The following is a 56,984-nucleotide window of genomic DNA, read 5'->3' on the forward strand; positions in this document are numbered from 1 at the left end:
GTCACTGTTCATCGTCTATCGCCGATGAACGATGACCGAATCCCTGCCTGAACCGGACCGCGCGACGAGCGCGCCAACCTCTTGCACCACCGACAGCCACTCCATCGCGGCCCGCTTCGCCGCGCTCTCGCACCCTGCGCGCATCGAGATCCTGAAACGCCTGTCCGCCAGCGGTTTCTGCTGCTGTCGGGACGTTGTCGACCATCTCGATCTCGCCCAGTCGACCGTCTCGCAGCATCTGAAGATCCTGGTCGAGGCGGGGCTGGTGCGCTTCGCGCCTGACCGCCAGCGCTCGCGCTACGAGGTGGACCAAGCCGCGCTTGCCGGCGTGTCGGCTTCGCTGAGCGCGCTCGTCGTTTCCTGCTCGACCAGCCGCTGACCCTCTCACCCAAAAGGCAAGAAAAGTGGCCGAAAAAACCGTCTCCGCCGATTCCCCGACCTTCAAGACGCTGCTTAACCTCTGGCCCTATATGTGGCCGGCGGATCGTGCCGATCTGCGGGCGCGCGTCACCTGGGCGACAATTCTGCTGGTGGTTGCCAAGCTGACATTGGTCGCGGGACCCTATTTCTTCAAATGGGCGACCGACGCCTTGGCCGGTGACGGCAGATCGACGCCGCCGCTACCCGCCTTCCTGCTCGCCCCAGTCATGTTGGTTGTCGCCTACAATGTGGTGCGGCTCGTGCAACTCGGCTTCAACCAGTTGCGCGACGCGCTGTTTGCCCGCGTCGGACAGTACGCGGTGCGCCAGCTTGCCTTCCGCACCTTCGTCCACATGCACCAGTTGTCCCTGCGCTTCCATCTCGAACGGCGCACCGGCGGCTTGTCGCGCATTATCGAGCGCGGCACCAAGGGCATCGAGACGATCGTGCGCTTCATCATGCTCAACACGGCGCCGACCATCCTCGAATTCGCGCTGACCACGGGCATCTTCGCCTACACCTATGGCTGGAAATACGTAGCCGTGGTGGCGGTCACCGTCTGGCTCTATGTCTGGTTCACGGTCCGCGCCAGCGACTGGCGCATTTCGATCCGCCGCGACATGAACGACAGCGACACCGACGCCAACACCAAGGCGATCGACTCTCTGCTCAATTTCGAGACGGTCAAATATTTCAACAACGAGGCCATGGAGGCCGAGCGCTTCGACCGCTCCATGGCGCGCTACGAGATGTCGGCGACGAGAATCTGGACGTCGCTCGGCTGGCTGAATTTCGGCCAGGGCGTCATCTATGGGCTGGGCACGGTCATCGTGATGTGCATGTCCGCGCTCGAAGTGCAACGTGGCACGCAGACCGTCGGTGATTTCGTCTTCATCAACGCCATGCTGATGCAGCTCTCGGTGCCGCTCAATTTCATCGGCTTCATCTACCGCGAGATTCGCCAGGGCCTCACCGATATCGAGCAGATGTTCGACCTGCTCGACGTGCCGCAGGAGATCGTCGACAAATCTGATGCCAGGCCGCTCGCGATCGAGGCCGGCAAGGTCGAATTCCGTGACGTGCATTTCTCCTACGACCCGAACCGCAAGATCCTGAAAGGCATCAGCTTCGAGGTGCCGGCCGGCAAGACCGTCGCCATCGTCGGTCCTTCGGGCGCGGGCAAGTCGACCATCTCGCGGCTGCTGTTCCGCTTCTACGACATCCAGTCGGGCCAGGTGCTGATCGACGGCCAGGATGTCAGGGAGGTGACGCAGGAGAGCCTGCGCGCGGCGATCGGCATGGTGCCTCAGGACACCGTGCTGTTCAACGACACCATCGCCTACAACATCCGCTACGGCCGCATCGGCGCCAGCGAGGAGGAGGTGCGCAAGGCGGCCGAACTCGCCCAGATCGGCCCCTTCATCGAGCGGCTGCCCGAGGGTTACCGCTCGATGGTCGGCGAGCGCGGGCTGAAGCTTTCCGGCGGCGAGAAGCAGCGCGTGGCGATTGCCCGCACCATCCTCAAGGCGCCGCCGATCCTGATGCTCGACGAGGCGACCTCGGCGCTGGACAGCCATACCGAACAGGAGATCCAGGCCGCGCTTGACCTGGTCAGCCGGGGCCGCACCACCATCGTCATCGCCCACCGGCTGTCCACGGTGATCACGGCCGACGAAATCATCGTGCTCAAGGACGGCCAGATCGCCGAACGCGGCACACATGCCGATCTGATGCGCAAGCACGGGCTTTATGCCTCGATGTGGGACCGCCAGCGCGAGGCGACCGAAGCCGAGGAGCGTCTGCGCATCGCCCGCGAAAGCGACGAACTGGGTGTGGTGGTGCGCAGGCGCACGTCGGAGCTGTCGTAGCGGCGTTGGCTATCTCCGTCGCTTTCGCCAATCAGCGTGTGACCGAAATGTAAGACGGCCATCCCGCGCCAGGCGAGGAAACAGCGACGCCCAGCACCTGACCAGTGCGGGCGTCGCTCGACATGTGGTCGAAGCCGCGCCACTCGGCTGCGGTGATGAACAGCGTCCTGCCGTCGACACCGCCCAGCATGCAGGCGAAGCAGCCGCGATCGGCGGTCACGGTCTGCAGCAGCTCACCGCCTTCGCGTACCTGCGCACAGCGCTTGTTGGGAACATCCGCGTACCAGACCGTCCCTTCGGCATCTAGGCAGATGCCATCGGGATAGCCGTCGAGATCGGCCCACACCCGCCGATTAGCCAGAGTGCCGTCGGCGGCTATGTCGAAGGCGGTCAGCCGGTTGGAGTGGGATTCGGCAATGATCAGCGTCCTGTTGTCCGGGGTCACAGCCATGCCATTGGCAAACGCGATATTCTCAGCCACTTGCCTGGCCGTCCCGTCCGGCGTGATCAGCACGATCGTGCCCGGGCCGAAATGCTGGCCGGGTGCCGGCGCCGGGCCGCCGCCATTGACATAGATATTGCCGCGCCCATCGACGACGATCTCGTTCCAGGGGCTTTTCGAGAGGTCGCGCAGATCGGCATGGGTGACGAGCCTGCCATCCACCTCCTGCCTTAGCAGCAGGCCTTCGCGGCCTGAAATCACGAGCAACCTGCCATCCGGCAGCCAGTCGATGGAGTAGGGCAGGACCGCTGGCACGGTGAGCATCACCCTGCTCTTGCCGTCTTCGCTCACGGCGACGATCTCTCCGGTACCCCAGTTGCAGAGCCACAGGCGTCCCTCATGCCAACGCGGCGATTCCCCGAAAGCGAGGCCCATGGTGATAATCTTGGCGTTCTCGGCAACGGATGACATTGGCTGGCTCCTTGGCTGCGTGACCCACGTCACCCTTCCGAAGGCGTCGCGAGGCACTGTCCTGCCAAGGACGGGCGAGCGTATGGCTTGCCGACATTGCGGCCGACAATTCTGAAAGGCTAATACGCGATGGTGATCCCGCCAAATCTGCACATACCTGGGTCTCTTTCAAATCTAAAAGCAGGTGATATTGTCACCTCGGGAACAACCAGCCGCGGTTGCTTTGCGGTCTATGAAAGCATTTTCGATGTTCGGATTTTTCTTTCGCAAGTCTAAAAAAACGTCTGAAAAACTCGCGCCGAATGCTGCCAGGTGGCCACAGGTCAGGCTGCCGCTGCCGGTTTTTGTGCGCCGTTCAACAGTAGAAAAGGCAATCGATAGCCCCTCGGAACTCGTCTTCGCCGTTGAGATTTTCATCCATACCATGACTTATGAAGGGCTCTACCGATATCCGGAGATCAGCCCGAGGGCGATGCAGGTTTCCCACGCAAACTCGTACTCGGCTGAGGTGAAGAATGGCGGGCACAGTCAATTCATCTACAATGGCGCAGAGGAAACCAACGCCATGATCACGAACGCCCGAGTTGGACTCGCTGCTAGCGGTGCGAGCGGCCAATTGGCGACTTTGGAAAAGATGTCCTCCTGGATTGCCGAGCATCCCGATGAGGCGGCCGAACAAACGGGCTTCGAGGGTGGTTGCGACGATTTTCTGGATGCGCTTGACGGTGAGTTCTACCACGCAGATGAGGCTGCACCGATGCAGGGTTTCTTGGCGCGCTGGATCGTCTCGTGGCCTGATCTACAGATTGTCGAAGATGACGACTACAGCGATGTTATACACGGTCTGGTGATGGCCAACCCGCAACGCGAAGCCAGGCTTCTTCATCGTTCGATTAGCAAGCTGGTGCGCCAGATGATCGGCTGGCGCGACGTTGGGGCCGGTCTCGCCTGCGCCAAGGTGTCTCCGCCTGAGGTCAGATTGGGCTTTGGCATGGCAAGAATGCTGGATGTCGGGGGTGAGATGCAGATGGTTTTCCAACTGCGTACCAGTGCGAAGGAGCCTCGGCTATGCGTTGCAACTGAGACGCACGCCGATATCTACGAATACATCGCGGCGGAAGACCCACCGGTCATACGCCCGGGTGAGAATTCTTTGGGAGCCATCGCTCCGCGAGTAGGCAACCGACTTGGCCACGCTGAAGGCTCGGAAATCAAAATGGTTGTCGAATTGGCTGAGCAGTATCATGCCCCGGCTGCTGTCGACCTTCTACTGCGCAAAGCCGGATTCGACCCGACGGACGCCATCGTTTCAGCGAACTCAATCGTGCAAACGGCGGAAGGCGTGGTCGTGAACTGGGTGGTGTTGGCGTCTGACCGGGCCTTCCTCTTGCTGTCTTCGTGGAATGGTAGTGTGCTCTTGCGTGGCAAAGATAACGAAAAGCTTGCCGACGCTACAATCCCGGAACTCGCCGAGCACTTTGATCGTTCCGCTGCTGCGGGCTAGCTCGTCCACCCTCCTTCCCCATTGTCGCGTTGCGGGCAGAGGGTGTTTCGGTTATTGAGGCCGAACCTGAAACAGGGACTGCCCCATCCCATGAGCCTTGTCGATACGGTCAAGAACGCGTTCGTACCGATCCATCGCGAGGGCTATCCGTTCATCGCCGCCTTCGGCGCGGGCACGCTTTTCCTCGGCTATTTCTCCTCGATCCTGTTTTGGATCGGGCTCATCCTCACCGCCTGGTGCGCCTATTTCTTCCGCGATCCCGAGCGGGTGACGCCGGTCGATGACAGTCTGGTGGTGAGCCCCGCCGATGGCGTCATCTCGGCGGTCGGCCCGGCCGTGCCGCCGCGCGAGCTTGGCCTCGGCAATGCCGAAATGACCCGCATATCGGTGTTCATGAACGTCTTTTCCTGCCACGTGAACCGCGCCCCGGTGCGCGGCAAGATTTCCCGTATCGAGCATCGGCCGGGGAAATTCCTCAATGCCGAACTCGACAAGGCAAGCACCGAGAACGAGCGCAACGGGCTGGTCATCGACAGCCCCAACGGCACCGTCGCGGCAGTGCAGATCGCTGGCCTCGTGGCGCGGCGCATCGTCTGCTGGGCCGAGACCGGCGGCTCGATCGCCATCGGCGAGCGTTTCGGCCTGATCCGCTTCGGCTCGCGCGTCGACGTCTTCCTGCCGGAGGCGGCGACACCACGCGTGGCCGTCGGCCAGACGGCGGTCGCCGGCGAAACGGTGCTGGCGGAATTCGGCGGTATCGCCGCCACGCCTCTCGTGCGGATCTCCTGACCGGTGGGCGCGCCGTTCAAGAAATTCGAGGCGCATGCCAGCGGCGGCCCGCGCATCCGCGAAATCCCGATGCGCATGGTGCTGCCCAATCTGGTTACGGTGCTCGCCATCTGTGCCGGCTTGTCCGGCATCCGCTTCGCTTTCGAGAACCGCTTCGAGCCCGCGGTGGTCATGGTGCTGCTCGCCGCGTTCCTCGACGGCATAGACGGCCGGTTGGCGCGAATGCTGAAGGCGACGTCGAAATTCGGCGCGCAGATGGATTCGCTGGCCGACATCGTCAATTTCGGCGTCGCGCCCGCGCTGGTGCTTTACGCTTTCCTGCTCGACCGCGCGGGATCGCCGGGCTGGATTGCCGCCCTTTTGTTCACCATCGCCTGCGGCATGCGGCTCGCCCGCTTCAATGTTCTTGACGAGGAAAAGGCCGAGCGGCCGGCATGGCAGACCGAATATTTCGTTGGGGTACCGGCGCCGGCGGGCGCCGTGCTGGTGATGCTGCCGCTTTATCTGTATTTCCTGCGGCTTGGGCTGGAGCCCGGCCGCCCGGCCGCCTTCATCGCCACCGGCTTCACCGTACTGGTCGCCTTCCTGCTGGTCAGCCGTTTGCCGGTCTATTCGGGTAAGAGCATCAAGGTGCCGGGTGACAAGGTATTGCCCGTCATCCTGGGGGTCGTGCTCTATATCCTGCTCTTGATGACCTATCCCTGGTACACGCTGACGGCCTCCGTCGCCGGTTATCTCCTCTTCCTGCCGTTCAGCGTGCGTGCCTATTCGAAGCGCGCCAGGCTGGAAGGCGAGCAGGTGCCGCCTTCGGATATAGGATAACGCTGTTATCCCTCTTTGAAGGCGACAGAGGGTGCATTGAAGGCCAGCGCTTTGCGCCCGGGCCCTGCGATTTAGGCGAGACGACCCTTCAGGCCGTTCGCCTACGCCGCCGCACTCAGCCCCAGACGATCGATGGCCAGTCTGCGGGCCGACACGTAGTCGGTCTTGCCCGAGCCCAGCGCCGGGATCTCTTCCACCTTGACGATGTCGTTGGGCACCATCAGTTCGGCCGCCCCGGCCTTCTTGCCGAATTGGCGCAGTTCCTCGGCACTCGCATCGTCGGCGGTGGTCACCAGCACGATGCGCTCGCCGCGCCGTTTGTCGGGCACCGCCACGGCGGCATGGCGCTCTTCCGGCCACAGCGACTGCACCAGCATCTCGACCGCACCCAGCGACACCATCTCGCCGGCGATCTTGGCGAAACGCTTGGCCCGGCCGCGAATGGTGATGAAGCCCTCGCGGTCGACCGAGACGATGTCGCCGGTGTCGTGCCAGCCCTCGAGCCGCTGCAATTCGCCCGGTCGGTCGGCGGTCATGTAGCCCATCATCATATTCGGGCCGTCGAGCCACAGACGGCCGGCGCCATCGATGCCGTCGACGGGTTCGAGCTTCATGCGGATGGCCGGCAGCAGCCGCCCGACGGTGCCGTCGCGGCTATGGATGGCGGTGTTGACGGCAACCACGGGCGCGGCCTCGGTCAGCCCAAAGCCTTCGATGATCTCGGCCTGGAAACGCTCGCGATAGGTGCGGCGGGTTTCCGGCTTCACCGCTTCGGCGCCGGCGACGACGAAGCGCAGGCTGGAAAAATCGCCGTCCTTGGCGGTGCGCGCGTAATTGGCGAGGAAAGTGTCGGTGCCGAACATGACCGTCGGCTTCACCTTACGGGCGATCTCGGGGATGATCTTGTAATGGAGAGGCGAAGGGTAAAGGAACAGCTTTACGCCTGTAACCAGCGGCAGGATGGTGCCGCCCGTCAGCCCGAAGGAGTGGAACACAGGCAATACGTTGAGCAGGATATCGGCCGGCGAGATGGTGATACGGGCTTCCGCCTGCATGGCGTTGGCGTAAAGGTTCTTGTGCGACAGCACCACCGCCTTCGGCGTGCCTTCCGAACCGGAGGTGAACAGGATGACCGCGGGTTTGGCTGCGTCCTGGCGCTGCAGCGGCCAGCGCCACAGCAAGGCGGCGGTAAGCTTTTCCAGCGCCGTCACGCTTGCGCGTGTATCCTCCAGCCAGAGAAATTTCGCGCCGCCCTTTTCGACCGCCGTCACGATATCGCCGAGGTCGGCCTTCTCGATGAAGGCGCGGGAGGAGACGACCGTGCGGATCACCGCCGTGCGGATGGCGGCGGTGACGCTGGCCGGACCCGCGGTGTAGTTGATCATCGCGGCCACCCGCCCGGCCGAGAGCAGCCCGACCAGGGACAGCACCACGCCATTGGCGTTGGGCAGGAGCAGGCCGACCGCTTCGCCGGGCGCCGTCACCGTCTCGAAACGCCTGCCCAGCACGCGCGCGCCGATAAACAGTTTTCGATAGCTGAGCGCGCCCGAGACGACGTCCTCGATGATCGGATGCGATGCGCCGACCCTGGTTGCGGCGTCACGCATGGCCAGGAACAGGCCGCGATCGAGATCGGCGGCTGCGAAGCGCGCCTCGGCGAAGCGGTCGAACAGCGCGTTGGTGTTCGAGGCCTGCTCGGGAATGCGCGCCACCAGCTCGGCAATGGTCATTGGTTCCAATGCGCTGATCGACAGGCGCGGGAACCAGCGCCGGGGCACGATGCTGGCCGGCGTCAACGAGACCGGAAGGTCGCGGGCGCCGCCGACGAAGATCGGCACGATGCGGGCATCGGCCTGCATGGCGATGCGCGTGACAGCGCGAAACAGCCGGAACGACTTGACGTCGGGCTCGACCGCGTCCGGCAGGTAGACGGCAAGCCGGCCCTTGCCCTTCAGCACGCGCACCAGCCTGCGGCTGACGAAGACGTGTTCGGCGTTGAAGGCGATGGTGCGGCCAAGCTCGCGCCACGGCTCTAGCCATGGTGCCCTGGCCGAGGCTCCGTCGAGGATGTGCAGCGTGTCGTCAGGCAGCAGCGACAGCATCAGCGCCGGTTCGAAGTGCGACTGATGTGAGATGACATAGATGACTGGCGCCGCCGCATCGCGCGCGATTGCCATGCGGCTGTCGCTGATCCGGTACGCGAGCTTGAACGGCACGTAGAGCAGCGCCTGGGCAAAGCGCAGGCCGAGGCGGAACTTTTCCACTACCCCGATCAGCAGCCAGGCCACGACCAGACCCGCAAGCAGCGCCAGTGTCAGGATCATGCCGCGTCTCTCCCAACGTTCCTTGCACCTCGGCTCTGCGGCCGCTTCGGCAAGAACCTAGACGATGTGCGGGCAAGGTCAATGCGCAAGGGCCTCTTGCCGCCTCTCACGAAGGGAGGGGCAAAGCGACATCCTTTACGCCGTCTTCAGTCTCCCGCTGATGAAGCGGAATTCCTGCGTTTTGCCGCCATAACCGTAGGCCGCGGCCGGCACTTCGTGGACGAAGGCGTAGCTTTCTTCGTGCACGGACCCGAGCAGGCGCCCGAAGGCGGCGAAGATCGCCTTGAGATAGGCTTCCAGCTCGAGCTTGGTGTTGGTGCCGTCGACCACCTTGATGTCGAGCCAGAACGTATTGGTCCCATGCTCGGCCAGCGATGTGCCGCCGGCGAACCAGTGCTGCGGATCGAGATAGGAGACGGCAACCGCCGTTATGGTCGGATCCTTGCGAAGGTGCGTGGCGGTGAGTTCGGTCGCCTCCTCGGCGATCCTGGCGGACAGCGTGGCGTCGGGCTTCCCGGTGACGCTGACGTTGATGATGGGCATTGTCCTTCTCCTTGGTTCTGGCGGCCTCTGTCAGCCGATGACGCAACCCTGTCACCAACCAGGAAACATGAAAATCGAATTGTTTTCAGAGAATACTTCGATAATATCGAATCATGAAAACGCTCGATCCCGACCTCTTGAGGACATTCCTCGCCTTCGCCGACGGCGGCTCGCTGGCGCAGGCGGCCTCTATCGTCGGCCGTTCACCGTCGGCTGTGACGGCGCAGATGCAGCGGCTGGAAGAGGCTGTCGGCGAACCGCTGCTGGCACCGCAGGGCAGGGGCCGCAGCCTGACGCCGACCGGTGAGGAGCTTGTCGGCCATGCCCGGCGTATCCTTGCAGCGCATCGTGAAGCCTGGCTCGGCCTGAAGGGCGCAAAGGCCGATGGACGCATCGCGATCGGCACGACACAGGATTTCGCCGACAGCGGCTTGCCCGATCTGCTGCGTGCCTTCGCTGAAAGCCATCCGCGCGTCAGGATCGAGCTGCGCGTCGGCCGCTCCGCCGAGCTGGCGCAAGCCCTTCAGGGCGGTAGCCTGGATCTGGCGATCGTTATGCGGCAAGCTGCGACGCCGGACGAAATCGGCCTGCTGCGCGAGCCGATGATGTGGCTGTGTTCGCAAAAAGGGCTGGCTGCGCGACAGGACGAATTGCCGCTTGCGCTGCTCGATCCGCATTGCGGCTTCCGCGAAGCGGCGATCTCGGCGCTCGATTCGGCCGGCCGGCGCTATCGCGTTGCGGCCGGCAGCGCGAGCCTGGCCGGCCTGCGCACGGCGGTCAAGGCCGGCATTGCGCTGACGCTGCGCACCGCGCGCTTTGCCCATTCCGGCATCGTCGAAGCACCGCGCACGTTCGACCTGCCGCCCGTGCCCGTTGCCGAATTCGCCATCCGGCTGCGCGCCGATGCCGAGAACCCGGCGCGGGATCTGGCCGCACTGCTCGGCACCGGCCTGGCTGTGCCAGGACTTTTTTGGCTGACAGCCGCCTGTCGTCCCGCGCGGGCCAAAGAAAAAGCCGACCTTGCGGTCGGCTTGGAGTAGGACGGACCGAGGGGTTTGGGGGGACTCGGGGGGTGGTCCGTCGGCTCAACAATGCCCGAACGGGATGATGGTTCCGTGACTGCGCAAATTTTTTTGGGCTCGGCTTTCACAACGGCCCTGGCGCTTGTTGCTGCTTTGCGGACAGCCAGTCGCGGCCGGCATGGGCAAAGACCGCGCAAAGCACGATCGCGCCGCCGATCATGCTGGCCATGGGCGGTATCTCGGCCAGGAAAAGGAACGCAAACAGGATCGCGAACGGCACTTCGGCAGAGCCGAGCAGGCCGGATTCAGCCGCCGGGATGAGCCGCGCGCCTTCCGTCCACAGGATCGAGGAGAGTGCGAAGCTCGAGCCGAAGGCGACGAGCAGCACGGCATCCCTTGCCGAGACGGCAAGCGGGTCGGTGACGAACCAGCCGAGTATGAACAACAGCAGGGCCGAGACCGCGCCTGCCCAGACCGCCGGCGTGTCGCGGAAGGCGCGCACCATGATCATGTAGAGCGCGCTGCCGATCGTCATCAGCAGCGCCAGCCCGTCTCCGAACAGATTGCCTGTGCCGAAGCTCGACCAGACCATGACCGCAACGCCGCAAAGCGAGACGGCGGCGGCTAACATCGTCTGAAGGGCGGAAGGGCTCGCGCACCAGCAGGAAGGCGAGCAGCGCGGCAATGAAAGGCGACGTCGCGTAGATGACCGTGACATTGGCGACGAAGGTGAATTTGAAGGCGCAGATGAAGGCGATGCTGGCCAGCGCGCCTTCCACCGCCAGCAGCCAGCCGCGCCAGCCGAGCCGCAGCGTTTCGCGGTTGCCGGAGCGGTGGCGGCGCCACCGCACATAGAGGCTGATCAGGATCGAGCCGACGAAACCGCGCCAGCAGGTGATGGTCAGCGGATCGGCATGGATCGATTTGGTCAGCACGCCGGTCAATCCGAACACCGCCGCCGACGACGACACCAGGATGATGCCAAGTGTCCGTTCTGCGGTGTCGGTGGCGGCTGCTACATCGGTCATGAAAGCCAATTTACGTGGTTCTGTCCTGACATCGTAGTGTCAGCAGTCTGGCCCGTCACAGCCGTTTGCGGAAATGCTCGCCGCCGACGATCAGGAGCCCTGCGGTGATGATGAGAGCAGCGCCGAAAAACACTTCGCGACGCGGCACGTCGCCCCAGATGGCGAAGCCGAGCGCGAAGGCCCACAACAGCGAAGTGTATTCCAGCGGCGCGATGATCGAGGCCGGCGTCCGTTTCATGCCTTCGAAGAGAAGATACTGCGCCAAGCCGCCGAGCGCGCCGACGCTGGCAAGCAGAAGCAGTTCGCTCCAGCCGGGCATCTTCCACCAGAGCAGCGCGGGCACCGCCGAGAATATCAGGAAATAGAAATTGTTGAGCATGAGCTGGATCATCGAGCGCTCGGCAAGTGCTGTCTTGCGCAACAGCACGATGGCGATGCCCCACAGGAAAGCGGCGGCCAGCACCAGCAGCACCGGCACGGACAGCCCGAGATGGGCAGGGTCACAGGCGACAAAGACGCCGGCGAAGCCGATTGCCACCGCCAGCCAGCGCAGCATTGGCACTTTTTCGCCAAGCATCACCACCGAAAGCACGGTGACGATGATCGGGGCCGCGTAATAGACGGTGGTCAGTTCGGCGAGCTGCAGGCTGCGCGCGGCATTGTAATAACAAAGCCACGCCGCCAGGGTGAAGACGCTGCGCAACAGCATCGGCCACACGATCGGCGACCGCGCCGTCTCCGCATAGAGATGCCGTCCGCCGATCGCCGCGCAGGCGGTCAGTATGGTGATGCTGCGGAAGAACAGGATCTGCCAGACGCTCATGCCGGCTACCAGCAGCTTGATCGAAGCGTCCTGCGTCGAAAAAAGCAAATAGGCGGCGCCGGTCAGGAGGATACCGGCGAGAACCCTTTCGCGTGTTTCGAGAATGGCGACATCGGCCATGCGACAAGCGGCCTTGTGTGAAAACGGCTCCGGCCCCTGTCGGCTCCGCTCCCGCCAGCTATAGGGGCGAAACCTTGCATGGCGCTGCTCCAGCGCCGTGCTTGCGTTGGGGCAGGGCCGATCCCGGATGCGGCTTCTGGCGCGGCGCGACTGATTGGTTTAGCATCGTCTCACAAAGCCGGCGCGTAAGGTTCGGCGAGCCAAGGGAACGGCGCGGATCAGGAAGCCAGCGCTCGCATAAGAGACGCCATTCGCATCATGGCGGCGGGCTGACAGCCGGCACTTACGGATATCGAAACGCCGACATCAGGGGGAGAACGCAATGCAGAAACTGCAATCGCAAGGCGTCCATCACATCACGCTGGTCGGCGCCGGTCGCCAGACGTCGATCGATTTCTGGGAAGGCGTGCTGGGCATGCCATTCATTTTCGAGCAACCCAACCTCGACAAGGCAGCCGAAAGCCATCTCTATTTCGATCCGGGCGACGGGCGGCTGATCACCATCTTTACCGACGAGACCCGCACGCCGGCAAAGCGCCGCACGCCGACCGACACGGGCTGCGTCCACCACATCGCCTTTGCCGTGTCGCGCGTGACCTTCCTGCAGGCGGTCGCCCGGCTTGACGAGCGCGCCATCAAGCACAGTGGCGTCAAGGACCGCGGTTTCATGGATTCGATCTATTTCGAGGATCCGCTTGGCCTGCTGATCGAACTTGCTTCCTACCGTTTCGAGCCGCCGGCCGGCTTTAGCCATGCCGACGTGCTGATGGAAGCGCACAAGCTCCGCGTCGCGCGTGGCGACTACAACATCGCCGAGGCGCATCTGGCCGACGCCATCCAGGCGCTGGTCGAGCGCTCGCGCGCGACATTGTCGGCCGACAGGGCGCCGCGCAATCCGTATTGATTTTTGAATAAGCAAAGGGAGGAACACATGGCAAAGACAGCGACGAAGGGTGCGAGGAAGCCGGCAGCTAAGGGCACACCAAAGGCTATGGCAAAACCAGCAGCAAAAGCTTCAACCAAGCCGGCGCCAAAAATATCGGCAAAGCCTTCGGCCAAGGCGACGTCAAAAGCAGCAACTGCCGGCAAAGCCGCGTCCAGGACCAAGGGGAAGTCGGCGAAGAAACCCGCCCTGATGATCAGCATGCTGAAGCCGAGCGTCAACAACATGACGGTTCGGGTGTTTGCCCGCGCCGCCGGGCTGGACCATGCCGAGGCCGACGCCTGGGGCAGCACGCGTTCGCCCGAATTCATGGCGCGCAACCCGGCCCATCTGACTCCGATGATCGAGGACAAGGGCCTGCCGCGAGGGGTGCTTTGGGAAAGCTGCGCCATCATGCAGTATCTCGCCAACAAGCACGGGCTGGAGAAATTCTACCCCAAGGCGCCTGCCAAGCGGGCGATGATCGACAGCGCCATGTTCTACCTGATCGGCACGCTCTATCCCTATGTGGCGCGCGCCACCTATCCGGCGCTCGGTTTCCCGCAATATGCCGGAGAGGTCGGCCACAGCGACGCTCATCCCGACAGGAAGGCCGAGGCCCAGAAGGCGGCGATCGCCGCCATCTCCGAACCGCTGGAGGTGTTCCACTCCTTCTTCAGGGACGGCAAGCCCTTCATTGGAGGCAAGAACCCGTCTATCGCCGATATCCGCCTGGCGGCGACACTCGAATTTCTCGCCGTCATCGACTATGCCCTGCCCGAATGGGCCAGCGACTACATGGCCGCGATGGAGAAGAAGCTCGGCAAGGCCTATGCAGACCCGGCTAGCGACGTGCGCGGCTACATTGCCCATGTGAAGTCACAGCCACGGGTGTGAGATCGCTTCGGCGCCGCAGGCCGGTTGAAGGCAGCCGGCGGCCAAGATGAACTGCGATGTCCTTCGCGGCTCCTTTGCCTGGAGGACAGAGGAGCGAACTGTCCCGCCAGCGTATCGCGGACTGCCCGTCACTCCGGTGTTTCCAAGCGACGCTTACTGCGTCGCTTGGTAAAGCTCCGCCGCCGCTGCCTTGAGCGCCCGCCTTCCGTCCGGCCTGAAATACATCATGTGTCCTCCGTCCAGCACATCGACGCGGATGGGCTTTGCACCGGCGAGCGTCGGTACCTGGTTCACCAGATAGCGAGATGCCAGATAGGGCGTGACGAGGTCGGTGTAGCCGTTGACGATGACGACGCCGAGCGCGGGATTGAGCGAGCGCGCCCGCTGCAGATCGTTCATCACGCCGGCATAGCCCTGCCGCGATGTGCCGTATTCCCAATTGCGGCTGATCTCGCCATTGAGCAGCCGGTAGCTGACATCGGTGTGGTAGTTCAATTCGTCGCGGGCATAGCCGACAAAAGCCGAGGTCAATGCTGGAACGCTGCGGTCGAGCACAGGATCGGGTCCGGCGGTGCGAGCGCTTTCAGGAGCGATGTCGGCCGTGCCGATCATGGCGTCATAGGGGCTGAGCACCTTGCTTTTCGAGCGGGCAAACTCCCTCGCGAAAAGGCTGGTCGGTATACGCGCGAAATTCCGCTGCACGAGGTCGAGGGGCAGGCCGGTGATCTCGGCCACCCGCTGGCTCGCCAGCCGCCCGCCTTGCTCCAGCCCGCTGGCCAGCGCCGTGAGGTAGTCGCCAAGCGCATAGCGCTCGACCGCGGCCAACTGCGCCCGCAGCGCCTCGCCGGTAACGCCGTCGGCACTGAGCCGCACCGACGCCAGCGAGGGGAGTTCGAGAGCCCAGTGCAGCGGCTCGAATTCGTCGGGTTGCACCAGCATGAATTCCAGCGCCGGCGAGATCAGCACGATGCCGCTCGGGCTAAGGCCGACATCTTCCTGCAAAGTCCTGGCGAGCAGCGCCGCGCGAAACCCGCCATAGCTTTCTCCGGCCAGGAAAAGCGGCGAGCTGCTGCGGCCGTTCTGGGCCAGATAGAGCCGGATGAAGGCGCCGATTGAGCTGGCGTCCTGGTTGACGCCCCAGAAGTCGTGGGTGTTCTGCCCGGGAGCCTCGCGGCTGTAGCCGGTGCCGACCGGATCGACAAAGACGAGGTCGGTCATGTCGAGCCAGCTGTCCGGATTGTCGATGATCTTTTGCGGCGGCGGCAGGAATTCGCCATCGGCTCCGGTCGTGATGATGCGCGGACCGAGCGCACCGAGATGCAGATAGGCGGAAGCCGCCCCGGGGCCGCCATTGAAGACGAAGGTAATGGGGCGTGGTGCCGTTTTTGCCGCGTCGGCCGGTGGCCGCAGCGTATAGGCGACATAAAAAATCTCCGCCGTGACGTCGGCCTTGCCTGAAAGCAGCGACAGCGTGCCGGTCTTGGCCTGATAGTCCAGCTTGCGTCCGGCAACCGTGATCGAATGGCTGGTGACCTGCGGCGGCGGCAGCAGCGACAGCACACCGCCGGTCGGCGCCGGCCTCTCCGGCGTTTCAGCCAGGACAGGCTGTGCGAAGGCAGCAAGCATCAGCAGGATGAGAGAGATCAGTTTCAACTTGAACGGCATGACGCCTCCGCGAGAACGCTTGTCGCATAGCTATAGCCGATGCGATCGAAGTCAAAGGAAAGGCTTGTCCGGCTGAAGACGGATCGCCCGCCATCAAGCAACGAATCCGGGTCAGCGGGTTCCGTGCAAGCCTTCTCGACGCGCTATTGAGAGAGCATTGAATGAAAAAAACCGCCTGTACGGCGGGTCCGTGGCGCAACTCAGCACCATAACCAGAAATGTACCATAGCTGCCTTCACCCTGGCAAGAAAAAATTCCTATCAGGAGAAACCGTTGGCACACCCGACTGCCCATCGCCAGCCCTTGTTGACCCGAGTCGGTCACCAAAAAATGGGACGACGGCACTCGCACGGCTCAGACGGTCTTTGAGACCTCGTCCGTCAATGTCCATTTGGGATAGTGATTGCGCGCCTGTGTCCCAACGCGATGATTATGTTTGCTTTCCGGTGTGATCGGGTCAAATCTCGGTGGGTTGACGCATGCCAGCGCCAGAAACGATCGTCGAAAGGGGCAGCGAAATGAACGCCACCGCACTGAAGGCCATGCAGGCGCCGCTGAAAGAGACCTATCGCGATGATGCTTCGCGCGCGCTCATCACGCTCAGGGCCAGAGGCAGTCTCGATGACCAGTCGATCGCCTGCAAGGTCGAGACGGGCAGGGCTCTCGCGATTGCCGGTCTGCATCCCGCAACCGGCGGCTCGGGGCTCGAGCTTTGCTCGGGCGACATGCTGCTGGAGGCACTTGTGGCCTGCGCCGGCGTGACGCTCAAGGCGGTGGCGACGGCGCTCGAATTCAAGCTCGGCGCCGCCACGGTCGAGGCCGAAGGCGACCTTGATTTTCGCGGCACGCTTGGCGTTGCCAAGGATGCGCCGGTCGGTTTTCGCGCCATCAGACTGAATTTCAGTCTCGACACCGATGAGCCGCAGGAGCGCATCGATTCCTTGCTGAAGCTGACCGAACGCTACTGCGTGGTGTTCCAGACCATCAACCAGAAGCCGGAGCTGACGGTCAGCGCACGGCGCTGACGCCGCATCGCGCCTTACTGCGCTGCCGGTTCCTCCGCGTCGCCCTCATCGGTGAAGGGTGACGCGCTCGGCACGCATTGCAGCGACCAGCCGGTCGGGGTCGGCTGCTTCTGGTATTCGGTGATGGCGGCGGTGCATTGTTCGCGCTTGTCGAACGTGCTGGGCAACACGACCATGCCGCCTTGCGGGCCGGCGATTACCAGGTACCAGACCAACGCTACGCTCGAAGCCATGGGAATTTCCTTGCTCTGCCCAGCCGGGCTTGTTGTGGGAATCTATGCGATCCTATCAACTCTGCGGAAATGACGAAAGCATGACCGCGACTCAGCTTTCCGCCGCCACATCACAGCCGCGTGATGTGGCGGGGCGGGCGAGGTCTGGTCAATTCGTTGCGAAACAATAGAACAGGCCGTCGCCGCCGGTGCCTTTCAGCGCCTCTTGGCCGCAGCCGCCGCGCGAAGCATGCGAAGAGTTCCAGGATTTGGCGGCAGCTGAATCGTCGAGCCCGGTGCGGTCGTGATGGCCCATCATGGCTGCCCCTTCCGTGCCGCTCATCGTCCAGTCACCGCAGGTCTGGTCGGCGATCCTGGTGCCGTCGGGTTTCGAGCCGGTCAGCATATCGTGGCGGTTCGGCGTGTCGCCGCGGCCGTTCACCATCTCGCCTTTCTCGGTGAGCGCCGTCTGCTTGGTGATGCCGTTGGCATCGCCGTGCAGCGAGGCGACGTCGTCGGCTATCTTGACGCCCTTGGCATTCACCCACGGTCCCTTGCCGATGCGGTCGCGCGCATCCTCGGTGCTGGTCGACAGATATGCGGCCCAGGTCTTGCCGGTGACGCCGGCTGCTTCCGCCAGCGAGGCGCAATGCGCGTCGGCGCCCTTCAGGCCGCCGAGGTCTGCCCCTTTGCCCGAGCCGACGCTGGTGACGAAGAAGCTCATCTTGGCATCTTGTGACAAGGCTGTGCCGGCGGCCAAGGCTGAGGCAATGGCGGTGGCGGCGATGAGAATAAGTCTGCGCATGTCGGTCCTCCGGGTTTGAGCTTCGAATGTACATTCGAGGAACGCCGCCCGGAGCCGAATTCTTCCGATAAAAAAGATGCGGCTATTCCGGCTGTCGGTAGGCGACGAAACGGTTGTGCTTGGCCTGGAAGATCAATCCTGTCTCTTTCAGATCGGGGCTTGCCAGCGGCACGATGCGTTTGGCGATCTCGGAGGGATGCGGCAGCGTTTCCGGGTCCTCGCCGGGCACGGCCTGCGCGCGCATCGCGGTGCGGGTGGCCCCCGGATCGGCGGCATTGACGCGCAAGGGCAGGCTCTGCGTCTCATGTGCCCAGGAGCGCATCATCGTCTCGACCGCCGCCTTGGAAGCCGCGTAGGGCGCCCAGAAGGCGCGCGCCGAGTGAGCAGCGTTGGACGACAGGATGATGGCCCGGCCGGCGTCGGAGAGCCGCAGCAGTGGGTCGACCGAGCGGATCAGCCGCCAGGTCGAGGTGACGTTGATGGTCATCACCTTCTCGAAGGTTTTCGCCTCGACATGGCCGATCGGCGAGATCACGCCGAGCACGCCCGCATTGGCGACGAGAATGTCGAGCTTGCCCCACCGCTCATGGATGGCGCCGCCCAGGCGGTCGATGCCGGCCATGTCGGCAAGGTCGAGCGGCACCAGCGTCGCTTCGCCCTTGCCGGTTTTGTCGCGCTCGGCCTTGATCTGGTCGTCGAGTTCTTCCAGCCCGCCCACGGTGCGCGCCACGGCAATGACGTGGGCGCCGGCGGCAGCCAGTTCCCTGGCGATGAAGTAACCGATGCCGCGCGAGGCGCCGGTGACGACCGCAACGCGGCCGGAAAGGTCGAAGGTCATGCGATAGATTCCGGAAATATGGCTATGGCAACTGGCAGTGCGGCAATCCTATGCGCCGCTCGTCGCCAGCAGCGACAGCGTGCGCACATTGTCGTGGCCTTCGAAGTCGAGCAGGCGGGTCGGATACTGGCCGGTGAAGCAGGCGTCGCAGAATTGCGGCTGCTCGTTGTCGCGGTTGGCCTCGCCGACGGCGCGATAGAGTCCGTCGATCGACAGGAAGCCGAGCGAATCGACGCGGATGAATTCGGCCATCTCCTCGATCGACATACGTGATGCCAAAAGCTTCGATTTTTCCGGCGTATCGACGCCGTAGAAGCAGGAGGCGCTGGTCGGCGGCGAGGCGATGCGCATATGCACTTCCTTGGCGCCGGCGTCTCGCACCATCTGCACGATCTTCTGGCTGGTGGTGCCGCGCACGATGGAATCGTCGACCAGCACGACGCGCTTGCCCTCGATCATGCGGCGGTTGGCGTTGTGCTTCAGCTTGACGCCCATGTGGCGGATCGAATCGCCGGGCTGGATGAAGGTGCGGCCGACATAGTGGTTGCGGATGATGCCGAGCTCGAAGGGGATGCCCGCGGCTTGCGAAAAGCCGATTGCCGCCGGCGTGCCGGAATCCGGCACCGGCACGACGATGTCGGCCTCGACGGGATTTTCCTGCGCGAGTTCCGCGCCGATGCGCTTGCGCACCTCGTAGACGTTGCGGCCTTCGACCGAAGAGTCCGGGCGTGCGAAATAGACATATTCGAAAATGCAGAAGCGGGTCTTCTGCGGCTCGAACGGGAACAGGCTCTCGATGCCCTTGGAGGTAACGACGACCATCTCGCCGGGCTTCAAATCGCGCACGAAACGCGCGCCGATGATGTCCAGCGCGCAGGTTTCGGAGGCCAGGATCCAGGCACCGTCGAGGTCACCCAGTACCAGCGGGCGGATGCCGAGCGGGTCACGGCAACCGATCATCTTCTTGGCCGTCATCGCCACCAGCGAAAAGGCGCCCTCGACCTGGCGCACCGCATCGATGAAGCGCGAGTTGAGATCGCGCTCCTTGCTGGTGGCGACGAGGTGCAGAAGCGTCTCGGTGTCGGAGGTCGAGGAGAAGATCGCGCCTTGCTTCTGCAGCGCGCGCTGCACGGTCATGGCGTTGGTCAGATTGCCGTTATGGGCCACGGCAAAACCGCCATCGGCCAGTTCGGCGAAGAAGGGCTGGATGTTGCGCATGCCGGCGCCGCCGGTCGTGGCGTAGCGCGTGTGGCCGATGGCGCGATTGCCTTGCAGGCTGTCGATGACGCGTTGCTTGGTGAAGGTGTCGCCGATCAGGCCGACATGGCGTTCGACATGAAACTGGGTGCCGTCGTAGGAGACGATGCCGGCCGCTTCCTGGCCGCGATGCTGCAGCGCGTGCAGGCCGAGCGTGACGATGGCCGCCGCGTCCTGCCGGCCGAAAATGCCGAACACGCCGCATTCGTCGTGGAAGTGATCGTCAGCTTCCGCGGAAAGCACGTGGTCTGCGTCTGCCATGGGGCTCAAGCTCCGCTAAAATCGCCATATAAGGCGACAGCGTCGTAAAAGCAACGCGCCCGGCGATGGTTCACGATCACCGCCAGTCTCGGGCGCCTGTTCTGCGGCGCCCGATCACTCATCAATTCGCCGGCGCCGCCGGGGCCGGATTGGCCGGTGCGTTGTCCGCGGGAGGCGTTCCGGCATCGCTGTCGTCAGGAGCCGGCGCATTGGCATCGTCCCCTCCCGCCGGGGCATCCGTGGCCGGTGCGTCCGGTGCGGCGGGCGTTTCGGCGGCCGGCTGATTCGGATTGAGCTTCTTGAGGATGGCGTTTTCCGGATCCTCGGGCAGCAGGCTTTCAAGCTTGGCGCCGATCTGTTCCAGCAGCGGCCGCGACTTGGCCTCCGTGACCCAGGCCGGTGCCTTGGCGCCGGCCAGCCAATTGAAGAACAGCAGGGCCACGGCAACCACCAGAATGCCGCGGGCGGCGCCATAGAGGAAGCCGAGCGTGCGGTCGAGCGCGCCGATGCGGGAATCGATGATCCAGTCGGCGAGCTTCATGGTGATGACGCTGACGACGATCAAAGCGATGATGAAGACGACGCCGGCGGAGGCCGCCATGGCGATCTTTTCATTGTCGATGTAGGGTTTCAGGTAGGGCAGCACGGGCTTGTAGAAAAAGAACGCCGCCGCGGCTGCCGCCGCCCAGGACACGATGGACAGGACCTCGCGTGAAAAGCCGCGAACCATGGCGAGCATCGCCGAGACCAGGGTGAAGCCGACGAGAATTCCGTCAAGCAGCGTTATCGGCATCTTTGTCGCCCCACTCCCTGTCGCTCACCACCAGGTGAGCCCGTCATTCTTCGTCGTTGGCGCGGCTGCGCCGTGAGCCGGCTATGCGCGCCACGAGGTCGGCGAGCTCGGTGGGCTGGAAAGCGCCGGCCCCGATTCCTCCGGCAAGTTCCTCGCTGCCCAAGGGCAGAACCGCGCTTGCGAAACCCAGCTTTTCGGCCTCCTTGAGACGCTGCTGCGCATGCGCAACCGGCCTCACGGCGCCAGAAAGGCTGATTTCGCCGAAATAGACGCAATCGGCGGGAAGGGCAAGACCGGTGAGCGAGGAAACCAGTGCGGCCGCCACCGCCACGTCGGCCGCGGGCTCGGAAATGCGGTAGCCGCCGGCTACGTTCAGATAGACGTCCTGTTGGCCGAAGCGCACGCCGCAATGCGCCTCGAGCACCGCCAGGATCATCGACAGCCGGGCGCCGTCCCAGCCAACGACGGCGCGGCGCGGCGTGCCGAGCGAGGAGGGCGCGACCAGCGCCTGGATTTCGACCAGCACCGGCCTTGTGCCTTCCATGCCGGCGAAAACCGCCGCTCCCGGCGATTTCGCATGGCGCTCGCCGAGGAACAGCTCGGAAGGATTGGCAACCTCGCGCAGGCCCTTGTCCGACATTTCGAAGACGCCGATCTCGTCGGTCGGGCCGAAACGGTTCTTGACGGTGCGCAGGATACGGTAGTGATGGCCGCCTTCGCCCTCGAAATAGAGCACGGCGTCGACCATGTGCTCGACGACGCGCGGGCCGGCGATCTGGCCTTCCTTGGTGACATGGCCGACGAGCACGATCGCAGCACCCGTGGATTTCGCATAGCGGATCATCGCCTGGGCGGCCGCACGCACCTGGGTGACGGTGCCGGGCGCCGAATCGGCGAGGTCGGTCCACAGCGTCTGGATCGAATCGAGGATCACCAGGTCCGGCCGCTTGCCGTCGGCGATCGTGGCAAGGATATCCTCGACATTGGTCTCGGCCGCAAGCTCGACCGGTGTGGAAGCGACGCCGAGGCGCTGCGCGCGCAGCCTGATCTGGGCGACCGCCTCCTCACCGGAGACATAGACGATGCGGTGGCCCCTCGAGGCAAGGGCAGCAGCAGCCTGGGTGAGCAGCGTCGACTTGCCGATACCGGGATCGCCGCCGACCAGCAGCGCCGAGCCGCGCACGAAGCCGCCGCCCGTGGCGCGGTCGAGCTCACCGATGCCCGACACGATGCGCGGCGCGTCCTCGATATCGCCGGAAAGCGTGGTCAGCACCACCGCGCGGCCCTTGCGTGCGTTGCGCGTATTGGCCGGCCCGGAACCGATGCCGCCGGACGTACCTTCCTCGACCAGCGTGTTCCATTCGCCGCAGGCGTCGCATTTTCCGGCCCAGCGCTGATGCACCGATCCGCAGTTCTGGCAGATGAACTGGACGCGGGATTTAGCCATTAGCGAGGCCTGCTTCGGGATCGCCGATGCTGGATAGGTGGGCGGGACAGAGGGGGTTTGACGGAGCGTGACGGTGAGTCAAAAAAGCTACTCAAACCTTTCCGCGATATGATGTTCCTCCGCCAGATCCGAGAAGCGGGTAAATTCGCCGTGGAAGGCTAGCGTGACCGTGCCCGTCGGTCCGTGACGCTGCTTGGCCACGATCACCTCGGCCTTGCCGCGCATCTCGTTCATCTCGTTTTCCCACTTGATGTACTCGTCGGTGCCGAGCTTCGGCTCGCGGTTCTTGAGGTAGTATTCCTCGCGGTAGACGAAGATCACGACGTCGGCGTCCTGCTCGATCGAGCCGGATTCGCGCAAGTCCGAGAGCTGCGGGCGCTTGTCGTCGCGGCTTTCAACCTGTCGCGAGAGCTGCGACAGCGCGATGATCGGCACCGCGAGCTCCTTGGCCAGTGCCTTGAGGCCGGTGGTGATCTCGGTGATTTCCTGCACGCGGTTCTGCGAGGCCCTGGCGCTGGAGCCCTGCATCAGCTGGATATAGTCGATGACGATGAGGTCGAGGCCGCGCTGGCGCTTCAGGCGCCGGGCGCGGGCCGAGAGCTGGGCGATCGAGATGCCGCCGGTCTGGTCGATGAACAGCGGAATCTTCTGCATGGTCTGCGAACAGGCGACCAGCTTTTCGAAGTCCATTTCGGTAATCTCGCCGCGGCGGATCTTCGAGGAGGAGATTTCCGTCTGTTCGGAGATGATACGGGTCGCGAGCTGTTCCGACGACATTTCGAGCGAGAAGAAGCCGACGACACCGCCATTCGCCGCCTTGAACGACCCGTCGGCCTGCTGCGCCGGCACATAGGCCTCGGCGACGTTGAAAGCGATGTTGGTGGCGAGCGACGTCTTGCCCATGCCCGGACGGCCGGCAAGGACGATCAGATCGGACGATTGCAGGCCGCCCATGCGGCGGTCGAGGTCGCGCATGCCGGTGGCCAGCCCCGACAGGTGGCCGTCGCGCATGTAGGCGGCGTTGGCCATGTCGACCGCGGTCTTGACCGCGTCGGTGAAGCTCTCGAAGCCGCCGTCATAGCGTCCGGTTTCGGCCAGCTCGAACAGGCGCCGTTCGGCATCCTCGATCTGCTCGGACGGCGACATGTCGACCGGCGCGTCATAGGCGATGTTGACCATGTCCTCGCCGACGGTGATCAGGGCGCGACGCGTCGCAAGGTCATAGATGGCGCGACCGTAATCTGCGGCGTTGACGACCGTGACGGCTTCGACCGCCAGGCGCACGACATATTGTGCTACCGTCATGTCGCCGACCTTCTCGTCGGCCGGCAGGAAGGTCTTCAGCGTGATCGGCGTTGCCACCTTGCCCATGCGAATGAGCTCTGCCGCGATCTCGAAGATCTTGCGATGCAGGGGTTCGTAAAAGTGGCTGGCCTTCAGGAAGTCGGAGACGCGATAGAAGGCATCGTTGTTGACCAGGATCGCGCCGAGCAGCGCCTGTTCCGCCTCGATGTTGTTCGGCGCCTCGCGATAGAGCGGTTGCTCCGCCACGCCGAATTTCCGCGCTGCCTCTGCCATGATGTCCCCGATTTCGATCCCGGTCTCTCGATATCAGAATCGGAAAATTGAGTGCTGACTTATCTGCAACAGTTATCACCCAAGCAGATTTGATGCCCACTGTTCACAGAAACAAAAAACCGTCCACAGGACAGTATTCCCGTGCCCTGATTCCGATTGACTCGACAAGGTGCTGATTCTACGCGACGGTTTGGAACAAAGCAAGAACAATCGTCACCCGAATCCCTACGCTGTATCGAGCACATCGCCCCAGTCCGACCGCCGTGCCGCCTTGAACAGTTCACCGTCACGCTTGCTGAAAAGCGTCTCTCCGGCACTGCCGTCCGGCCGGCAAAGCTTGAGCGCCGCCTTGCCCGAGCCGGTTTTCGGTGGCGCGATCACCCGCGCCGCGCGGACTGGCGCCGGCTGCCTCGAAGCCGCGACATAGATGAACTTCTCGTCCTCCCATGGCACTTCGGCGTCCTTGGCCAGCCGGTGCAGGCGCGAGCGGGCGACGCGCCGCGAAAAGTGGCACCAGTCGGGCGCGATGAGCGGGCAGGGGGCTTCGTGCGGGCAAGGTGCCAGCACATGCGCGCCCGCTTCTATCAGTTGCCGGCGAACCGCGAGAACACGCTGCCAGCCCGCCGGCGTGCCCGGCTCCACGATCAGCAGCGTGTCTGTCGTGAGCTGCCACAGCCGATCGACCATTTTGGGCAGGGATGCCGGTGCGATCTCGTCCAGCACATAGGCGCAGGTGACCAGGTCCGCCGGCTGCAAACCGTCAAGGTCGATGGTCACGTCGCCGGCCTGCCAGGCGATCCGGGCAGCGATTGCATCGGCGGCAAGCGCCTCGCCGACCTTGCGCACCGCAGCACTGGCCTCCAGCAAAACGGCATGCTGAAGATCGGGCCACAGGTCCGCCGTGGCCCAAAGCACGGTGCCCGGGCCGGCGCCGACATCGAGCAGGGTTTTCGGCGCGAATTCCGGCTGGGCTTCGTTCACCGCGTCAAGGCTGGCGCGGACGGCGGCATAGGTCGCCGGCAGCCGCGTCGCCAGATAAGCCTTGACCGCCATATCCTGCGCCATATGCAGGCGGCCGTCGCGCATCTCGGCGCGGTAACGGTCCGATAGGGTTTTCGCCGCCTGCCTGAGCACCGGCAGCGGCACGTTTTCGAGGGCACGGTCGACGGCCTGTCGAAGCGGGGCGGGCAGTTCCACGGCTCATGCCCCTCGTGGTGCGAGCAGGATGACAGAGGCGCCCACTATGCAGAGCGCCGCCCCCGCAAGGTCCCACCGGTCGGGACGCACGCTTTCCACCAGCCAAAGCCAGGCCAGTGACGCCGCGATGTAGATGCCGCCATAGGCGGCATAGGCGCGGCCGGCCGCGCCGGTGTCCACCAGGGCCAGAAGCCAGGCGAACACAAGCAACGAAACGAACCCTGGTAGCAGCCACAGCGGCGATTTCTCCAGCCGCCACCACGCCCACACCGAAAAACAGCCAGCGATCTCGGCGAGCGCCGCGGCTGCATAGAGGAGGTAGGTCATGAAAAAGGCCTCGCGACGATCACGAGGCCTTTTTCAGGGCACGAGCCGGGAATGGCAAGCGCCAATGCGGCAAAGCGGTCTGTTCCTACTCCGCTACCTTGCGGCGCCGGGCGGGCTTGGCGGGCTCTTCGACCAGAGCCGCTTCGCGATGGCCCATGTCGCGCATTTCGAGCGCCTTTTCACATTTGACCATATAGTCGCGCGCCATCGGCAGGGTGTCGTTCTTCCTGGCAAGCTGGATCTGGAAGATGACCAGATCCTGCCAGCGGAAGGCGGCTTCCGAGGCTGCCAGATAGAATTCCCACATGCGGCAGAAGCGTTCGTCATAGATCGCCTTGGCCTTGTCGCGGTTGACGGCGAAGCGCTGGCCCCAATGCTTCAACGTGTCGGCATAATGGAGCCGCAGGATTTCGATGTCCGTGACGACGAGGCCTGACTTCTCGATCGCCGGCATGACTTCGGAAAGCGCGGGAATGTAGCCGCCCGGGAAAATGTACTTGCGGATGAAGGCGCTGGTCGCCCACGGCACGCCGGAGCGGCCGATCGTGTGCAGGAGCATGACGCCATCAGGCTTCAGCAACGTCGCGCTCTTGTCGAAGAAGGTGCGGTAATGGTTGACCCCGACATGTTCGAACATGCCGACCGAAACGATGCGGTCGAAGCGTTCGTTGAGTTCGCGGTAATCCTTCAGCTCGAAATGAACGTGGTTTTCCAGGCCCTGGGCATGCGCCCGGTCGGTGGCGACACCGTGCTGCTCGGTCGACAGTGTCACGCCCTGTACGTCGACGTCGAAGGCCTTGGCGAGGTAGAGGCCTAGCCCGCCCCAGCCGGAGCCGATGTCGAGCACCGTCTGCCCGGCCTTCAGCCTGAGCTTGGCGGCAATGTGGCGCTTCTTGGCTGCCTGCGCCTCGTCCAGCGTCATGTCGGGCTGCTCGAAATAGGCGCAGGAATACTGCATGTCCTCATCGAGGAAGAGCCGGTAAAGGTCGCCCGACAGATCATAGTGGCGCTGCACGTTGCGGCGCGAACGCGACGCGGTGTTGATCTGCTGCAGGCGGCGGAAAGCGTGGCGCAGGCCTTCGATGGCTTTCGACCACGTCGCGTCGATGCCGCCGCTGCCCATGTTCTGGAAAGCGATGCGCATCAGGCCAAGAACGCCGCCCTCGAGGATGTCGAGTTCGCCATCCATGTAGGCTTCCGGCACGGCCAGCATCGGATCGAAGGTAATGGCGCGCTCGGCGTGCCTGGTCTTGATGTGCAGGTGCACCGGCTCGCCGCTGCCGTCACCGAACACGAATGTCGTGCCCTGTGGGCCGGTCACCTTGAGATTGCCTGTGCGCACCAGGCGGTCGAGAACGCGTTTCAACAGAATATTCATGACCCAAATGTCCCCTCTCGGTCAGACAGGCTGTCCTACTCTGCATCAATATATAGGGTTTCGAAAAGTTCCTTTTGGCACAAAAATGCCCAGGTGGTGAACCCGGGCATTGGTCCAGTCTGGCTTGAACTGCCAGTCTGATCGGAGCTGCCAGTCTGATCGGAGCTGATTGGCCGAAGCCGAATGCGGCGCGCCGGCAGGCGCGCCGCGCCGATGTCAGGCGTTCTCTTCGCCGCCCTCGAACTCGGCGTTCGGGTCGAAGAAGTTCTCCGGCCGGGCATTGTCGTTGATGTCCTCGCCATAGATGGCCTCGGCGGTGGTCAGCGTCTCGCCCTTGGCCTGCCGCTCGGCTTCGTCGGCCGTGCGGGCGATGTTGAGCGTGATCGTGACCTCGACTTCCGGATGCAGCGCGATCGCCACATTGGTCACGCCGATGGTCTTGATCGGCTGGTTGAGCTGGATCTGGTTGCGGTTGACCGAAAAGCCCTCTGCCGTCAGCAGGTCGGCGATATCGCGCGTCGACACCGAGCCGTAGAGCTGGCCGGTCTCGCCGGCCGAGCGAACGGCGATGAAGCTCTTGCCGTCGAGCTGTTCGGCGACCTGCGAGGCTTCGGACTTCCGCTCGAGGTTGCGGGCTTCGAGCTGCGCGCGCTGGCCTTCGAACTTCTTCTTGTTGGCTTCGTTGGCGCGCAGCGCCTTGCCCTGCGGCAACAGGAAATTGCGGGCAAAGCCGTCCTTGACCTTGACGGTGTCGCCCATTTGGCCGAGGCGGGAAACGCGTTCGAGAAGAATGACTTCCATGGTTTTGTTCCTTTTGGTTAGGGCGCCAATCACGGGATCGGTGCGAAATTCTTTGGAACAGGTCAGGAAGCAAAAGGGCGTTGCCGCCGGTGTCGCTGTCCTGCCTGTCGCGGCAGTTAGAGGCTTTTGGCCTCAACTCGGGATTTGATGCGCAACCCAGCGGCGCCCGTCGCCGTGGAAGAGAAGCGGGCGGCGGAGCCGCCCGCGTCAAGGATTAGCGAACCACGTAGGGCAGCAGGCCGAGGAAGCGGGCGCGCTTGATCGCCTTGGCGAGCTCGCGCTGCTTCTTCTGGCTGACGGCGGTGATGCGCGACGGCACGATCTTGCCGCGCTCGGAAATGTAGCGCTGCAGGAGGCGCACGTCCTTGTAATCGATCTTGGGCGCGTTGGCGCCCGAGAACGGGCAGGTCTTGCGGCGGCGATGGAACGGGCGCCGGGTCGGGATCTGGTTGATGTCGACCATTATTCTGCACCCCCTTCAAAGCCTTCGCGCGGACGGCGCGGACCACGATCGCCACCGGCGTCGCCGCCGAAGCTGCGTGGCGGACGATCGCCGCGATCACGGTCGCCGAACGAGCGCGGACCGCGGTCGCCGCGGTCACGGTCGCCGAAGCCGCCGCGTTCCGAGCGCTCTTCGCGCTTCTGCATCATGGCGGAAGGACCTTCCTCGTGCGCATCGACCTTGATGGTCAGGAAACGCAGCACGTCCTCGGACAGGCCCATCTGGCGCTCCATTTCGTTGAGCGCTGCCGGCGGGCAGTCAAGATCCATCAGCGTGTAGTATGCCTTCCGGTTCTTGTTGACCCGGTAGGTGAGGGACTTCAGTCCCCAGTTCTCGACCCGGCCGACGGACCCGCCATTGGCGGAGATGACGCCCTTGTACTGTTCGACAAGCGCATCGACCTGCTGCTGCGAGAGGTCCTGCCGGGCAAGAAACACATGTTCGTAAAGAGCCATTATGTCTTTTCGCCTTTCTTCGTTTCTCTCCCGGTTCCCGGCGGCAAAAGCCTCTGCAACTTCTCTGACCCGCCAGGAGCGGGGAAGAAAGGAGCATGACGAGACGGTCGAGAGCGGAGACACGGGAGGCGGAAGCGCTTCTGGCTTCACGCGAAGGTTTTCGAAAACCTCCGGCCCTCCGTTCAGCCCCCAGCTGGGACCGGCAGATTGGCGGCGTCTATATAGCAATCCACGTGGAAGGCAAGAGCAGGCGGCAATCCCGGATGTCGCAGGGCCGGAAAACCGGCATGTGCGGCGATAGGACTCCGTGGTTCCCGGAAACCAGGCCTTAACCACCATGACAGGTTGTATGGGGTTGCGGCCCCGGCATCAACCGCCGATTCATCATGTCTGGCGCAAAAAGCGGCATCCCGCTGTCAGCAACGGGCTAGGCATTTCCGGGGGTAAGGATGCTTCTCAAGAAATTCTGGCGCTCGAAAAGCGGCAACTTCGCGCTTTTGCTCGGGATCGGCTTGCCGGCCATCCTGTCGGCGGTGGCCTTCGCAGCCGATGTCTCCACCATCATGCGGGCCAAGAGCAACCTGCAGAATGCGCTCGACGCGGCAAATCTCGCCTCCTCGCATCTCGGCGATCTGGACATCACCCGCACCGACGCCTTCAACCGCTATTTCCAGGCCAACGTAGCCGGACATGGCGAACTCACAAATGCGCGGGCCACGTTGACGGTCGACAGGGGCGTCAACTTCGTCAAGACGAAGGCCGTCGCCTCGGCTGACGTCGATTTGAACTTCGCCTTCCTGCTCGGTGAGAGCAGGCACATCGTGGTCGATGCCTCGGCGGTCGAATCGAACAACCAGCTCGAAGTCGTGCTGGTTCTGGACAACACCGGCTCGATGGCCGGCGCCAAAATTGCTGCCCTCAAGACAGCGACGGACAATCTGCTCAAATATCTGGAAGCGGCGCAATCACCGACGCGCAAGGTCCGCGTGGCGCTGGTACCCTTCGTCACGGCTGTCAATGTCAACGGCGACGGGTTCGACCCGTCCTGGATCGACATGGACGGCAAGTCATCCACCAATGGAATCAATTTCCCCGTCATCAACGACAAGCGTCCCAATCATATGGCGCTGTTCAGGCAGTTGATGAAAGATCCGGCCTCTGCCGCCAAATTGACGGGGTGGAAGGACGGCAAGGGGGAGGATACGGGTTGGAAAGGCTGCGTCGAGGCGCGGCCTGGTGTCCTTAATATCGCCGATACGCCGCCTGATCCACGTTACCCTGACACTCTGTTCGTGCCTTATTTCGCGCCGGACAGTCCGGGAAAGGGGACGAGACCTTCCAGCGGCTATTCAAACGATGCCTATCACTACAACAATTCCTTTATCGACGACGCCCCTGATGAGGCCAAACTTGCTCGGAATGGCGGACTGAATATTCTCGGAATAGACCTGAGCGGCTTGCTTGGAAGTGCTGCCGGGCTTTTGCGGGGTGATCTTGAAACAGTCGCCAAATATGTGGCGCCGCAGAACACCGCCATTGCCACCGCGGTCACAAACGATCCAAACGCCTTGCAATTGACGGTGGGGCCAAACCGGTCCTGTCCCTCGCCAATCGTCCCCTTGACCGAAGACTTTACAAAACTTCGCAACGAGGCCGCCAAGATGCTTGCATGGGCGGGGTCCGGCACCAATGTTTCCGAGGGCCTGGCCTGGGGCCAGCGGGTGTTGTCGCCGGGTGCGCCATACGCCGAGGGTACGCCTTGGAAGACGCCTGGGGTGAGCAAGATCGTCATGTTGCTCACCGACGGCGAGAATGTCGTCTACGGCGCCAGCAACGAGACGACCAAGTCAGACTATACGTCCTATGGTTTTCTCGCGGGCTCAACCTATGGCGCTGCCGGTCGGCTTGGATCGGACAATCAGACCACCGCCGCGCGCAATGTCGACGGATGGACCAAAAGCGTCTGCACGCAGCTGAAGAAGCAGGGCGCCGAAATCTACACGATGGTGCTGCAATCCGACACCGCCGCCAACCGCACGCTCTACAGCGCGTGCGCCTCGGATCCCAGCGACTACTATGCCGTCAACGATCCAAACAAATTGCCGAACGTGTTCCAGCAGATCGCCAACAAATTCTCGAAATTGCAACTGACGAATTGAACGCTCGACCCCGCTGGGCGGCATCCTGGAAGGATGCCGCGAATTTCAGCTCATATGGGCGACGACCTTGTCCACCGTTTCGGGGAAGAAGTCGGGCGCCGCGTGGCGTTTGCCGAACATCATGTCGTATTGCAGCAGCCGGAAGTCGCGGATCGCCGGGTCGATCTGCTTTTGCCGCGCCCAATCGGGCGTGGCTTCTCCCGCCGGCGTCAGCAGCAGATTGCGGTCGACCACGCGGTAGCGTTCGCGCATCTCGCCCAGGAAGCCGGTATAGTAGGGGTGGGTGATGCCGGCCGTTTTCAGGATGTGATAGGGCAGGAAGGCGGGACTGACGGCGCCCATGTCCTTGGCAGGGCCTGTGCGGTTCGACCAGATGACCAGTGGCGTCTGATGATGCTCCAGCGCCGCCTCGGCGGAAGCCTCCTTGCGCGGCGCGACATTGTCCTTCATGAACCCGGTCTCTACATAGACCGGCCCAAGCGGCGGCAGATGGTCGCCGAAGAAGGCGATGACGGTGGGGCGAGAGCGTTTCTTTGCCCATTCGACCAGGCGTTCGAGACCGCGGTCCGCGTCGGCCGAGCCCTCGGTGTAACTCAGCAGCGATTCACGCGCCCATTGGCTGATCGGGGCCTGCACGGTGTGGGTCGGATTATAGTAGCGGTTCGGCTCGTAAGGGCCGTGGTTCTGCAGGCTGACGGCAAAGAAGAACACCGGGGCATCGCTGGCATCGGCCTCGCTGATGATCTCGTCCGTCATCGCCGCGTCGGATGCCAGCGGCCCGCGCTTTTGCATCGGCGGCAGCGTCTCTTCCGATCTGAAGTCGTCGAAGCCGAAATCGGCATAGACCGCGCCGCGGTTCCAGAACCAGTTGGTGCCCGGATGGATGGCGCGCGCCCTGTAGCCCTCCCTCTTCAGGAAGGTCGCCAGCGACGGCGTCGGCGTGCGCACATATTGCTGGTAGGGGATGCTGCCGGCCGGCAGGAAGGCGTTGGAGAAGCCGGTCAGTGCCTCGAACTCGATATTGGCGGTCATGCCGCCGAATTCGGGTGAGAACATGGAGCCCGAACGCAGCGCCCGCACGTTGGGGATCGGATCGGGCGTGATGGTGACCCCGGGCAGCTTGGTCGGATCCCAGAAGGATTCGCTCATGACGACGATGATGTCGGGCTTTTCCTGGGGCACCGAGGCGGTCACCTGCGGCCTGTCGATGGCCGCGATCGCCTTTTCCGAATAGCCTGGCGGCGCCGAGACATGCGCCATCGGCACGTTCAGCGCGAAGGCGAGCGCAAAGCCGTTGGAGGCGTAATTTTCCTTCTGGTCCCACATGATCGGGATGATCTGCAGCCGGTCCCGGGTCCAGGAGAAGGTGGCATAGTCCATGATCGAGACGAAGAAGGCGAGCAGCGGCACGGCCAGCGTCAGCCGGGCGAGACGGCCCTTGCGGCTGAGTATGGGCACTTTTCGACGCCAGACCCGCCAGCCATAGATGAGCAGCGACAGGCCGGCGACGATGCCGACAATCATGGCAAGGGCAGTCATCGGACGGTCACGCACCAGAAGCGGCAGCAGCGCCACGATCTGGCGGGAGTAGAGGAAATCGGTCGGGTAGAGGGGATCGCCGAGATAATGCGATTTCTGGTGACCGATGAAAGCCAGCGAGAGCGTCAGCGGCGCGACGATCATCAGGCTTTGATAGCTGCGGCCGAAAACGGCATCGAGGCCGACCAGAACCAGTGCGAACACCACGATCGTGGTCCAGCCCGGCTTGAGCGGCTGCAGGAAGAAGGAAACCGTGCCGGCGAAGTCGCCGCGCACGATCAATTCGATGGCGAACACCAGGACGGCCGCGATCAGCAGGCTGGTCAGCCCATAGCGTATGGTCGGCCACTTCCGTCCCGGCAGGTAGCCGGTGGAAGGATCGTCTTCCAGAAACTGTGGCGCGGCTTTGCCTGCGCCTTTCGAAATCCTAGCCACTTTAACTTCCCCACCCAGCGACAGACCCGTCACTCGATTGTCATGGAATTGTCACGCAAAGCTAGCGCCTGTGGCGGAAATAAGAAGAGCCAGCAAACGATTCGTGAGCGGTTTTCATCAGGAGTGATCGCCAAAAAGCCTTTTGGAACAGGCACTCGGCCGGCAAAGCTGCCAAGGGGCCGGGTCGAACCGGGCTTGACTTGGCAGGCCGCGTTGCGTCACAGGCAGGAAAATTCGTGTATCAGGCAAGCAGAACCGAGCTTTGGGAGCCCACACATGGCCGTTGCATTCACCTTTCCGGGACAAGGCAGCCAGGCTGTCGGCATGGGCAAGGACCTCGCCGATGCCTTCCCCGAGGCGCGTAGGGTTTTTAGCGAAGTCGACGACGCGCTCGGCGAAAACCTGTCGAAGCTGATCTGGGAAGGGCCGGAAGAGACGCTGACGCTCACCGCCAACGCGCAGCCGGCGCTGATGGCCGTATCGCTGGCCGCGATCAGGGCCTTGGAAGCGGGCGGCTTCTCGCTGAAGGACAAGATTACCTACGTCGCTGGCCATTCGCTGGGCGAATATTCGGCGCTTGCCGCCGCCGGCTTCGTCTCGGTTGCCGATGCCGCCAGGCTGCTGCGCATCCGCGGCAATGCCATGCAAGCGGCGGTGCCCGCCGGCGAAGGCGCCATGGCGGCGATCATCGGACTGGAGCAGGCCGATGTCGAAGCCGCCTGCGCCGAGGCTGCCAAAGGATCGGTCTGCCAGATCGCCAACGACAATGGCGGTGGCCAGCTGGTGATTTCCGGCGCCAGGGCAGCGGTCGAACTGGCTGCCAAACTGTGCACGGAAAAAGGCGCCAAGCGAGCGCTGATGCTGCAGGTCTCCGCGCCCTTCCATTCGGCGCTGATGGCGCCCGCCGCCGAGATCATGCGCGAGGCGCTGGCCGGGGTAACCAAGAACGCGCCTGTCGTGCCGCTCGTCTCCAATGTCACGGTCACTCCGACCAGCGATCCCGAAATCATTGCGCGCCGTCTGTTCGAACAGGTGATCGGCCGCGTGCGCTGGCGCGAGACAGTGGAGTGGTTCGGCGCGAACGGCGTCACCACGCTCTATGAAGTCGGCGCGGGAAAAGTGCTTTCAGGGCTGGCCCGGCGCATCAACCGCGAAATCGCCACGGCATCGGTCGGTTCCGCGGCCGAGGTCGAAACCGCACTGGCGGCGCTCGGGTGAGGCGCCGCGACTGAATTTGACGAACTCACGAGGTTTGGCATGCCTGTCTCAATCCGTCTTTCTGCCGAAATCGAACAGCGCCTGGACTCCTTTGTCGCTAGGACAGGCCGCAGCAAAGTTGATTGTTTGTGCGAACTCATCCAGCGCGGCCTGGACGATGTGGAAGATTATGACTTGGCGGCCGAAGCTGCAGGACGCATTGGGCGAGGGGAAGAGGATATTATGAAAGCTGATGATTTCTGGCGCGGCTTGTATCGCTGAAGATATTCCGTTGGTGATGGCAATCGGATACCCGCGAGACGTATACAGATAAGGTTGCTCGCTGAGCTTCCGAAACCAAAGAGGAAAACACATGTTCGAACTGACCGGCCGCAAGGCACTTGTCACCGGCGCGTCAGGAGGCATCGGCGAGGCGATCGCCAGGGTGCTGCATGCGCAAGGCGCCATCGTCGGCCTGCACGGCACGCGCGTCGAGAAACTGGAGGCGTTGGCCGCCGAACTCGGCGACCGGGTGAAGCTGTTTCCGGCCGACCTATCGAACCGCGACGAGGTCAAGGCGCTCGGCCAGAAAGCGGAGGCCGATCTCGAGGGCGTCGACATCCTGGTCAACAATGCCGGCATCACCAAGGATGGGCTGTTCGTGCGGATGTCGGACGCCGACTGGGACAGCGTGCTCGAAGTCAATCTGACGGCCGTGTTCAGGCTGACGCGTGAGCTGACCCATCCGATGATGCGCCGTCGCCACGGCCGCATCATCAACATTACCTCGGTGGTCGGCGTCACCGGCAATCCCGGCCAGACCAACTACTGCGCCTCCAAGGCCGGCATGATCGGCTTTTCCAAATCGCTGGCGCAGGAGATCGCCACCCGCAGCATAACCGTCAACTGTGTCGCCCCGGGCTTCATCGAATCGGCGATGACCGACAAGCTCAACGACAAGCAGAAGGAGGCGATCATGGCCGCTATCCCGACGCGCCGCATGGGCACCAGCGCCGAAGTGGCGTCCGCCGTCGCTTATCTTGCCTCCAACGAGGCCGGCTACGTCACCGGCCAAACCATCCATGTGAACGGCGGCATGGCGATGATCTGATCGGGTCGGCCAAAGCATGCATTTCGGGCCGGGCCCGGGCATTCGCGGTGGCTTTGAGACGGCGACAGGCAACGCCTGGGCGGGCTGTGAAAAGCGACCATTTCGGCTTGGACGCCCACGATTTTTCGTGTAATGCGGCCCGCAACCCGGCGGTTCGGGCAAAAACCGGTCTGCGGCCATTGCGTTTCCGGCGGGACCATCTTTCAGCTTGATTAGCGGCATTCCGCCCGCTAACGAAGACAGACAACCAAAAGACGAGGATGCCCCAAATGAGTGACACCGCAGAGCGCGTCAAGAAGATTGTCATCGAGCACCTGGGCGTCGATGCCGACAAGGTGACGGAGCAGGCGAGCTTCATCGACGATCTGGGCGCCGACAGTCTCGACACGGTCGAACTCGTCATGGCGTTCGAAGAAGAATTCGGCGTCGAGATCCCCGATGACGCGGCTGAAACCATCCTGACGGTGGGCGATGCCGTGAAGTACATCGACAAGGCTTCGGCCTGACGCTTTCCGCAGTCATCACCGGGGAGGACCTGCGATGAGGCGTGTCGTCGTCACGGGCCTTGGGTTGCTGTCGCCGTTCGGCATGGGCTTCGAGCACAGCTGGAAGGAACTTCTGACCGGCCGCAGCGCCGCCAAGCGCATCACCGAGTTCGAGGTGGAGGATCTTGCCTGCAAGATCGCCCATGTCGTTCCGCGTGGTGACGGCAGCAACGCCACCTTCAATCCCGAGGCGGTGCTCGAGCCGAAGGAACTGCGCAAGATCGGCGACTTCATCCTGTACGGGATCGCAGCCGCCGACGAGGCGCTGAAGGATTCCGGCTGGCAGCCGAAGACCCATGCCGAGCAGTGCGCCACCGGCGTTCTGATCGGTTCGGGCATTGGCGGCATCGAAGGCATCGCCGAGAACGCGATGATCCTGAAGGAGCGCGGCCCGCGCCGCATCAGCCCCTTCTTCATCCCCGGCCAGATCATCAATCTCGTCTCCGGCCAGGTTTCGATCCGGCATGGGCTGAAAGGCCCCAACCATGCCGTCGTCACCGCTTGCTCGACCGGCGCGCATGCGATCGGCGACGCAGCCCGGCTGATCATCTGGGGCGATGCCGACGTCATGGTCGCCGGCGGCGCCGAAGCGCCGGTGACGCGACTGTCGATCGCTGGCTTCGCTGCCTGCCGTGCGCTCTCGACCGAGCGCAACGACGCGCCGCAAACGGCTTCGCGGCCCTATGACCGCGATCGCGACGGCTTCGTCATGGGCGAGGGCGCCGGCGTCGTCGTGCTTGAGGAACTCGAGCATGCCAAGGCGCGCGGCGCGAAGATCTATGCGGAAGTGACCGGCTACGGCCTGACCGGCGACGCCTATCACATCACCGCACCGGCTGAAGATGGCGACGGCGCATTCCGTTGCATGACGGCGGCGTTGAACCGGGCAAAGCTGACGCCCGCCGATGTCGATTACATCAACGCGCACGGCACTTCGACCATGGCCGACACGATCGAGCTCGGCGCTGTCGAGCGGCTGGTCGGCAATGCCGCATCGAAGATTTCGATGTCGTCGACCAAGTCGTCGATCGGCCATCTCCTCGGCGCGGCAGGGGCTGCCGAAGCGATCTTTTCGATCCTCGCCATCCGCGACAACATCGCGCCGGCGACCATCAACCTTGACAATCCGGAGCGTGAGACCGCGATCGACCTGGTGCCGAACAAGCCGCGTGCCCGCCAGATCGACGTGGCGTTGTCCAATTCCTTCGGCTTCGGCGGCACCAACGCTTCACTGGTCTTCCAGCGCTACAATGGCTGACCGTCCGCCTGCCGGACGGCGCTTCGGCGTGTCGTCAATTTTGCCATATTCGCCCCTACTCTGCCGCAGGGGATTCGTTGAGAGATCAAACGGTAGGGCGAAATGAACACAAATCCGGCCGGCAACGGAGAGTTCGGGCAAGGGCAGGCGACATCGGGGCCGATCGTACCGAAGACAGCCGCCGAAGCCTTGCGGCCGGAGGCCGGCACGCCGCCGCCGAAGCGCTCGCGTGCTTCGCGCAGTCAGGTCGTCGTGTTCATGAACTTCGTCATCTCCTTGGTGATGCTGATGGTTCTGGCGGCGGGTATCGCGCTTTACTTCGGCAAGCAGGAATTCACCGAGCCCGGCCCATCGGCCAATGGCGACACCTTCCTGGTCAAGCCGAACACCGGCGTCCAGGATATCGCCGACCAGCTCGAGCGGCGCGGCCTGATCAGCGACGCCCGCATATTCCGTCTTGGCGTTAGGGCCTTCGGCAATGATTCGGCGCTGAAGGCCGGCGAATACGAGATCAAGCCCCGGGCGTCCATGCGCGACATCATGGAATTGCTGAAGAGCGGCAAGTCGGTCATGTACTCGCTGACCATTCCCGAAGGGCTGACAGTCGAGCAGGCGCTGGCGCGCATCGCAGGCGAGCCCGCCTTGAGCGGCGACATGCCGGCCACCGTGCCTCCAGAGGGCAGTCTCGCCACCGATACGCTGCGCTTCACGCGCGGCGCCACGCGCCAGCAGATGATCGACAAGCTGCTGGCCGACCAGAAGAAGCTGGTCGAGGAGGTCTGGCAGCGGCGCGCCGCCGACCTGCCGCTCGCCAGCATTGACGAGTTCGTCACGCTGGCCTCGATAGTCGAGAAGGAAACAGGCAAGGGCGATGAGCGCTCGCGCGTCGCCGCGGTCTTCCTGAACCGGCTGGCCAAGGGCATGCGCCTGCAATCCGATCCGACCATCATCTACGGTCTGTTCGGCGGCAAGGGCAAACCCGCCGACCGGCCGATCTATCAGTCGGACATCCAGAAGCCGACGCCCTACAACACCTATGTGATCAACGGCCTGCCGCCGACGCCTATCGCCAATCCCGGCCGCGCGGCGCTGGAGGCGGTAGCCAATCCATCAAAGACCGACGACCTCTATTTCGTTGCCGACGGCACTGGCGGACACGTCTTCGCCGCCACGCTTAACGAGCACAATGAGAACGTCGCGCGCTATCGAGCCCAGCAGAAGAAGCAAGTCGACGACGCGGCCAAGGCTGATGCCAAGGTGGAGGGGCAGACCGACGCGCCCATTGACGGCGACGCGGGGGCGGCCCAGTAGCGGCGCACGGTTTTCCAACTCGTCCACGCTGTCGATTGAAAGCAGGAGCGTTTGGATTTATCGGGGCCTCGTAAGCCGATTGGCAGGCGGGCATTTCGGCTTTCTGAAGGTGCGCGAGGCCGGATCACGCAGTATCCGTAATACGCGCCAGGGGGTATGCAGGCACCATGAATTTGCAGAGCATGACCGGGTTTGCGCGTGCTGTCGCCGAGCATGACGGCACCTCGATTGCCTGGGAGGTCAAATCCGTCAACGGCAAGAGCGTCGAGGTGCGGCTGCGGCTGCCGCAGGGCTTCGAGCGGCTGGAGCCGGCCATCAGGCAGACGCTTCAGAAACGTTTCGCGCGCGGCAATTTTCAGGCGACGCTGACCATCACGCGCGCCGCCGGAATGCAGTCCCAGCCCGTTGTCAACGAGGCCTTCCTCAAGGACCTGGCCGGGCTCGCCAAGCGGATCGAGGAACAATTTGGTGTTGCTCCTGCGAGCGCCGACGGATTGTTGTCGCTGCGCGGCGTGCTCGATATTCCCGAGACCACCGAAACCGAGGATGTGCGCACGGCGCTCGACAACGCCGTCATGGCGGCACTCGAGGTGGCGCTGGAGGGGCTGGAGCGGTCCCGCGAGGGTGAGGGCGCGGCACTTCGCACGCTTCTGCTGGGCCACATCGACGCCATCGAGGCGCTGACGCTGGGCGCTGAAGCGGATCCGTCGCGCGAACCGGCGGCCATCCGCGAGCGCCTCGCCGAACAGGTGCGGCTCTTGATGGATGCTTCGGCCAACCTCGATGTCGGCCGCTTGCACCAGGAAGCCGCCTTCCTCGCCACCAAGGCCGATATTCGCGAGGAGATCGACCGCTTGAAGACGCATGTGACGTCCGGTCGTGCATTGCTTTCCGGCGGCGGCGCCATGGGACGCAAGCTCGATTTTCTAGCACAGGAATTTAACCGCGAATCGAATACGCTGTGCTCAAAGTCGAACGCTGCCGCGGTCACCGCCATTGGACTGGAACTGAAGGCCGTGGTCGATCAGTTCCGTGAACAGGTCCAGAATCTGGAGTAGCCGATGGTCGCCAGGGATTTAGGGTCCCGCATTCGCCGCCGGGGCCTGATGCTCGTGCTGTCGTCGCCGTCGGGCGCCGGCAAGTCGACGATTGCGCGCAACCTTCTGGAGAGCGATTCCAGCCTCGAACTGTCGGTCTCCGTCACCACCAGGCCGCGCCGCGGCTCGGAGATCGAAGGCGTTCACTATCATTTCCGCACCATGCGCGAGTTCGAGCGGCTGCGCGATTCGGACGCCCTGCTCGAATGGGCGCAGGTGCATGGCAATTGCTACGCGACACCGCGCGAACCGGCGGAACTTGCGCTCGCTCAAGGGCGCGACATGCTGTTCGACATCGATTGGCAAGGCGCCCAGCAGCTCAAGGAGAAGATGCGCGCCGACATCGTCTCGATCTTCATCCTGCCGCCGTCGATGAAGGAGTTGAAGGCAAGGCTGAAGCGCCGCGCCGAGGATCAGGAAGCGGTGATCGAGACGCGGCTGAAGAACGCGCGCAACGAGATCGAGCACTGGAAGGAGTATGATTTCGTCATCGTCAACGATGATCTCGATCGCGCCTTCGCCGAAGTGCGTGGCATCGTTGTCGCCGAGCGGTTGCGGCGCGATCGTCGGCCCGGCTTGTTCGACTTCGTCTCGGGACTTTTGGACGAGAAGACGAGCTAGCCTTTCCTTTGCCCACGAAGATGGGCCGGCGGACAAGCCGAAGGCCGGCAGCACCAAACGATGTGCCCGGGCAGGTCGCGCCTGCAAGATGCGCTTTTCGGCGCCATAAATCAGACAATTGACGAAGAGGGCAGCGCCCCTAGTTTCTCCCGCACGAACGCGTCCGCGGCGCCGGTAACGGCCGGGGCGGCAGCGTTTCAGCGTACCGCCATGAGGGAGAGCAGATCTTGAAACGCTTCTGGCTGGGCGTTCTTGCCATCGTCATTGTCTGCGGCGCCGGATTTTTCGCCTATGCCTGGAAGCCGGCGATCGATCCTGTCGAGCCGCCGCAACGATCGTCGTTCGACCCGGCGTTGATCGAGAAAGGCGCTGTACTGGCCTCCGTCGGCAATTGCACCTCCTGCCACACCAGGCCCGGTGAAAAGTCCTATGCCGGCGGGCTCGCCGTGCCGACGCCGTTCGGCACCATCTATTCGACCAACATCACGCCAGATCCGCAGACCGGTATCGGCCGCTGGCCGCAGGCAGCCTTCGACCGCGCCATGCGCGAAGGCGTCGACCGCGAGGGCAGGCATCTCTACACGGCCTTCCCGTTCGATCATTTCACGCGTGTCTCCGATGAGGACAACCGCGCGCTCTACGCCTATCTGATGACGCGCCAGCCGGTGAACAACCGGCCGCCTCCGAACGAGCTGCCTTTCCCGCTCGATGTGCGCCTCGTGCTGGCCGGCTGGAAGCTGCTGTTCTTCGACAGGGGCGCCTATCAAAACGATGCGTCGCAAAGCACGCAGTGGAACCGCGGCGCCTATCTGGTCGATGGGCTCGGTCATTGCGGCGCCTGCCACACGCCGCGCAATCGGTTCGGCGCGGAAGAGAAGGGGTCGCACATGGCCGGCGGCGAGGCCGAAGGCTGGACGGCCTTTGCGCTCGACGGCACTTCACCGGCGCCGATACCGTGGACGCATGACAGCCTGTTTGCCTATCTCAGGCAAGGCTGGCATGCCGACCACGGCGTCGCCAATGGCCCGATGGGCGAAGTGACGGGCAATCTCGGCCGGCTTCCCGATGCCGACATCGACGCCATGGCCACTTACGTCATGTCGCTCATGGGCGAACCATCCGCCGAACGGACGGCCGCCGCGCAGGCCATCCGCGGCCGCGCCGCGGCCGACCCGGCGTCGACCGCCGGCGTGGCGCCGACATCCGCCGATACGCCGGCGGCGCGTGGAGCCGTCATCTACCAGGCGGCATGCGCCACCTGCCACGACGGCAGCCGTCCGCCGCCTTTCGGCGGTATCAATTTCCATCTGTCGAGCGCGGTCAACGCGCCAGATCCGCAGAACGTTATCAACACGGTGCTGTTTGGCCTGCCAGCGGCGAGTGGGCGCCCGAGCGCCATCATGCCGGGATTCGCAGCGACGCTGAAGGACGACCAGGTGAATAACCTGCTGGCCTATCTGCGCGATGCCTTTGCCGGCAAGCCGGCCTGGCAGGATGCGGCCGCCAGGATCGCCGACACCAGGAGCGGAAAATACCAAGTCAGCGTCCGGCCCTCGGACGGCATCGAGCGCGGCCCGGACAATGTAGGAGCGAAGGACAGATGATCAATCTCAACGTCAACGGCATCTCCCACCACGTCGACGTCGATCCCGCGACGCCGCTGCTTTACGTGCTGCGCAACGATTTGAAGCTGAACGGCGCCAAGTTCGGCTGCGGCCTTGGCCAATGCGGCGCCTGCACGGTGATGGTGGACGGCAAGCCCGTCTTCTCCTGCCTGACGCCAGCGATGCTGGTGGAGGGCCGCGAGGTCAAGACCGTCGAGGGCTTGGGCACGATCGAGAACCCGGGTCCGATGCAGAAAGCGTTCATCGAGGAGCAGGCGGCGCAATGCGGCTATTGCATCGCCGGCATGATGATGCGGGCGCAGGCGCTGCTCGAGGCCAAACCCGATGCCGGTGACGCCGATATCAGGCAGGCGCTGGAACCTAACCTCTGCCGCTGTGGCACGCATATGCGCATCCTGCGGGCAGTGAGCCGCGCGCGCGACCTGATGAAATCGAAATCGGCCGGCTTGGCGCCGGCCGCGGCCGCGGGGAGGGCATGATGAACGCGCCAACCTTTCCCGACCTGACACGACGCGGCTTTCTCGCCGGGACCGGCGCGCTGGTCGTGTCCTTCACCATTCCCGTGCAGGCTCAGGAGGCCGCGCCCACGGCGCAGACGCCCGCGACGCCGGCGCCGGCCAAGAAACTGCCGGGCAGCCTTGCCGATACGCCCTCGCTCGACGCCTGGATCAGGTTGGATGCCGACGGTTCGATCACCGTCTTCACTGGCAAGGCCGAACTCGGTCAAGGCACCAGGACGTCGCTACGCCAGATCGCCGCCGAAGAACTGGAGGTCGAGCCGGCTTCCATCAAGCTCATCACCGCCGACACCGCGCTGACGCCGAACGAGGGCTATACCGCCGGCAGCCAGACGATCCAGAACAGCGGCACCGCCATACGCTACGCCTCGGCGCAGGTGCGCCAGATCCTGGTCGCCAAGGCCAGCGAGAAGCTCGGCGTTCTGGCCGACCAGCTCAAGGCGGCAAGCGGCAGGATCACCGGGCCGGATGGGAAGTCCGTGGGCTATGGCGAACTGGTGGTGGCGGATTTGCTGCATGTGGACGCATCGGCCGACACAGCGCTGAAATCGCCGGACAGCTATCACGCGATCGGCAAGCCGTTTGCCCGCGTCGATATTCCGGCAAAGGTAACGGGCGGCGAGGCCTATGTTCAGGACATGCGGCTTCCCGGCATGGTGCATGCCCGCGTCGTTCGCCCACCAAGCTATTCGGCCAAGCTCGTCAGCGTCGACGAGGCCGCCATCAAGACGATGCCGGGCGTGCTGGCGGTGATCCGCGACGGCGACTTCCTGGCCGTGGTGGCCAGGCAGGAATTCCAGGCGGTCCAGGCCATGCGCGCCATGGCCGCCAAGGCGAAGTGGCAGGAGCAGCCGGCCTTGCCGGACCAGGACAATATCCCCGCCTTCCTCGAACGCTCGGTCGCCGAGGTCGGCACCGTGACCTCGGTCGGCGCGGACACGGCAGCCGGCGCAAAGACGCTGCAGGCGCAGTTCACCCGCGCCTACCAGATGCATGGGTCGATCGGCCCCTCGGCTGCCGTTGCCCTGTCGGACAAGGGTCTCATCACGGTGTGGACGCACACTCAAGGCGTTTATCCAGACCGCAAGGCGATCGCCGAGATGCTCGGCGTCGGACCGGAAAAGGTGCGCTGCATCCACACCGAGGGATCAGGCTGCTACGGCCACAATGGCGCCGACGACGCGGCGGCCGACGCCGCGCTGATCGCGCAGGCGCTGCCCGGCACGCCGGTGCGCGTGCAGTGGATGCGCGATCAGGAGCATTTGTGGGAGCCCTATGGCCCTGGCATGCTGACGCGCGCCAGCGCAACGCTCGACGCCGGCGGCAAGATCGTCAACTGGCACTATGATCTGTGGAGCAACAGTCACGGCACGCGGCCGGGAACGGCAGGTTCGCTGATCGCCGGCCGGCTGGTGGCGAAGCATTTCCCGCCCGATCCGGCCAAGCTGCAGATCTCGCCGCTCGGCAATGGCGACCGCAACGCCATCCCGCTATACGATGTGCCGAACCAGCGGGTGAACTGGCATTTCGTCGCCGACATGCCGGTGCGCGTCTCGTCCCTGCGCGGTCTCGGCGCCTACTGCAACGTCTTCTCGATCGAAAGCTTCATGGACGAGCTGGCCCTCGCGGCCGGCGCCGACCCCGTGGAATACCGGCTGAGGCACATGAAGGACCCGCGCGCCAGGAAGGTGATCGAGGTTGCGGCTCAAAAATTCGGCTGGAGCAATGATCCTATGCCGGAGGGCCGCGGTCGGGGGTTCGCCTTCGCCAAGTACAAGAACCACGCCGCCTATCTCGCAGTCGCGCTTGAAGCGGAGGTCGATCGCGACAGCGGCGCGATCGCTATCTCGCATGTGGTCTCGGCGGTCGACTGCGGCGAAGCGGTGGCGCCGGATTCGATCATCAACCAGACCGAAGGCGGTATCTTGCAGTCGCTGAGCTGGACGCTTTACGAGGCCGTCCATTTCGACGACACCCGCATCCTGAGCGCGGATTGGTCGGCCTATCCGATCCTGCGCTTCAGCGCCGTTCCGGACAGCGTGGAAGTGCATGTCGTCGACAATCCCGGCACGCCCTATCTCGGCGTCGCGGAAGCAGCGCAGGGCCCGACAGCCGGCGCGATCGCCAACGCCTTCCGCCATGCGGCGGGAAAACGCATCTATGACCTGCCCTACACGCGCGAGCGCGTGAAAGCGGTGTTGGGCGTCTAGTTCGAAGCGTGCGCTCGACAAGGATCGGATTGCGCGGCGCTTCCACGGCCGGCGGCGCTACACCGCATTGGTCAGCCGCACGAACTCCTCGACATCGAGCGTCTCGGCGCGCCGGGTCGGGTCGATCCCGGCGCGTTCGAGCAGGGCTTCGCCGCCGAGGCTCTTAACGCTCTGCCGCAGCATCTTTCGGCGCTGGCCGAAGGCGGCTTCCGTGACGCGGCCGAGTTTTTTCACGTCGGCATGTAGCGGTGTCACACGCGGCTCGAGATGCACGACGGAAGAGGTCACCTTGGGGGGCGGTGTGAACGCCTGGGACGGCACGTCGAACGCTATCCTGGCCTGCGTGCGCCACCCCGCCAGCACGCCGAGCCTGCCATAGGCTTCGCTGCCAGGCGCGGCGACGATACGCTGGGCCACCTCGCGCTGGAACATCAGGGTCATCGAGGCATAGAAGGGAGGCCACTCCGCGACGGTCAGCCAGCGGACCAGCAGTTCCGTGCCGATATTGTAGGGCAGGTTGGCCACGATCCTGATCGGCCCGCCGTCACCGGCGGTCGCGGCAAGCGTCGGGAAGTCGATCTTCAGAGCGTCGCCGGAAACGACCTCCAGCCGACCGGGATAATGGGCCGATATCTCGGCGAGGGCCGCCAGGCAGCGTTCGTCGCGCTCGATGGCGACGACCTTGCGCGCGCCGTTGAAAAGCAGGGCCCTTGTCAACCCGCCAGGGCCGGGGCCGACCTCGATTACGGTCGTCTCCGCCAGGCTGCCGGCGGCGCGCGCTATCTTGCCGGTCAGGTTGAGGTCGAACAGAAAATTCTGGCCCAGTGCCTTCTTTGCCTGCAAACCGTGGCGCTCGATGACCTCGCGCAGCGGCGGCAGCCCATCCATGCTCATGAGTTGAGCCTCATTGCGTGACAAATTTGGCGTCGGTGTCGGCCAGCTGCCGTGCAAGCCGCAGCGCCGCCATCAGGCTGTCGGGCCGGGCGATGCCCTTGCCGGCGATATCGAAGGCGGTGCCGTGGTCGGGCGACGTGCGGATGAAGGGCAGGCCGAGCGTGACGTTGACCGCTTCGTCGAAGGCCAGCGCCTTGGCCGGTATCAGCGCCTGGTCGTGATACATGCACAGCGCCACGTCGTAGCCGGCCCGGGCCCGGGCATGGAACAAGGTATCCGCGGGCAACGGCCCGAACGCGTCGATGCCTTCGGCTCGCAGGATCTCGATTGCCGGTCGGATGATGCGCTGGTCCTCCAGGCCCATGGAGCCATCCTCGCCCGCATGCGGGTTGAGGCCGGCGATGGCGAGCCGTGGGTTGGCGATGCCAAAGCGGTCCCTGAGGTCGGCGGCGGTGACCCGCGTCGTAGCGAGGATCAGGTCTGTGGTCAGCGCCTTCGGCACTTCGGCCAGCGCGATGTGAATGGTGACGGGAACGGTGCGCAGGTCGGGGCCTGCCAGCATCATCACCGGCATCGCTTCCACGCCGCTGTGGCGCGCCGCCAGATACGCCAGATATTCGGTGTGGCCGGGAAAGCGGAAGCCGGCGTCGTAGAGCGGCTTCTTGGCGATCGGGCAGGTGACGACGGCCGCGGCGTCGCCGGCGAGGCTGGCGGCCACCGCCCGATCGATCGCTTCGATGATGCCCGCCGCATTGGTCGGGTCCGGCTGGCCGGGGCTGTCGATGAAGCGGGCAGCCAGCGTAACGACCGGCAGTGCGTGGCCAAAGACCTCGGTTGCCTGCGCTGGCGTCGTTTCCTCGATAGGCAGCGAAACGCCGAGGCGGCGCGCCCGCGAGGCGATCAGCGCGGGATCGGCGAGGAGATAGAAGGGCGGAAGGGCTGCGGCTGTACGCGCCAGAAACGCGGCAATCGCGATTTCCGGCCCGATGCCGGATGGATCGCCGACGCTCAACGCCAGCGCGCGCATCGCCCTGTCCACCTCAGCGCTTGACGATGCGGGCTTTTGCCTTCAGCTCGTCGACATATTTCTTGCTGAGATCGTCGGCTGCCTTGTCGTTGGAGCCTTCGCTCTGGAACACCATCTGGGCGACCTTGTCGTCGGACACCTCGCGCGACGAACAGATGCCGATGAACTCGACACCGCGCTCCGTTTGGCGGGTAGGCGTGGCGCCGCCAACCTTGGTGGCCTTGATCTGCTCGGCCCAGTCCGGCGGCAGTTGCGGCGCCAGCACCCGGCCGAGATCGCGAACCGTGACGTCGATCAAGCCCTTGGCGAACTGCCGCGTCGTGTTGCAGCCATTGAAGCGGGCACGCATGGCGTCGGCTTCGCGCTTGCGCTTGCCCAGCGTCGCGCTGCGTTCGGCCGCCGGCACGACGAAGATGACCTGCTGGAGCATGTATTCAGTGGCGCTCGGCTTGGAGCCGCCCTTGTCGAGCATGCGCCTGACCGCGTCCTGCTCGGTCACGCTGCCGCCCTCGCCGGAACGGTACCGCGCGCTCAAGGCCTGATTCCAGGCCATCTGGGCGCGGATGAACTCCTTGAAATGGCCCTTGCTGACGCCGGACTTTTCCATGACGCCGTCGAGCTGGCTGAGCTGCATCTTGTTGCTCGAGGCAAAGCGCTGGTACGCGGCCTCGACCTGCGCGTCGCTGATGTGAATCCCAAGCCGTCTGGCTTCGGCCATGCGCAAGGTCTGATCGATCATTTCCTGGCCGGCGTCGCCCTTCTTGCGCTGCAGCTTGAGGAAGGCGGCGCGATGCGCGATGTCGCCGCTGGTGATCGGTATGTCGTTGACGACGTACTTGATCTCGCTGGCGAAAGCCGGCGGCGTGATGACGGTCATCGACACGGATGTCGCCACCACAAGAAGCGCCAACCCTGCTGAAAAGAGGTATTTCCTCATCGCAAACATCCCAATTCTATCCCGGTCCCGCCCAACTTCATCCTTCTTCGGGGTTTGTGAAGTCCCTGCCAGCCCTATGCGGCGAAACGATGTCGCGGGCTACTGGGTGGTATCGAAGGCGCTGCTCGACGATCCGAAATCGCCGAGGGTGCGGAACGACAGGTTGAAGCCGATGCTCTGCGTCACCTCCCTGGTGTTCAGGTCGCGCGACTGCGAGTACGTCATCAGATAGGTGAAGCAGGAATCATTGTAGGCGAAACCGACCCCGTCCTTGACCAGCAGGCTTTCCTCGAGGTCATAGGTTCCCGTCCCGAACACGCGCCAGTTCTCGGCAAGATGCGTGGACGCGCCGAGCGTGACCTCGTGGCGGTCGGTGGTGAAACCATAGAGCGGCTGAGCCTGGATGAAGGCGTATTTGGCGCTCAGCGACACCGGCAGGCCGGAATAGGCGGCCTTTACCTCGGCGCGGCGAACCTCGAAGCTCTGCTCGTCGAAACGGCCGCTGACCGAGGCGGCGAACCCGTTCGGGCTGCTGACGCCAAACAGGCCGACATAGTCCGACTTGGTGTTTTCGAGGCCCGAATAGGCGCCGACATTGACCAGGTCCGGCGCGTCGAAGGAGTTCTCGCCGCCGATCTGGTAGGACTGGCCGAAGATGGCGTTGGTGCCCCAGCCGTTGATGTAGGAACCGGAATAGCGCAGGCCCACATTGGCGCGCGAGCCGCCTTCGATGCGGTCATAGCCGGAGAACTTGTCGCGCTCGAACAAGGTGCTCGCGTCGAAAACCATGCTCTGCGCATCTTCGTTCGGGACGGCAAGGCCGCCGACATATTGTTCGTTCGGGCGCAGGAAGACCTGCGCCATCGGCTCGAACACATGACTGGAGCCGCTGGCCATCGAAAACAGCAGCGGCCAGCTCATCTCGAGTCCGGCGGTTGCCATATAGCGGGCGAAAGACGAGCGCATATCGTCCTGCTCGCCCAAATTCGTCGCCATCTGGTTGACGGCTGCGAGTGAAGCTGATGACGCGTTGACATAGTCCACGTCGCCCTGCAGCGCCAGCAAGGGTGTCAGCACCAACCCGTCATCGGTGACAAATGACCGCTTCCACTCGGCTTGGGCGGTGAGCCGGCCGGATTCGCCCTCGATGCCGCGCACACGTTGGGTGCCTGAAGGGGGGAAGTAGGGGGTGAAATAGGTCTCGTCGAGGTCATCGCGGCGGATGACGCGCGAATTGACGTTGAACGACAGCTGGCCGCCTGCGACCGATGTATCCGGAATGTAGGCATAGTCGAGCGAGGGCAGCACCCAGGGCTGCTGGCCGCTTCGCGCAGCGATGCTGCTGTCGAGCGTGTTTTCCTGGACCTCGAAATGCATGGCGCGCAGGTCGAAATAATTACGGCCGTCGAGCCCCGTCAGGTAAACCGACGACTGGTGAACGTACCCGTTGTATTTGTCGATGGCGTAGGTATTCGAGAAGTTCTTGTCGGTCTGCAGCAGCACGTCCCAGCCGAAATTCCAGCGCGAATTGATGGCGAACTGGCCTTGTGTGCCCATCATGCCGCGGAATTTGTTGGGATCGCCGGCCTTGCCCGAATCGATATTGCGGCCGGCGGCGTCGATGAAGGCGTCGGGGTCTCGTTGCTGAATCCCCGCGATCTTCAGGCTGTATTCGCCATTGTTGAAGCGCTGGCGCCACTCGGCCTCACCGAGAAAGCCCTGCTTGGTAAAGCCGGTGCCGGTGACGGTCAGGTCGTAGGTCGGCGAGAGCGCGAAATAATAGGGGACCTTCACTCCCACGCCCAGATCGCTTTTGAAGATGATGCCGGGGATCAGGAAGCCGCTCTTGCGCTTCACCGTCGGGTCGGCGATCTCGAACGCCGGCAGGTAGGCGAGCGGGAAGCCGAAGAATTCGAAATTCGCGTTCTCGAAGCGGACCGTCTTCTTCTCGCCGTTCCAGATGATCTTCCTGGCCTTCACACGCCAGGTCGGCGCCTTGTCGGGCTTGTCCTCGCACGGTTCGCAGGCAGTGTAGACGCCATTGTGGAAGGTGGTCAGCACGCCGCCCATGCGTTCGGCGCTTTCGGCGGCGAAATAGGCCTTGTCGATGGTTTCGACGCGGAGCGCGTTGACGAAACCGTCGGCGAAGTCGTCGGTGATGTCGATATGATCCGAATTGATCTTGGTGCCGTCGCTATTGATCACCTCGACATTGCCGCTTGCGACCATGCGCTTGGTGTTGCGGTTGTACTCGACCTTCTGCGCGACAAGTCGGTTGCCGCCATAGTCGATCTGCACGCCGCCGACGGCGGTCACGGTCTGATTGTCGTTGTTATAGACCAGCGTATCGGCCGCCAGCAGCATCTGCGAGCCGGACGGCACCTTGGTCGCCATGTCGCCGACATCCTGCGCGATCGCAGGCAGCGGAACCGCGCATGCAAACAGGCATGCCAAGGCGGTCGCCGCATAAAGGCGCGCCAAACCGGCCTGCCTGTTACTGGGCAAAAAGGCCTCCCTCACTAGCCGTCTTCCTTGTATAGCAGGAAAGTCACCCCGAAGAACATAGCTACCACGACCGGCACCCAGGCAGCTACGACAGTCGGCACGAACCCCGCCACGCCGAATGCCTTCACCAGCACCGAAACGACATAAAGCAGAAACCCGGCAACGACGCCACCCAGAATCATCGTTGCCGATTGCCCCATCCTCGCAAATCGCATTGAAACTGTTGCCGCAATCAGCGTCATGGCGACGAGCAGGAACGGCAACGCCACCAGCGAATCGAACTGCATGGCAAAGGCATTTGCCTTGAGACCGAAAGAACGGGCAACCTCGATTTTTCCCGGCAGATCGTAGAATGGAATGGTCTCCGGGCGCGCCAGCCGCTCCTGCACGAATTCGGGCTTCAGATTGGTCGGCACGCGATCGTTTGCCGCAGGCTGGATGGTGCCGTTCCTGAAGGTCTTGACGTCCTGCAATTCCCAGTAGCCGTCCCGCAGGTAGGCGCGCGCGGCATCCTTGCGCTCGACGATATCGCCTTGCGGGTCGAGGATGAAAAAGACAGCGTCAGCCATCTCCAGGCCCTGATTGAGGATGGCGCGCGCTCCGATGATGGTGTCTCCGGAGCTGGTTTTCTGCCGGATCCAGGGCGCGGCGTCGGCCGACACCGTATTCGACTTGCCCGAGCGCAACTGGGTTTCGATCTGTTCGGACCAGGAAAAGGCGTGCGCTGCGAGCGGGTTGATGAGACCGACCGACAGGACGCCGAACAACAGCGCTCCGATGCAGCACGGCAGAAGGAACTGCCAGGCCGAAACGCCGGCTGAGCGCGCTATGACCAGTTCATACCTGCGGTTGAGCGAGACCAGCGTCGCCATCGCCGAGAAGAGACCGACAAACGGCACGGTCTGCAGCATGATCATCGGCATCCTGAGTCCGGAAATGGCCAGCGCCGTTCCATAGGTGAAGCCGGGCAGGCCGGTCGTGCGGCCGGAAAGCTCGGTGAAATCGATCAGGAACACCAGCGCAAGCAGGCCGATGAAGAACCACACGGTGATCGTGACATAGCGGAAGAAGAAGTAGCGTCCCAGCGTCCAGCCCATCAGCTGACCCCCTGGCCCGAGGCGCTGCGCCTGGACAGGCGCAGCTTGACGGCATTCCAGGCTTCAGCCATCCGGCTGGCGAGATTCGTCAGCCAATCTGCCCAGACCACTGGCAGTTCCATCGTCCGGTTGGATGCGATGAACCAGATTGCCACCGCCGACGACACGATGGGCACGCCGTAGACCATATACGCATATTGCGGAACCTCATCGGCCTTGCTGGCGGCGAAAAAGCCCAGCCAGCGCACGAACAGCGATATCGCGATGGCCGTGATCAGCGGATTGACGCGCGCCTCGCGATGCGAGCGTGCGTCTCCGGCGACCGCGAGTGCGATCAGGGCGAAAACCATGGAATAGAGCCATTCCGAGAACCGCTGGTCGACCTCCGCCCGGTATTCGTTCGGGCGCTGCTGGTAGACCTTGTCATTGGCACTCGGGTTGAGCAGGTACTGGGTCGTCTGGTCTTTTGGCATCAGCGTCACCTCCGACGCTGCCGCCATGAAGGCCGACATGTCGAAGGCATAGGAGGTGAAGCGGATGACCGAGAGGTCGCCGGTCAGTGTCTTTCGATGGATGACGCCGTCATTCATCATCAGCACCTTTTCGCCGCCGCGTTCGATGATGCTGCCGGTCTTGGCATAGTAGACGAGGTTGACGCCTTCCTCGCGCGAATCCGCGACGAAGATGCCGCCCAGCCGGTTGTCGGGAAGCCGCTCGCCTATCTGCAGGAACAGCCCGTCATCGATCTTGCGGAATGTGCCCTCCTGGATGATCAGCGACAGAAGATCCGCGCGTGACTCCGCCACCAGCATCCGGTTCTTCTGGCGCGCATAGGGGTCGATGCCGTTGTCGACGGCGAAGGAAAAGACGCTGGCCGCGGCCGCGAGAATCATGATCGGCCGCACAATGGTCCAGCGCGAGGCGCCCGCTGCGTTGACGACGGCAAGCTCCGAATCCGAATTCATGACGCTGAGCGTCTGGGCAACCGCCACCACGAGCGCGAAGGGCACCACGATCGGAATGATCGAGGGAAGAATGAGGGCCGCAACCTCGAAGAAGGTCAGCGCCGACTGGCCGCTGTCGGTGACGAGGTCGATCTTGGCCAGCACCTGCGTCGTCCAGACAATGGCCAGCGTCCAGGCCAGCGCTGCAATAAAGACCACGAAAGCGCGGCGCATGATGTAGCGTTCAACGACCTTCATGAAGGCTTTTCTCAATTTTCTCGAACGGCATCATGCCACCGGATAAGGGTAGCCGTCCGGCGACGCCCGCACAACTGGCTGCGTCGGGCTCTGTCAGGCAGACGATCCGGTTCCCGTCCCACATCGCGCGCCACGTTGGGCCGGAGTGTCGGCGGGATTGGATAAGAAAGGGCGAACATCGATGGTTAACAACAGGTTGCGGCCAAAAAGCGGAGCCGTGCCGCGACGAATCGCCGTCGATTCATGTGCCATATGGGGAGCCCGTTTGGCAAAGTCTTGCCAAATGCCGGAAAACGACCAAATGTCGCGGATCGCTTCCAACCGCTTCGCGCGAGCCGCGCATTCCCCGAAAGCAGGACATGATGAACCAGAGACCCTCGATCGCCTTCGCAAAATTCGCCGCGCCGCAGACCGCCGCGAACAGAAGGGGGACGGTCTTCGTGCTGGCGGCGGATGATGGCGGCCTGAGCGAAACCGCCGCGGCGTATGATCCCGGCAAGACGCTGGAACGGGCCTTCCCTGTGGCCGAATTCACGGCCAAGTTCGCCAGCGTGGTGGAAGTGCTGACGCCACAGGCAAGCTCGCTCGACAGGCTGGTCGCGATCGGCGCCGGCAAGGTGTCGGGGCTCGACGAATACGCCTGGACGAAGCTTGGAGGCACCATCGCGGGGTCGCTACGCAAGGCGACGGACGTGGCGGTGGTGCTCGACGTGGTCGGCGCCTCGTCAAGCGGTGCGCAGGCGGCCAGCCTTGCCGCGGGTATTCTTCTGCGCAGCTATTCCTTCGACAAGTACAAGACCAGGAAAGACAAGGACGATGGCCAAGGCGACAAGGCCGAGCCGAAAAAGCCGGCCAAGATAACCATCCACACCGCCGATCCGGCGGGCGCGAAGAAGGCCTTCGCCGAGACCGAGGCGGTGATCGACGGCGTGCTTTTGGCGCGTGACCTCGTCAACGAGCCGGCGAACGTCCTGGGACCTGTCGAGTTTGCCGCCCGCGCCAAGGAACTGGAGGCCCTCGGCGTCAAGGTCGAGATCCTGGCCGAGAAGGAAATGAAGAAACTCGGCATGGGGTCGCTGCTCGGAGTCGCGCAGGGCTCGCCGCGCGGCGCCCGCATGGCCGTCATGCAGTGGAACGGCGGCAAGGCCAAGGACAGCCCCGTCGCGTTCATCGGCAAGGGCGTCACCTTCGACACCGGCGGCAATTCGATGAAACCGGCATCCGGCATGGAGGACATGAAGGGCGACATGGGCGGCGCCGCGGCGGTGACCGGACTGATGCATGCGCTCGCCGCCCGCAAGGCGAAGGCCAATGTCGTCGGCATCATCGGGCTGGTGGAAAACGCCGTCGACGGCCATGCGCAGCGTCCCGGCGACATCGTTACCTCGATGTCGGGCCAGACCATCGAGGTGCTCAACACCGATGCGGAGGGGCGCCTGGTGCTGGCCGACGCGCTCTGGTACTGCAATGACCGCTTCCAGCCGAAGTTCATGGTCAACCTGGCGACGTTGACCGGCGCGATCATGGTCGCGCTCGGCCAGCACTATGCCGGCCTGTTCTCCAACAATGACGAACTGGCGGAACGCCTGGCGACAGCCGGGCAGTCGACGCAGGAGCGGCTGTGGCGCATGCCGCTCGGTCCCGAATATGACAAGCTGATCGATTCCAAGAATGCAGACATGAAGAACATCGGCGGCCGCTATGGCGGCGCCATCATCGCCGCGCAGTTCTTGCAGCGCTTCGTCAAGGACACGCCCTGGGCGCATCTCGACATCGCAGGCACTGCCATGGGGGCGCTGTCGAACGAAATCAACCAGTCCTGGGGTTCCGGCTTTGGCGTGCGGCTGCTCGACCGGCTCGTGCGCGATCACTACGAGAGCTGATCGGGACCCATGGCCGACGTGCTGTTTTATCACCTGACCGAATCGACGCTGGAGGATGCGCTGCCCGGCCTACTTGAGCGCAGCGTCGATCGCGGCTGGCGCGCCGTGGTGCAGACAGGCACCGAGGAGCGGCGCGACGCGCTCGACCAGCATCTGTGGACGTTCCGTGACGATTCCTTCCTCGCGCACGCCACTGATCGCGAAGCCCATCCCGCTGAACAGCCGATCCTTTTGACCACCGGCGAAGGCAACCCGAACGCGGCGCAGATACGCTTCCTGGTGGACGGCGCTGCGCCGCCGGACCTTGGCGGCTACGAGCGCGCCGTGTTCCTGTTCGACGGCCACGATGCGGCCCAGGTCGAGGCCGCCCGCGGGCACTGGAAGACGATGAAAGACGCCGGCCACGCGGTGACGTATTGGCAGCAGACGCCCGACCGCCGCTGGGAACGCAAGGCCTGAGGGACGTCAGCGGCGGCTGATCACTGCCTTGTTGATAATGTGGATCGCGATCATCGAGCCGGAAGAAACCTGTCGCTCGTCACATGAGCAGCCTTACTTCTTCACTTGCGGATGGATCGTCTCCCCGCGCTTGAGCATCTCGACAAAACTCTCGATCTTCTTCCTGCGCCCGGCTTCGGTCTTCATGTTGTGGATACGGAAGGCGAGCGCGAAGCGGTTCTGCGCGCTGAGTTTTTCGAGCATTTGCCGAGCCTCTGGCTCGGCATCGATCGCGGCCTGCAGGTCATCGGGAATTTTCATGTCCTTGCCGCTGGCATAGGCACGCGCCCAGCGGCCATCGGCCTTGGCGGCTTCGACCTCGGCGAGCCCATGCCGCGTCATCCGGCCGTCGTCGATCAGCCGGGCGACATTGTCGATGTTGATCTGGCTCCAGATGCTTTTCTTCGTCCTCGGCGTGTAACGCTGCAGGAAGCTCTTGTCGTCGAGCCCCTTGCGCACCGCGTCGATCCAGCCCCAGCACAGCACGACCTCGATCGCTTCCTTTGCCGAGATCGACTTCAGTCCCGAGCCAGTCTTGTGGATTTTGATCCAGACCTCGGTTTCCCTGTCATGATGTTCGCCGAGCCAGGTATAAAAGCTCTCGGCGTCCTCGAATTCGTGCACCTTGTCGGGGTCGACCTTGACCGGCGCCATTTGCGGCCTCGTCCATGCTTTGCGATTGCACTTTCAATGCGGCATTTCCCGCTGGATGACAATCGAAGGCGAAGATGATGGCTGTCGGATGAGGGCAGTTCTGCGGTGGCCCGCAGGCGCGGACCACCGCGGGTGTCGTTTCACTGCCCGCCCATTTCCTTCTTGAACGTGTCGAAATCGACCTGCATGCCATTGAAGATGGTGCTCCAATGGCGGGTCAGCGCCGCCATCGCCACCGCCTCCTGGATTTCCTCATCGGTAGCGCCGGCGCGCTTGGCGTTTTGCGTGTCCGACCAGATGCAGTAGTTGCACGGGATCTGCGCCGCCACTGCCAGCGAGATCAATGACTTTACCTTTGGCGGCAGCGCCGTCTTGTCGCTGAGTTCGATGGCCTTGACCTCGGCCCAGGCGCCGGGCAGACCGGCTTTGGGAAGTTGCTTCACAAAGCTCGGCACGCCGCCCATGGTCGACTGGATGTCCTTTATGGTTGCATCGTAGTCGTCGGCATAGGCAGGGGCCGCGGCGAGGACGCAGGCCACGGCGGTTAGAGCCAACGCACGATGGAGGGACGAATGCACGGATTTGGCAATGCGATGGTGTGACATGTTTTCCTCCTCTGGTCTTTGTTAGCCTTACTGTGTAAGGTGAAGTGAAAAATGAACCTTACGCTGTAAGTTGTCAAGCGCGGCCATGGACTCATCGATCAAAAAAAAGCGAGCACGCGGACGGCTGTCCCGCGAGATGATCGAGGATGCCGCTTTCGAGGTGATCGAGAAGGAGGGCCTTTCCGGTTTTTCGATGCGCAAGCTCGCCGCCGTGCTCGGCTGCGAGGCGATGAGCATTTATCATCACTTCCCCTCGCAAGCGCACCTCTATGAGGCGTTGGTCGATCGCCAGGTCAGCGGGATGGTTATCCCCGACGACAGCATGCCGTGGCGCGACAGGATTCGGATGGTCATGCATGAGTTTCGCCGTGTTGCGAGGGAGCACCCGGCCTTTGCGCCATTCCTTGTCGTCTACCGGATGAATTCGCCGCCTTGCCTTGCGATGCTGAACGGCGTCATCGGCCTGTTCGAGGCTGGCGGTTTCGGCCCGGAACTCAGCGCCAGGCTGTTTCGCACCGCCAGCTATTATCTCATGGGCGCGATCCTCGACGAGACCGCGGGCTACGCCAAGGGCCCGTCGGCGGTGACCACCGTCGACGACGAGCAACTGGCGAAGGATTTCCCCAGTGTCATGGCGGCCGGGACCTATTTCGACACCGGCGGTTTCGACAAGACATTCGAACTCGGCCTCGACATGCTATTGGACGAAATGGAGCGCCTGCGCGACAGCGCCAATGCAGCCTAATTGTCCGGCAACGTCCGATTACAAGGTGATTCCCTGAATGCGCTTTCTGTTCCTGTTGATCCTGCTCGCCGGCATCGGCGTCGGCGCCATCTATCCATGGGCGATGACTAATTTCTCCGGTCACCAGATCGGCAGCTGGCGGGTCTATGAGGGCGGCCGCTTCAGGCAGGTCACAGTGCCGCTTGCCGCGCGCGATGCGCCGGTCAGGGTGCTGGTCGACTTGACCGCGAGGGCCGAGCGCATCGTTTCGCAGCAGCGCACAGTGCTGACGCTGACAGCCGCCTCCGGCGGCCGCACGGTGCTTGCCTCGACGCTTCAGTTCAATCATTCCGACAATCCGCGTCAGGCGAGCCCGCAACTGCCCGACAAGATCTTCCGCGATGAGGCTGGCGTGATCCGGACCGTCGGCCCCGGCCCCTATGTCTTCACCGTCGGTCCCGGCGACGCCGACGACATCCCGATACGCGCGGTCGATCTTGTCTTGCGCTCCGGTGTGGGCGAGACCGACAGCCGTGCGCGACCGGTTGGCTTCGCGCTGATGGCGATCGGCTTGATCGGCTTCCTGCTGTCCTTGCGTTCTGCCGGCGGCCGGCCGCAAAATCCGAATTCACAGCCACCGCCGCCACGTTGGGGCAGGGGTTCCACATGAACTATCGCCACGCCTATCACGCCGGAAATTTTGCCGACGTCCTCAAGCACGTCGTGCTGACGCGGCTGCTTGAATATCTGAAGCAGAAGGACAAGGCGTTCCGCGTCATCGACACTCATGCAGGCA

53 protein-coding genes and 1 pseudogene (1 of these 54 running past the window's edge) are annotated in these 56,984 nt (G+C 63.7%); 26 read left to right on the forward strand and 28 right to left on the reverse strand.

The window, feature by feature from the left end; all coding sequences use genetic code 11:
• Window positions 1-31 precede the first annotated feature (31 nt).
• Both FJ959_RS28935 and FJ959_RS28940 read left to right on the forward strand, forming a co-directional pair.
• Window positions 32-379: a metalloregulator ArsR/SmtB family transcription factor gene (locus FJ959_RS28935; RefSeq protein WP_140494514.1), complete on the forward strand. Its 348-nt coding sequence runs from the start codon at window positions 32-34 to the stop codon at window positions 377-379.
• A 25-nt stretch (window positions 380-404) separates the two neighbouring features.
• Entirely contained in the window at window positions 405-2,288 is a 1,884-nt protein-coding gene (locus FJ959_RS28940) for an ABC transporter ATP-binding protein/permease (RefSeq protein WP_140494512.1), read from the forward strand.
• Window positions 2,289-2,319: 31 nt separating this feature from the next.
• On the opposite strand, the gene FJ959_RS28945 is transcribed toward FJ959_RS28940, so the two are convergent.
• Entirely contained in the window at window positions 2,320-3,201 is an 882-nt protein-coding gene (locus FJ959_RS28945) for an SMP-30/gluconolactonase/LRE family protein (RefSeq protein ID WP_140633391.1), read from the reverse strand.
• A 232-nt stretch (window positions 3,202-3,433) separates the two neighbouring features.
• Between FJ959_RS28945 and FJ959_RS28950 the strand changes: the two genes are divergently transcribed.
• From FJ959_RS28950 to FJ959_RS28960, 3 genes are all read left to right on the forward strand, one after another.
• Window positions 3,434-4,705, forward strand: coding sequence for a DUF4375 domain-containing protein (locus tag FJ959_RS28950; RefSeq protein ID WP_140517831.1), 1,272 nt, complete (start codon window positions 3,434-3,436; stop codon window positions 4,703-4,705).
• Between the two features lie 90 nt (window positions 4,706-4,795).
• Window positions 4,796-5,494, forward strand: coding sequence for a phosphatidylserine decarboxylase (locus FJ959_RS28955; RefSeq protein WP_140520667.1), 699 nt, complete (start codon window positions 4,796-4,798; stop codon window positions 5,492-5,494).
• A 3-nt stretch (window positions 5,495-5,497) separates the two neighbouring features.
• Window positions 5,498-6,316 (forward strand): phosphatidylcholine/phosphatidylserine synthase, encoded by an 819-nt coding sequence (locus FJ959_RS28960; RefSeq protein ID WP_140562458.1) that lies wholly within the window; start codon window positions 5,498-5,500, stop codon window positions 6,314-6,316.
• A 101-nt stretch (window positions 6,317-6,417) separates the two neighbouring features.
• Here FJ959_RS28960 and FJ959_RS28965 read toward each other — a convergent pair whose 3' ends face one another.
• A complete protein-coding gene (locus tag FJ959_RS28965; RefSeq protein WP_140633393.1) occupies window positions 6,418-8,640 on the reverse strand; it encodes an AMP-binding protein in 2,223 nt (740 codons plus the stop codon).
• Window positions 8,641-8,775: 135 nt separating this feature from the next.
• On the reverse strand, window positions 8,776-9,183 hold the full coding sequence (locus FJ959_RS28970) for a 4-oxalocrotonate tautomerase family protein (RefSeq protein WP_140633395.1): 408 nt from the start codon (window positions 9,181-9,183) through the stop codon (window positions 8,776-8,778).
• A gap of 113 nt (window positions 9,184-9,296) precedes the next feature.
• Here FJ959_RS28970 and FJ959_RS28975 point away from each other — a divergent pair, with 113 nt between their 5' ends.
• The gene (locus FJ959_RS28975) at window positions 9,297-10,223 is read left to right on the forward strand and encodes a LysR substrate-binding domain-containing protein (protein WP_140633397.1); all 927 of its coding nucleotides are present in this window, start codon (window positions 9,297-9,299) and stop codon (window positions 10,221-10,223) included.
• 106 nt (window positions 10,224-10,329) lie between these two features.
• On the opposite strand, the pseudogene FJ959_RS28980 reads toward FJ959_RS28975, so the two are convergent.
• Window positions 10,330-11,233: pseudogene (locus FJ959_RS28980) on the reverse strand (DMT family transporter).
• Window positions 11,234-11,288: 55 nt separating this feature from the next.
• On the reverse strand, window positions 11,289-12,176 hold the full coding sequence (locus tag FJ959_RS28985) for a DMT family transporter (protein WP_140633399.1): 888 nt from the start codon (window positions 12,174-12,176) through the stop codon (window positions 11,289-11,291).
• Window positions 12,177-12,498: 322 nt separating this feature from the next.
• On the opposite strand from FJ959_RS28985, the gene FJ959_RS28990 reads away from it, so the two are divergent.
• Both FJ959_RS28990 and FJ959_RS28995 read left to right on the forward strand, forming a co-directional pair.
• Window positions 12,499-13,080, forward strand: coding sequence for a VOC family protein (locus FJ959_RS28990; protein WP_140633401.1), 582 nt, complete (start codon window positions 12,499-12,501; stop codon window positions 13,078-13,080).
• Between the two features lie 27 nt (window positions 13,081-13,107).
• Window positions 13,108-13,995 carry a glutathione S-transferase family protein gene (locus FJ959_RS28995; RefSeq protein WP_140633403.1) on the forward strand — a complete coding sequence of 296 codons (888 nt, stop codon included), beginning with the start codon at window positions 13,108-13,110 and terminating at the stop codon, window positions 13,993-13,995.
• A gap of 153 nt (window positions 13,996-14,148) precedes the next feature.
• On the opposite strand, the gene FJ959_RS29000 is transcribed toward FJ959_RS28995, so the two are convergent.
• Entirely contained in the window at window positions 14,149-15,660 is a 1,512-nt protein-coding gene (locus FJ959_RS29000) for a peptidase S10 (RefSeq protein WP_140633405.1), read from the reverse strand.
• Window positions 15,661-16,178: 518 nt separating this feature from the next.
• Here FJ959_RS29000 and FJ959_RS29005 point away from each other — a divergent pair.
• Entirely contained in the window at window positions 16,179-16,685 is a 507-nt protein-coding gene (locus FJ959_RS29005; protein ID WP_140633406.1) for an OsmC family protein, read from the forward strand.
• 14 nt (window positions 16,686-16,699) lie between these two features.
• On the opposite strand, the gene FJ959_RS29010 is transcribed toward FJ959_RS29005, so the two are convergent.
• The 13 genes from FJ959_RS29010 to rpsF form a co-directional block, all read right to left on the reverse strand.
• Window positions 16,700-16,918, reverse strand: coding sequence for a hypothetical protein (locus FJ959_RS29010; protein ID WP_140633408.1), 219 nt, complete (start codon window positions 16,916-16,918; stop codon window positions 16,700-16,702).
• 148 nt (window positions 16,919-17,066) lie between these two features.
• A complete protein-coding gene (locus FJ959_RS29015; RefSeq protein ID WP_140555762.1) occupies window positions 17,067-17,702 on the reverse strand; it encodes a hypothetical protein in 636 nt (211 codons plus the stop codon).
• Window positions 17,703-17,784: 82 nt separating this feature from the next.
• Complete coding sequence (locus FJ959_RS29020) at window positions 17,785-18,540, reverse strand: SDR family NAD(P)-dependent oxidoreductase (protein ID WP_140633410.1); 756 nt, start codon at window positions 18,538-18,540, stop codon at window positions 17,785-17,787.
• 48 nt (window positions 18,541-18,588) lie between these two features.
• Window positions 18,589-20,058, reverse strand: a complete 1,470-nt coding sequence (gene purF, locus FJ959_RS29025) for an amidophosphoribosyltransferase (protein WP_140494480.1) — start codon at window positions 20,056-20,058, stop codon at window positions 18,589-18,591.
• A 121-nt stretch (window positions 20,059-20,179) separates the two neighbouring features.
• On the reverse strand, window positions 20,180-20,851 hold the full coding sequence (locus FJ959_RS29030) for a CvpA family protein (RefSeq protein WP_140494478.1): 672 nt from the start codon (window positions 20,849-20,851) through the stop codon (window positions 20,180-20,182).
• 43 nt (window positions 20,852-20,894) lie between these two features.
• Window positions 20,895-22,298 (reverse strand): DNA repair protein RadA, encoded by a 1,404-nt coding sequence (gene radA, locus FJ959_RS29035; RefSeq protein WP_140494476.1) that lies wholly within the window; start codon window positions 22,296-22,298, stop codon window positions 20,895-20,897.
• 87 nt (window positions 22,299-22,385) lie between these two features.
• Window positions 22,386-23,876 carry a replicative DNA helicase gene (locus FJ959_RS29040; protein ID WP_140494474.1) on the reverse strand — a complete coding sequence of 497 codons (1,491 nt, stop codon included), beginning with the start codon at window positions 23,874-23,876 and terminating at the stop codon, window positions 22,386-22,388.
• A 225-nt stretch (window positions 23,877-24,101) separates the two neighbouring features.
• Complete coding sequence (locus FJ959_RS29045) at window positions 24,102-25,073, reverse strand: small ribosomal subunit Rsm22 family protein (protein WP_140633411.1); 972 nt, start codon at window positions 25,071-25,073, stop codon at window positions 24,102-24,104.
• A gap of 3 nt (window positions 25,074-25,076) precedes the next feature.
• Window positions 25,077-25,400 carry a YnfA family protein gene (locus FJ959_RS29050; RefSeq protein WP_140633413.1) on the reverse strand — a complete coding sequence of 108 codons (324 nt, stop codon included), beginning with the start codon at window positions 25,398-25,400 and terminating at the stop codon, window positions 25,077-25,079.
• 85 nt (window positions 25,401-25,485) lie between these two features.
• A complete protein-coding gene (locus tag FJ959_RS29055) occupies window positions 25,486-26,778 on the reverse strand; it encodes a cyclopropane-fatty-acyl-phospholipid synthase family protein (protein WP_140633415.1) in 1,293 nt (430 codons plus the stop codon).
• A 216-nt stretch (window positions 26,779-26,994) separates the two neighbouring features.
• Window positions 26,995-27,579 (reverse strand): 50S ribosomal protein L9, encoded by a 585-nt coding sequence (rplI, locus tag FJ959_RS29060; RefSeq protein ID WP_140494465.1) that lies wholly within the window; start codon window positions 27,577-27,579, stop codon window positions 26,995-26,997.
• A 214-nt stretch (window positions 27,580-27,793) separates the two neighbouring features.
• Window positions 27,794-28,042, reverse strand: a complete 249-nt coding sequence (gene rpsR / locus FJ959_RS29065) for a 30S ribosomal protein S18 (RefSeq protein ID WP_006203718.1) — start codon at window positions 28,040-28,042, stop codon at window positions 27,794-27,796.
• Window positions 28,042-28,536, reverse strand: coding sequence for a 30S ribosomal protein S6 (gene rpsF, locus FJ959_RS29070; RefSeq protein WP_140494463.1), 495 nt, complete (start codon window positions 28,534-28,536; stop codon window positions 28,042-28,044). The genes rpsR and rpsF overlap by 1 nt, the downstream gene beginning before the upstream one ends.
• A gap of 449 nt (window positions 28,537-28,985) precedes the next feature.
• Between rpsF and FJ959_RS29075 the strand changes: the two genes are divergently transcribed.
• Window positions 28,986-30,695 (forward strand): pilus assembly protein, encoded by a 1,710-nt coding sequence (locus tag FJ959_RS29075; protein ID WP_140517845.1) that lies wholly within the window; start codon window positions 28,986-28,988, stop codon window positions 30,693-30,695.
• A 45-nt stretch (window positions 30,696-30,740) separates the two neighbouring features.
• On the opposite strand, the gene FJ959_RS29080 is transcribed toward FJ959_RS29075, so the two are convergent.
• Entirely contained in the window at window positions 30,741-32,669 is a 1,929-nt protein-coding gene (locus tag FJ959_RS29080) for an LTA synthase family protein (protein WP_246678907.1), read from the reverse strand.
• A 276-nt stretch (window positions 32,670-32,945) separates the two neighbouring features.
• Here FJ959_RS29080 and fabD point away from each other — a divergent pair, with 276 nt between their 5' ends.
• The 11 genes from fabD (at window position 32,946) to FJ959_RS29135 (ending at window position 44,162) form a co-directional block, all read left to right on the forward strand.
• Complete coding sequence (gene fabD / locus FJ959_RS29085) at window positions 32,946-33,887, forward strand: ACP S-malonyltransferase (protein ID WP_140633417.1); 942 nt, start codon at window positions 32,946-32,948, stop codon at window positions 33,885-33,887.
• 39 nt (window positions 33,888-33,926) lie between these two features.
• Window positions 33,927-34,148, forward strand: coding sequence for a CopG family transcriptional regulator (locus FJ959_RS29090; RefSeq protein ID WP_140633420.1), 222 nt, complete (start codon window positions 33,927-33,929; stop codon window positions 34,146-34,148).
• Between the two features lie 91 nt (window positions 34,149-34,239).
• The gene (fabG, locus tag FJ959_RS29095; protein WP_140561835.1) at window positions 34,240-34,977 is read left to right on the forward strand and encodes a 3-oxoacyl-[acyl-carrier-protein] reductase; all 738 of its coding nucleotides are present in this window, start codon (window positions 34,240-34,242) and stop codon (window positions 34,975-34,977) included.
• A 269-nt stretch (window positions 34,978-35,246) separates the two neighbouring features.
• Window positions 35,247-35,483: an acyl carrier protein gene (locus tag FJ959_RS29100; RefSeq protein WP_006203723.1), complete on the forward strand. Its 237-nt coding sequence runs from the start codon at window positions 35,247-35,249 to the stop codon at window positions 35,481-35,483.
• A 34-nt stretch (window positions 35,484-35,517) separates the two neighbouring features.
• Window positions 35,518-36,780, forward strand: a complete 1,263-nt coding sequence (gene fabF / locus FJ959_RS29105) for a beta-ketoacyl-ACP synthase II (protein WP_140494455.1) — start codon at window positions 35,518-35,520, stop codon at window positions 36,778-36,780.
• 102 nt (window positions 36,781-36,882) lie between these two features.
• Window positions 36,883-38,091, forward strand: a complete 1,209-nt coding sequence (gene mltG / locus FJ959_RS29110) for an endolytic transglycosylase MltG (RefSeq protein WP_140494453.1) — start codon at window positions 36,883-36,885, stop codon at window positions 38,089-38,091.
• Between the two features lie 167 nt (window positions 38,092-38,258).
• On the forward strand, window positions 38,259-39,149 hold the full coding sequence (locus FJ959_RS29115; protein ID WP_140633423.1) for a YicC/YloC family endoribonuclease: 891 nt from the start codon (window positions 38,259-38,261) through the stop codon (window positions 39,147-39,149).
• A gap of 3 nt (window positions 39,150-39,152) precedes the next feature.
• Entirely contained in the window at window positions 39,153-39,809 is a 657-nt protein-coding gene (gene gmk, locus FJ959_RS29120) for a guanylate kinase (protein WP_140633426.1), read from the forward strand.
• A 227-nt stretch (window positions 39,810-40,036) separates the two neighbouring features.
• Window positions 40,037-41,413: a c-type cytochrome gene (locus tag FJ959_RS29125; protein WP_140633428.1), complete on the forward strand. Its 1,377-nt coding sequence runs from the start codon at window positions 40,037-40,039 to the stop codon at window positions 41,411-41,413.
• Window positions 41,410-41,913 carry a (2Fe-2S)-binding protein gene (locus tag FJ959_RS29130; RefSeq protein WP_140520646.1) on the forward strand — a complete coding sequence of 168 codons (504 nt, stop codon included), beginning with the start codon at window positions 41,410-41,412 and terminating at the stop codon, window positions 41,911-41,913. Before FJ959_RS29125 ends, FJ959_RS29130 begins: the two co-directional genes overlap by 4 nt.
• A complete protein-coding gene (locus FJ959_RS29135) occupies window positions 41,913-44,162 on the forward strand; it encodes a molybdopterin cofactor-binding domain-containing protein (protein ID WP_140633431.1) in 2,250 nt (749 codons plus the stop codon). Before FJ959_RS29130 ends, FJ959_RS29135 begins: the two co-directional genes overlap by 1 nt.
• 57 nt (window positions 44,163-44,219) lie before the next feature.
• Here FJ959_RS29135 and rsmA read toward each other — a convergent pair whose 3' ends face one another.
• From rsmA to lptF, 6 genes are all read right to left on the reverse strand, one after another.
• Window positions 44,220-45,056, reverse strand: a complete 837-nt coding sequence (rsmA, locus tag FJ959_RS29140) for a 16S rRNA (adenine(1518)-N(6)/adenine(1519)-N(6))-dimethyltransferase RsmA (protein ID WP_140633434.1) — start codon at window positions 45,054-45,056, stop codon at window positions 44,220-44,222.
• 10 nt (window positions 45,057-45,066) lie between these two features.
• Window positions 45,067-46,083 (reverse strand): 4-hydroxythreonine-4-phosphate dehydrogenase PdxA, encoded by a 1,017-nt coding sequence (gene pdxA / locus FJ959_RS29145; protein ID WP_181171803.1) that lies wholly within the window; start codon window positions 46,081-46,083, stop codon window positions 45,067-45,069.
• Window positions 46,084-46,096: 13 nt separating this feature from the next.
• Window positions 46,097-47,029: a peptidylprolyl isomerase gene (locus FJ959_RS29150; RefSeq protein WP_181165136.1), complete on the reverse strand. Its 933-nt coding sequence runs from the start codon at window positions 47,027-47,029 to the stop codon at window positions 46,097-46,099.
• A gap of 90 nt (window positions 47,030-47,119) precedes the next feature.
• A complete protein-coding gene (locus FJ959_RS29155; protein WP_181165135.1) occupies window positions 47,120-49,540 on the reverse strand; it encodes an LPS-assembly protein LptD in 2,421 nt (806 codons plus the stop codon).
• Complete coding sequence (gene lptG / locus FJ959_RS29160) at window positions 49,540-50,625, reverse strand: LPS export ABC transporter permease LptG (protein ID WP_181165175.1); 1,086 nt, start codon at window positions 50,623-50,625, stop codon at window positions 49,540-49,542. Before lptG ends, FJ959_RS29155 begins: the two co-directional genes overlap by 1 nt.
• Window positions 50,622-51,824, reverse strand: a complete 1,203-nt coding sequence (gene lptF / locus FJ959_RS29165) for an LPS export ABC transporter permease LptF (RefSeq protein WP_140520640.1) — start codon at window positions 51,822-51,824, stop codon at window positions 50,622-50,624. The genes lptG and lptF overlap by 4 nt, the downstream gene beginning before the upstream one ends.
• Window positions 51,825-52,186: 362 nt before the next feature.
• On the opposite strand from lptF, the gene FJ959_RS29170 reads away from it, so the two are divergent.
• Both FJ959_RS29170 and FJ959_RS29175 read left to right on the forward strand, forming a co-directional pair.
• Window positions 52,187-53,707: a leucyl aminopeptidase gene (locus tag FJ959_RS29170; protein ID WP_140520639.1), complete on the forward strand. Its 1,521-nt coding sequence runs from the start codon at window positions 52,187-52,189 to the stop codon at window positions 53,705-53,707.
• 9 nt (window positions 53,708-53,716) lie between these two features.
• Window positions 53,717-54,166: a DNA polymerase III subunit chi gene (locus FJ959_RS29175; RefSeq protein ID WP_140494426.1), complete on the forward strand. Its 450-nt coding sequence runs from the start codon at window positions 53,717-53,719 to the stop codon at window positions 54,164-54,166.
• A gap of 93 nt (window positions 54,167-54,259) precedes the next feature.
• Here the strand turns inward: FJ959_RS29175 and FJ959_RS29180 are convergent, their stop codons facing one another.
• Window positions 54,260-54,859, reverse strand: coding sequence for a YdeI/OmpD-associated family protein (locus FJ959_RS29180; protein ID WP_140494424.1), 600 nt, complete (start codon window positions 54,857-54,859; stop codon window positions 54,260-54,262).
• Between the two features lie 140 nt (window positions 54,860-54,999).
• The gene (locus FJ959_RS29185) at window positions 55,000-55,464 is read right to left on the reverse strand and encodes a carboxymuconolactone decarboxylase family protein (RefSeq protein ID WP_140494422.1); all 465 of its coding nucleotides are present in this window, start codon (window positions 55,462-55,464) and stop codon (window positions 55,000-55,002) included.
• A gap of 85 nt (window positions 55,465-55,549) precedes the next feature.
• On the opposite strand from FJ959_RS29185, the gene FJ959_RS29190 reads away from it, so the two are divergent.
• The 3 genes in view from FJ959_RS29190 to FJ959_RS29200 are tightly spaced (at most 37 nt apart) and all read left to right on the forward strand, a layout consistent with a single transcriptional unit that may run on beyond the window.
• Window positions 55,550-56,209, forward strand: coding sequence for a TetR/AcrR family transcriptional regulator (locus tag FJ959_RS29190; protein ID WP_140633440.1), 660 nt, complete (start codon window positions 55,550-55,552; stop codon window positions 56,207-56,209).
• 37 nt (window positions 56,210-56,246) lie between these two features.
• A complete protein-coding gene (locus tag FJ959_RS29195) occupies window positions 56,247-56,858 on the forward strand; it encodes a hypothetical protein (protein ID WP_140555734.1) in 612 nt (203 codons plus the stop codon).
• On the forward strand, window positions 56,855-56,984 hold the start of the coding sequence (locus FJ959_RS29200; protein WP_140633443.1) for a 23S rRNA (adenine(2030)-N(6))-methyltransferase RlmJ. Its footprint extends 719 nt past the window's final position; 130 of the gene's 849 nt are visible here — the first part of the coding sequence; it begins with the start codon at window positions 56,855-56,857; its stop codon lies beyond the right edge, outside the window. The genes FJ959_RS29195 and FJ959_RS29200 overlap by 4 nt, the downstream gene beginning before the upstream one ends.

The sequence above is a fragment of the Mesorhizobium sp. B2-2-4 genome, assembly GCF_006442375.1.
Taxonomy (GTDB): Bacteria; Pseudomonadota; Alphaproteobacteria; order Rhizobiales; family Rhizobiaceae; genus Mesorhizobium.

Coding starts and splice junctions, on each gene's coding strand:
- FJ959_RS28935 (WP_140494514.1), top strand. CDS start 32: ATGACCGAATCCCTGCCTGAACCGGACCGCGCGACGAGCGCGCCAACC.
- FJ959_RS28945 (WP_140633391.1), bottom strand. CDS start 3,201: ATGTCATCCGTTGCCGAGAACGCCAAGATTATCACCATGGGCCTCGCT.
- FJ959_RS28950 (WP_140517831.1), top strand. CDS start 3,434: ATGAAAGCATTTTCGATGTTCGGATTTTTCTTTCGCAAGTCTAAAAAA.
- FJ959_RS28955 (WP_140520667.1), top strand. CDS start 4,796: ATGAGCCTTGTCGATACGGTCAAGAACGCGTTCGTACCGATCCATCGC.
- FJ959_RS28965 (WP_140633393.1), bottom strand. CDS start 8,640: ATGATCCTGACACTGGCGCTGCTTGCGGGTCTGGTCGTGGCCTGGCTG.
- FJ959_RS28970 (WP_140633395.1), bottom strand. CDS start 9,183: ATGCCCATCATCAACGTCAGCGTCACCGGGAAGCCCGACGCCACGCTG.
- FJ959_RS28975 (WP_140633397.1), top strand. CDS start 9,297: ATGAAAACGCTCGATCCCGACCTCTTGAGGACATTCCTCGCCTTCGCC.
- FJ959_RS28985 (WP_140633399.1), bottom strand. CDS start 12,176: ATGGCCGATGTCGCCATTCTCGAAACACGCGAAAGGGTTCTCGCCGGT.
- FJ959_RS28990 (WP_140633401.1), top strand. CDS start 12,499: ATGCAGAAACTGCAATCGCAAGGCGTCCATCACATCACGCTGGTCGGC.
- FJ959_RS28995 (WP_140633403.1), top strand. CDS start 13,108: ATGGCAAAGACAGCGACGAAGGGTGCGAGGAAGCCGGCAGCTAAGGGC.
- FJ959_RS29000 (WP_140633405.1), bottom strand. CDS start 15,660: ATGCCGTTCAAGTTGAAACTGATCTCTCTCATCCTGCTGATGCTTGCT.
- FJ959_RS29005 (WP_140633406.1), top strand. CDS start 16,179: ATGAACGCCACCGCACTGAAGGCCATGCAGGCGCCGCTGAAAGAGACC.
- FJ959_RS29010 (WP_140633408.1), bottom strand. CDS start 16,918: ATGGCTTCGAGCGTAGCGTTGGTCTGGTACCTGGTAATCGCCGGCCCG.
- FJ959_RS29015 (WP_140555762.1), bottom strand. CDS start 17,702: ATGCGCAGACTTATTCTCATCGCCGCCACCGCCATTGCCTCAGCCTTG.
- FJ959_RS29020 (WP_140633410.1), bottom strand. CDS start 18,540: ATGACCTTCGACCTTTCCGGCCGCGTTGCGGTCGTCACCGGCGCCTCG.
- purF (WP_140494480.1), bottom strand. CDS start 20,058: ATGGCAGACGCAGACCACGTGCTTTCCGCGGAAGCTGACGATCACTTC.
- FJ959_RS29030 (WP_140494478.1), bottom strand. CDS start 20,851: ATGCCGATAACGCTGCTTGACGGAATTCTCGTCGGCTTCACCCTGGTC.
- radA (WP_140494476.1), bottom strand. CDS start 22,298: ATGGCTAAATCCCGCGTCCAGTTCATCTGCCAGAACTGCGGATCGGTG.
- FJ959_RS29040 (WP_140494474.1), bottom strand. CDS start 23,876: ATGGCAGAGGCAGCGCGGAAATTCGGCGTGGCGGAGCAACCGCTCTAT.
- FJ959_RS29050 (WP_140633413.1), bottom strand. CDS start 25,400: ATGACCTACCTCCTCTATGCAGCCGCGGCGCTCGCCGAGATCGCTGGC.
- FJ959_RS29055 (WP_140633415.1), bottom strand. CDS start 26,778: ATGAATATTCTGTTGAAACGCGTTCTCGACCGCCTGGTGCGCACAGGC.
- rplI (WP_140494465.1), bottom strand. CDS start 27,579: ATGGAAGTCATTCTTCTCGAACGCGTTTCCCGCCTCGGCCAAATGGGC.
- rpsR (WP_006203718.1), bottom strand. CDS start 28,042: ATGGTCGACATCAACCAGATCCCGACCCGGCGCCCGTTCCATCGCCGC.
- rpsF (WP_140494463.1), bottom strand. CDS start 28,536: ATGGCTCTTTACGAACATGTGTTTCTTGCCCGGCAGGACCTCTCGCAG.
- FJ959_RS29075 (WP_140517845.1), top strand. CDS start 28,986: ATGCTTCTCAAGAAATTCTGGCGCTCGAAAAGCGGCAACTTCGCGCTT.
- fabD (WP_140633417.1), top strand. CDS start 32,946: ATGGCCGTTGCATTCACCTTTCCGGGACAAGGCAGCCAGGCTGTCGGC.
- FJ959_RS29090 (WP_140633420.1), top strand. CDS start 33,927: ATGCCTGTCTCAATCCGTCTTTCTGCCGAAATCGAACAGCGCCTGGAC.
- fabG (WP_140561835.1), top strand. CDS start 34,240: ATGTTCGAACTGACCGGCCGCAAGGCACTTGTCACCGGCGCGTCAGGA.
- FJ959_RS29100 (WP_006203723.1), top strand. CDS start 35,247: ATGAGTGACACCGCAGAGCGCGTCAAGAAGATTGTCATCGAGCACCTG.
- fabF (WP_140494455.1), top strand. CDS start 35,518: ATGAGGCGTGTCGTCGTCACGGGCCTTGGGTTGCTGTCGCCGTTCGGC.
- mltG (WP_140494453.1), top strand. CDS start 36,883: ATGAACACAAATCCGGCCGGCAACGGAGAGTTCGGGCAAGGGCAGGCG.
- FJ959_RS29115 (WP_140633423.1), top strand. CDS start 38,259: ATGAATTTGCAGAGCATGACCGGGTTTGCGCGTGCTGTCGCCGAGCAT.
- gmk (WP_140633426.1), top strand. CDS start 39,153: ATGGTCGCCAGGGATTTAGGGTCCCGCATTCGCCGCCGGGGCCTGATG.
- FJ959_RS29130 (WP_140520646.1), top strand. CDS start 41,410: ATGATCAATCTCAACGTCAACGGCATCTCCCACCACGTCGACGTCGAT.
- FJ959_RS29135 (WP_140633431.1), top strand. CDS start 41,913: ATGAACGCGCCAACCTTTCCCGACCTGACACGACGCGGCTTTCTCGCC.
- rsmA (WP_140633434.1), bottom strand. CDS start 45,056: ATGAGCATGGATGGGCTGCCGCCGCTGCGCGAGGTCATCGAGCGCCAC.
- pdxA (WP_181171803.1), bottom strand. CDS start 46,083: ATGCGCGCGCTGGCGTTGAGCGTCGGCGATCCATCCGGCATCGGGCCG.
- FJ959_RS29150 (WP_181165136.1), bottom strand. CDS start 47,029: ATGTTTGCGATGAGGAAATACCTCTTTTCAGCAGGGTTGGCGCTTCTT.
- lptF (WP_140520640.1), bottom strand. CDS start 51,824: ATGAAGGTCGTTGAACGCTACATCATGCGCCGCGCTTTCGTGGTCTTT.
- FJ959_RS29170 (WP_140520639.1), top strand. CDS start 52,187: ATGAACCAGAGACCCTCGATCGCCTTCGCAAAATTCGCCGCGCCGCAG.
- FJ959_RS29175 (WP_140494426.1), top strand. CDS start 53,717: ATGGCCGACGTGCTGTTTTATCACCTGACCGAATCGACGCTGGAGGAT.
- FJ959_RS29180 (WP_140494424.1), bottom strand. CDS start 54,859: ATGGCGCCGGTCAAGGTCGACCCCGACAAGGTGCACGAATTCGAGGAC.
- FJ959_RS29185 (WP_140494422.1), bottom strand. CDS start 55,464: ATGTCACACCATCGCATTGCCAAATCCGTGCATTCGTCCCTCCATCGT.
- FJ959_RS29190 (WP_140633440.1), top strand. CDS start 55,550: ATGGACTCATCGATCAAAAAAAAGCGAGCACGCGGACGGCTGTCCCGC.
- FJ959_RS29195 (WP_140555734.1), top strand. CDS start 56,247: ATGCGCTTTCTGTTCCTGTTGATCCTGCTCGCCGGCATCGGCGTCGGC.